We start from the raw sequence: 57010 nt of genomic DNA, 5'->3' as shown, positions 1-57010 counted from the left end.
CGTCCTCGGCGTCCGGTCCGTAGCCGAGGACACTGAGCGCCACGGCCCGCATCTCGGCCTCGTGCCGGGCCAACAGCGCACCGAGCGCGCCCGCGTCACCCGCCTGCGCGAGCACCACCAGCTCCGTGTCACCCTGCGTCACGCGTACGTCCTCCTGCCCGTCCCGGGGCGTCCCATTCGCGATGGTATGGGCGGTCTGTTCGGCGCCTGACATCCGTACCAGCCTACGACGAGTGAAGGTGACGCCTCCCGGGGCCGGCGCCGGGGGAGAGCCACCCGACGGCCACGACGGCCGTCGGAAAGTGACATACGTCGGTCGTAGCGTGGGCGGCATGTCCAGACGTGCTCACGAAGCCCCGCCCACGTGCGCGTTCAGCCTGGGTCTGCCGTGACCGAGCTGAGCTGGGAGCAGGTGTCCGCCCGGCGGCTGGCGCGACACGGGCTCTCGGCACCGGCGGCGTCCGCCCCGGACGCGGCACCCGACGCCGACCGCGTCGCCGACGCGGTGTCGACGATGTGCGGCGCGCACGCCCAGGTTGCCTCCGCCGCCGAGCTGTCCGTCGGGCTCCGCGTCCCGGGCGCCACCCGTGCCCTGGTGCGCCGGGCGCTCTGGCGGGACCGCACGCTGGTCAAGACCCGTGGGCCGCGCGGCACCGTGCACCTGCTCGCCGCCGCGGACCTGCCGATGTGGACCGGCGCGCTGAGCGCGGTGCCCGCCCCGCCCTGGGAGCGGGCCGTGGCCCTGCTGACTCCCCAGCAGACCGAGCAGGTCCTCGCGGCCATCGCCGACGCGTTGGCCGAGGCCGAGCTGACCACAGCCGAGCTGACCGAGGAGATCGTCGCGCGCACGGGTGGCTGGGCGGGCGAGCGGGTCATGGAGGCATTCCAGGACCGGTGGCCCCGCTGGATGGCCGCGATGTCGGCCGCCACCCGGGCCGGAGTGATGTGCCACGGCCCGAACCGGGGGCGCGCCACGACCTACACCAGCCCGACCCGTTGGCTACCCGGGTTCACGCCGATGCCCGGCCCGGCGGCGCGTGCCGACCTCGTCCGCCGCTACCTGTACGCGTACGGCCCGGCCACCCCGGCCCAGTTCGCCAAGTGGCTGTCGGCGCCCGAGCAGTGGGCGGGCGTCGTGTTCCGGTCCCTGGATCTGACCGAGGTCACCGTCGCCGGCACGCGGGCGTGGGTGGTCGCCGGCGACACCGAATTCCCGGACGATCGGCCGGCCGGGCTGCGGCTCCTGCCCTACTTCGACGCGTACGCGGTCGGCTGCCACCCACGCGAGCGGCTCTTTCCCGGGGCCGCCGCCGAGCGGGCGCTGGCCGGAGGACAGGCCGGCAACTTTCCGGTGCTGCTCCTGGACGGGACGGTCGCCGGAGTGTGGCACATGCGGCGCTCCGGGCGCACGATCCGCATCACCGTCGAGCCGTTGCGGCCGCTCGGCGTCGGTCGACGCCGGGCATTGGACGAGGAGGTCGAGCGGGTCGGTCACATTCTGGAGGGCAATCCGTCGTTGACCATCGGAACGGTGGACGTCGGTCCGCACGCCTGAGTCAGGATGAGGGCGTGGACATCGAACCGGTCGACCACTCGCCCCGGCTGGCGATCCCCTGGGCGGTCCTCCGGCAGCGCTGGGAGGACCTCACCTTCCTGCACTGGGCCGTCGCTCCGGAACTCGTCGCGCCGCTGCTACCCGCCGGCACTCGTCCGGACACGATGGACGGCGTGAGCTTCGTCGGTCTGATCGGCTTCCGGATGGTCGGTCTGGGTTTCGGACGCGGTCCGGGTGTGCCGTACTTCGGCACCTTCGCCGAGACCAACGTCCGGCTCTACTCGGTCGACGGCACCGGCCGGCGGGCGGTGGTGTTCCGCTCGCTCGACGCGTCCCGCCTGGTGCCGGTGCTGGTGGCGCGAGTGACGCTGCGCCTGCCGTACCTCTGGTCGTCGATGCGGTTGGACCACGACGGCGACCGCCGTACCTACCGGTGCCGGCGGCGCTGGCCGGGGCCGGCGGGTACGACGAGCCGAATGGTGGTGCGGGTGGGGGAGCCGATCGCCGACCCGACCCCCCTTGAGCACTTCGTCACCGCGCGCTGGGGCCTGCACACGCGGGCACACGGGCGCACGCTGCACCTGCCGAACTGGCATCCGCGCTGGCCGCTGCACCGGGCCGAGCTGCTGCACCTCGACGACGAGCTGGTCGCCGCCGCCGGGTTGCCGACGCCGGCCGGGCCGCCGGTGAGCGTGCTCTACTCGCCCGGCGTCGCGGTCAGGTTCGGCCCGCCGGTGGCGGCCCGGCGGCGGGGCGTCGGGCCGCCGGAGCCTCAGTAGCGACCGCCCTGGGGTGCGGGCAACGCGTCGAGGTCGGTCAGGTCCTCGGCGCTGAGCCGCACGTCGCCCGCGGCGCAGTTGTCCACCAGGTACTTCGGGGTCTTGGTGCCGGGGATCGGGATGACCTGGTCACCCTGGGCGACCACCCAGGCGAGGGCGACCTGCGCGGGGGTGACCCCGGCGCGGTCGGCGATCTCGCGGACCCGGGCGACGATGGCGAGGTTGGCGCGCAGCGCGTCCTGTTGGAAACGGGGCAGCCCACGGCGGAAGTCGTCGGCGGGCAGGTCGTCGAACGAGGTGAACCGGCCGGCGAGGAAGCCGCGACCGAGCGGGGAGAACGGCAGGAATGCGATGCCGTGCTCGACGCAGTACGGCAGCACCTCGGTCAGCGGGTCGCGGGTCCACAGCGACAGCTCGGACTGCACCGACGCCACCGGGTGCACGGCCTGGGCCCGCGCGATCTGGGTCACCGTCACCTCGGACAGCCCGATCTGGCGTGCCTTGCCCGCCGCGACGACCTCGGCCATCGCCCCCCAGGACTCCTCGATGGGCACCTCCGGGTCGACGCGGTGTAGCTGGTAGAGGTCGACGTGGTCGGTGCCGAGCCGGCGCAGGCTGTCGTCGATCGCCCTGCGGATGTGTTCCGGGCGGCCGTTGTTGCCGATTCTGGGGGAGTTGCCGGGGCCACCGGTGGGGGAGGTGACCACCAGACCGGCCTTGGTCGCGAGGACGGCACGCTCGCGGTGACCGCCGGCCAGCGCCCGCCCGACCAGTTCCTCATTCGTGTACGGCCCGTACACGTCCGACGTGTCGACGAGCGTGGCACCCAGGTCGAGTGCCTGGTGGATGACCGCGATCGAGGTGTCGTCGTCGCGCGGGCCGGTGATGTCGTAGCCGTGGGTCATGCCCATGCAGCCGAGGCCGATGACGCCGACCTCGGGGCCTGCGCTGCCCAGCGTGGTGGTTCGCATGATCCCTACGCTACGACCGGCGCGGCCGGCCCGCACCCGCCATGGCGGGCACAGCCGCGCTGCGCCCCTGACCCGACGCGCGTCACGCGGGGCAGCAGCCCTGGCAGCCTGGTCAGCGGCGCAGGGTGGCCAGGCCCGAACCCCTGACGACGCGACCGATCTCCTCGGGCGACAGCCGCCGTCCCTGCTCGTAGGCCACGGCGAAGTCCTGATCACCCAATCCCGCCGCGGCCAGGGCGGTCGCCCGCTCGACGTCGGGTCGATCGGCCGGCGCGAGCGGGAGTCCGGTCGCCTCCCGGCTCGCCGCCGCCGCGCCGAGCAACCGGGCCACGTCCAGCGGGCGGTCACCGCCGGCACGGGCGGCGGCCACGCCGACGAGGACCTGCCAGGGGGCCTGGTCGGCGCCGAGTTCCACGGCGACCTCGGCGGCCCGCAGGTGCCAGTCCAGGGCGGCCCTCCGGTCACCACGCAGCTCGGCGACGTACCCCAACTCGCCCAGGACCCCGGGCAGGTAGAGCGGCTGCCCAGGCCCGTCCTGCTGCCGCCCGGCCGCGTCCAGCAGATTCCGCAGGTGGGCCTCCGCCGTGTCGAGGCTGCCCTCCCGGCGGGCGGTGGCAGCGAGACACAGCTCCGCGAACACGATGCCGAGCGGAGCACCCTGCTCGGTGGCCAGCCGCAGCCCACGACCGCAGAGCTGCCGCGCCCGCGGGTAGTCGCCCCGCTGCAACGCCACCCAGCCCAACCAGCAGAGGTGGCCGGCCACCTCGAACCCCAGTCCCAGGTCCTCCGCGACGCGTAGGCCCTCCTGGTACAGCCGATCGGCCTGCTCGTAGTCCCCGACCATGCCTGCCTGGGCGCCGAGCCACTCGGTGGCCTGCAACAGCCCCCAACGGTCGCCGAGCCGGCGGAACAGCGCCGCGCTCTCCGCCCCGGCGCTCACCACCATCGCCCCGTCGCCCCGGACGTGCGCGTGCTTGGCGCGCAGGCCGAGGGTGGCGGCCACCACCCACTCGTCGCCCAGCACGCGCGCCTCGGTGAGGACCCGGTCGAGCAACTCGCCGGTGGCCGCCACCGCACCGAGGTCGACCTCCGTGTAGGCGAGAAACCACTGCGCCCGTAGCCGGCCGTGCGGGTCGTCGACGCCCTCGTACCGCCGCAGCGCCGCGTGGTGGCGGCTGGCCCAGTCCGCGACGTCGCCGGACAGGAGAGCGAAACCCAGGTGCCACGCCGCGGCGCTGGCGCGCAGGGCGGTGGACCCGTCCGGCGGGCAGTCCAGCGCCGCCCCGAGCCGCCTCCGGGCCTCGGCGAACCGGCCCCGGAGGAACCAGTACCAGCTCAGCGCGGTGGACAGGCGTAGCGCGAGGTCCCCGTCGCGCTGACGTACCGCGGCGTCCAGCGCTCCGCGCAGATTGGCGGACTCGGCGTCGAGCTGCCGCAACCAGGATCGTTGGTCCGGACCGTGCAGGTGGTCGCGCGCCCGCTCGGCCAGCTCGGCGAGGTGACGGTGGGCGCGCGTGCGGATCTGGTCCAGTTCGCCGGCCGCGCGCATCCGCTCCACACCGAAGGCGGCGACCGACTCCAGCAGCCGGTAGTGCGGGCTGCCCGCCCGTGGCGCGACGACGACCAGACACCTGTCGACGAGTCGGGCCAGCAGATCCGCGACGCTCGCGGCGGGCACGCCGTCGGGCGCGCAGACGGCCCGCACCGCGTCCACGCGACAGCCGTCGGCGTACGCGGCCAGCCGCCGCAACACCACCCGTTCCGGCTCGGTGAGCAACTGCCAGCTCCAGTCGAGCATCGCCAGCAGCGTCCGCTGGCGAGCGGGTACGCCCCGGTGCCGGGCGCCCAGCAACCGAAACCTGTCGCCGAGCCCGGCGACCAGACCCGGCACGCCCAGCCCGCGGACCTGGGTGGCGGCCAGCTCCAGCGCCAGCGGGATCCCGTCGAGCCGTCGACACAGGGTGGCGACGGCTCCCGCGTTCTGCGCGGTGAGCACGAAACCCCGGTCCGCGGCGGCCGCCCTGGCGACGAAGAGGCGTACCGAGCTGGAGCGTTGCAGGGCAGCCAGGTCGGTACCGTCGGTCGGCTCGGGAACCGGCAGCGGCGGGACGACCCACACGACCTCACCGGACAGCCCGAGCGGTTCGCGGCTGGTCGCCAGCACGTGCACCCCGGGTGCCGCGCGCAGCAGCGCGGCGGTCACCTCCGCTACCGGTTCCACCAGGTGCTCGCAGTTGTCGAGCACGAGCAGGAGCCGCCGGTCGCGCAGCACCCGGACGAGCCTGTCGATCGGCGCGATGGCGGTGCCTGCTTCGGCGGTGTCCCGTACGTCGAGCACCGCCAGGACCAGGTCCGCCAACGCGTCCACCGTCTCGGGCGCGTCGGACCGGGCGACTCCCGCCAGCTCGACAAGCACCGCCCCGTCCGGGTACGCGGCCGTGCGGGCGCGGGCGACCTCCAGGGCGAGTCGGGTCTTGCCGACCCCGCCGATTCCGATGAGGGTGACCAGCCGGTGGCGCCCCAGCTCCGCCGCCAGTTCGGTGACCGCCGTCTCGCGACCGATCAGCTCGGTCAACGGGGTCGGCAGGTTCGTCCACGTGGGGGCGGTGGACTCCGCCGTGCGGTGTCCCGCGAGTGCTGCCGGTGGTGTGGCGAGCGCCGGATCGTGGGCGAGAACGGCCCGCTGCAACGCCACAAGCTCGGGCCCGGGATCAAGTCCCAGCTCCTCCCGAAGCCGGACCCGCAGCTCGTCGTAGCTGCCCAGCGCCTCGGACTGCCGTCCCGCCCGGTACAGGGCGAGCATGTGCAGCCCCCGAGCACGTTCGCGCATCGGCTGCCGGGCCAGCAGGTCACCGAGGTCACCGACGACCGCCCCGTGCTCGCCCAACGCCAGCCGGTCGTCGAGACAGTCCTCCAGGGCGAGGAGCCGTTGCTCCTCCAGGCCGGCGGCCGCGGCGGCAGTGAACGGTTCGTCGCGGAAGTCGGCGAAGGCCGGACCCCGCCACAGGGCCAGTGCCGTCGTGTAGAGCGCGACGCGAGATCGGACGTCCCGCGTGCCGCGCGCCTCCGACACCAGCCGGTGGAAGCGGCTGGAGTCCACCTCGTCGTGATCGACCAGAATCCGGTAACCGGGTGGCGGCGACCGCACCAACTCCCGACCACCGGGCTCGGCCTCGGCCAGCACCCGGCGAAGCTGAGACACCTTGACCGACAGCGCCGCGGCGGCGTTCGTCGGCGGGGCGTCACCCCACAGGTAGTCGATGAGCCGATCCGCCGGCACCGGCTGCCCCTCGTGCAGCAGCAACGCGGCGAGCAGGGCCCGGACCTTCAACCCCGGGACGGCGACCACGGCACCGTGCGTGGTCCACACCGTCAACGGGCCCAGCACCCCGAACCGCATGGCGGCCAGGATACGGCGCTGACAAGCGTCACGAGGACCGGCACGCGAACGGCCGGTCGGGCGTGGCGGCAGGCCAGCGGACCGTAAAGAAACGGTAAGGCGGCCGGCGCAGGGTGAACCACATCGGCCGCCGCGAACCGGCCGTCCACCCACCGCAGTTTCCCGAAGGGACATTCTCATGTCGATGTCGACAGGTCGCCTCCTGCCCGTACTCACCGCCCTGGTCCTGCTGGCGACGGCCACGCCGGCGACCGCCGCGACCACCGCCGGCGACCACCCGGACAACTGGTCGGCGGCCTGGTCGGTCGCCCACCACCACCCCGTGGCGGGCAACGACTGGTTCGGCGCGAACTGGTCCGTGCCCGGCTTCGCCGACGAGTCGGTCCGGCAGGTGGTCCGGGTCAGCGCGGCCGGTTCCCTGATCCGGATCCGGGTGTCCAACCGGTACGGCAGCCAACCGCTGCGACTGACCGGCGCCACCGTGGGCCGGACGGACGCCGGTGCGGCGGTGCGGCCCGGCACCCTGCTCCCGGTCACCTTCGACCGGCGGCGCTCGACCACGGTGGCCGCCGGCACCGAGACCACCTCCGACCCGGTGCTCCTGCCGGTACGCGCGCTGGAGGCGCTCACCGTGACGCTGTACTTCGCCGGTGCCACCGGCCCGGCGACCTACCACCAGGACGGACTCACCAGCACGTACCGCGCGACGGGCGACCACCGTTTCGACAACCGTGCCGCCGCGTTCTCCGGCGAGACCAGCCAGTCGTGGTATCACCTGGCGGGGGTGGACGTCGCCGGGTCGCCGCGTACCCGTGGCACGGTGGTGACGTTCGGTGACTCGCAGACCGACGGCTACGGTTCCACCCCGGGTGCCGACAACCGCTACCCGGACCAGTTGGCCGAGCAACTGGTCGCCGCCGGTCGCCCGCTGGCCGTGGTCAACGCCGGCATCGGCGGCAACAAGCTGCTCGCCGACTCGCCGTGCTTCGGCGAGCGGGGCGTCGACCGGTTCCGCCGCGACGCCCTCGGACAGCCGGGTGTGCGCTCGGCTGTCGTTCTGATCGGCATCAACGACATCAGCGGTGGTGGCTACCCCGACTTCGGCTGTGGCGCCTCACCGACGGTCACCGCCGCTGACCTCATCGAGGGCCACCGGGCGCTGATCCGGGCCGGCCGGGCCCACCGGGTCACCCTCATCGGCGCCACGATGCCGCCCATGAAGGGCTGGGCGGGTTACAGCGCGGAGAAGGAGGAGGTACGCGACGAGGTGAACCACTGGATCCGCACCAGCGGTGCGTACGACGCCGTCGTCGACCTGGACCGGATCCTCGCCGATCCGGCCGACCGGGACGCCCTGCGACCCGCCTACGACCACGGCGACTTCCTGCACCTCAACGACGCCGGGGCGACCGCCGCCGCTGCCGCCGTCGCCGCCCGGATCCGCTGAACCCGTTCGCTCCGGCGGGCTCCAGCCGGCGGAAGTTCGAAAAGAATCAGGCGGACGTGTCGAGAGCGGTGGCTCCGGCTTCGACCACGGGGTGAGGGCCGGGCACACCGGCCCCACCGCAACCCTGACACGGCACGGACCAAGGAGTGGATCGATGACGAAGGTGACGACCGGGGCGACGATGTCGTTGGACGGCTACATCGCGGACCCGTCCCACGGTGGCTTCGAGTACCTCTTCCAGTGGTACAACAACGGCGACGTCGAGACGCCGACGGCCAACCCCGAGATGACGTTCCGGACGTCCGCGGCGAGCGCCCGGCACCTGCGCGACCTCAACGAGCGGACCGGCGCGCTCGTCGTCGGCCGCCGGCTGTTCGACCTGACCAACGGGTGGGGCGGCCGGCACCCGATGGACGTGCCAGTCGTGGTCGTCACGCACCACGTGCCCGCCGGTTGGGAGCCGGAGAACGAGTCCTTCGTGTTCGTCACCGACGGCATCGCCAGCGCCATCGACCGGGCGAAGGCGCTCGCCGGTGACAAGGAGGTGGGCGTCAACGGCGGCACCATCGCGGCCCAGGTCGCCGAGGCCGGCCTGCTCGACGAGGTGCACGTCGATCTCGTCCCGGTGGTGCTCGGCGGTGGCATCCCACTCTTCGCCGACCTGAAGATCACGCCACTCCAGCTCGACGGCCCGCTGCGGGTCGTCGAGGGCAACGGCGTCACCCACCTGGCCTACCGGGTACGCCCGACGGCCTGAGCGCCTCGGGGACCGGCCCGCTCGGGTCGGTCCCCACCCGACCCGGGCCGTCGCCGCGCCGACCCGGGTCTGGTCCGCGGTCGCCGAGAAAATCAGTGGCCCGACCTTGAACTGCATAGCAGTTGATCGATATTGTCTGCCGCAGGCGCCGCCCCGCCCCAGGCCATCACCGTCGATTGACCGAAGCGGGTTCAGCATGCGCGCACTGAGACTTGTCACGACTCTGGCCGTCGCCGGCCTGCTCGCCGGTGCGGTGGCGACAGTCGCCACACCGGCCAGCGCGGCGACCGCCGTGTTCTCCGTGACCAACAACTGGGGCAATGGCTACCAGGGGCAGGTCACCGTCACCAACAACACCTCCGCCCAGATCACCAGTTGGCGCGTCGAGTTCGACCTGCCGGCCGGATCGAGCATCAGCCAGTCGTGGAACGCCCAACAGGTCACCTCGGGCAGCCACCACACCTTCAGCAACGTGTCGTGGAACGGCACTCTCGGCGTCGGTGCGTCGACGTCGTTCGGCTTCCTCGTCAACGGCACCGGGACCCCGGTGAACTGCACGGTCAACGGCGACAGCGTGTCCTGTACCGGCGGCACACCACCGACGACCCCGCCACCCACGACCCCGCCGCCGACCACTCCGCCACCCACGACCCCGCCGCCGACCACGCCGCCACCCACGACCCCGCCGCCGAGCACCGGCACGCCCGTCGAGCGGCACGGTCAGCTCCGGGTCTGCGGCACGACGATGTGCGACAGGTCCGGCGCGCGGGTGCAGTTGCGCGGCATCAGCAGCATGTGGCTCAACTGGGAGACCGCCCCGTACGCCGAGAATCTCTCCGCGCTGAGGTGGATGCGGGACAACTGGAACCTCCAGGTGATCCGCGCGGCCATGGGCGTGGAGCCGGCCGGCGCGTACCTGAGTGACCCGAACAGGGCGCGGGCGCAGGTGGAGACCATCATCAACAACGCGGTCAGCGCCGGGGTGTACGTGATCGTCGACTGGCACGCGCACGAGGCGCAGAACAACCAGTCCCAGGCGGTGGCGTTCTTCGGTGACCTGGCCCGCCGCTACGGCCACCTGCCCAACGTCATCTGGGAGCCGTACAACGAGCCGTTGCAGGTGAGCTGGACCAACGTCATCAAGCCGTACCACCAGGCGGTGGTCTCCGCGATCCGCGCCGCCGACCCGGACAACATCGTCGTGCTCGGCACACCGACCTGGTCGCAGGATGTGGACGTGGCGGCGGCCAGCCCGGTGACCGGCACCAACCTGATGTACACCCTGCACTTCTACTCGTGCACCCACGGCGCGTCGCTGCGGGCCAAGGGTGACGCGGCGATCCGCGCCGGCCTCGCGCTCTTCGTCACCGAGTGGGGCGCCAGCAACGCCGATGGCGGCCTCGACGGCCGGTCCTGCCTGCCGGAGGCGCAGTCCTGGATCGACTGGATGAGGGCGAACGGCATCTCCTGGACGGCCTGGAAGCTCGACGTCGGCACCGACACGACCAACCTGCTCAGCCCTGGCGCGCCGGTGACCGGCGGGTGGACCAACTACCTGCACGGCCACGCGCCGTTCGTGGTGGCGAACATGAGGTGACCCCGGCCGCTTCCTGGCCGTAGTCACCTACAGGTCGACGATGTCCGGCTGTCCGGGTGGACAGCCGGCATCGTCGATCGCTGTCGTGCGCGTCGCGTCGCCGGGGTGCCGGCAGAACGGTCCGCCACCTTAACGCACCGGAAACACGCCCGGTACCAACCCTGGGAACGCTCGTCGGACAGCCACGACCACCGATACGCGAACCGGGGTGACCATGGCCGACAACACCACGAACGCGCCCACGTTCGACGGGCCGATCAGCCGGTCCGGCAACGGCCGGGCACTGCCCACGCAGCGCGCCAACACGGCCGCGACCCTCGACGACGGCGACCCGGCGGATCTCGCCACGATCGGAGTGGAGGAGGAGTTCCACGTCGTCGACCTGCACACCCGGGAACTGGTGCCCCGGGCCGGGGAGTTGCTCGACCGGCTGCCGGCCGACTCGTTCACCGCCGAGTTGCACCGCAGCGTGGTGGAGACCAACACAGCGGTCTGCCGCACCCTGGACGAGATCCGCGCCGAGCTGACCCGGCTGCGCCAGTTGGCCGTCCAGGTCGCCGACCGGGCCGGGCTGGGCATCGTGGCGGCCGGCACGGTGCCGTTGCGCGCCGACGGCGACCCGAGCGTCACCCCCACCTCCCGTTACCGGCGGATGCTCGACGAGTACCAACTGCTCGCGCGGGAGCAGTTGATCTGCGGAGCGCAGGTGCACGTCGGGGTTTCCGACCGGGACCTGGCCGTCGCGGTCACCCGCCGGGTCCAGCCGTGGCTGCCGGTGCTGCTCGCCCTGTCGACCAGTTCGCCGTTCTGGATGGGTCAGGACAGCGGCTACGCCAGCGTCCGGTCGCTGGTCTGGCAGCGCTGGCCCACCGCGGGCGACCCGGGCGAGGTGACGAGCGCGGCGGATCACGAGGCGTTGGTGGCCGAGCTGATCTCCTCCGGCACGATCACCGACCCTGCCATGATCTACTTCGATGTCCGGCCGTCGGCCCACGTACCCACCGTGGAGCTGCGGATCACCGACGCCAACGCCGACGTGGAGACCATCGTCCTGCTCACCGGGCTGTTCCGGGCGTTGGTCCGGCGGGAGGTCGCCGCCCTGCGCGCCGGGGTGGAGCGCACCGCCGTGCGGCCCCCGGTGCTGCGCGCCGCCGTGTGGCGGGCGGCCCGCTCCGGGCTGGAGGGCGACCTGCTCGACCTGCCCCGCTCAGCCCGGCCGGTGCCGGCCGCCGAGGCGGTCCGCCGCCTGGTGACCGACCTGCGCCCACAGTTGGAGGCCACCGGGGACTGGAAGCAGATCCGGGAGCTGACCCGGTACGCCCTGGAGCGCGGCAGCTCCGCCGCGCGGCAGCGACGGGCGTACGAGCGTCGCGGCCGGCTGGCCGACGTGGTGGACCTGCTCCTCGACGAGACCCGGGGCCGGGTCCGCGAGGCGCTGCCGGGTGCGCCCACACCGCCGGCGCTGCCCACGTACGCCGATGCCGGCGACGAGGTCTTCGGACCGACCGGGCCGGAGCCGGCGTACGCCCCGATCCTGGCGGCCCTGCGCCACCTCGGTGCCGGTGCCCTCCGGCAGCGTGAACACGACCGGGACGAGGAGCAGCGCGCGCGCGGCGTGACGTTCAGCGTGGCCGGCGAGGCGAGCACCCGGCTCTTCCCCGTCGACCTGGTGCCGCGCGTGGTGCAGGCCGCCGACTGGCGGACCCTGCGCACCGGCCTGGTGCAACGCGCCCACGCCCTGGACGCGTTCCTGCGGGACGTCTACGGCGACCGGGCCGTGGTGGCCGACGGCGTGGTGCCGGCGTGGGTGGTGGAGTCCTCACCCGGTCTGCGCCCCACCGGCGCGCTGATGGGCCGGCGGGGCACCCGCGTCCAGGTGTCCGGGACCGACCTCGTCCGGGACCCGGACGGCGGCTGGTACGTCCTGGAGGACAACCTGCGGGTGCCCTCCGGGATCGGCTACGCGGTGCAGAACCGCCGGCTCACCCAGGCGGTGCTGCCGGAACTGCCGGTGCCGGAGGACCTGCTGCCCGCCGACGAGACACCGGCGATGCTGTACCGGGCGCTGCTCGCCGCCGCGCCCGCCGCGGCCGACGATCCCGCCGTGGTGGTGCTCAGCAGCGGCCCGGGTGACCCGGCGTGGTTCGAGCACCGGTTGCTCGCCGACGAGATGGGTGTGCCGCTCACCGAGACCAGCGACCTGCTGGTGGAGGAGGGGCGGGTCTGGCTGGTCCGCGCCGGCACCCGCAGCCGGGTCGACGTGATCTACCTGCGGATGGACGAGGAGGCGCTGCTGCACGCCCCCGGCGCCGACGGGGTGCCGCTGGGCTGGCCGTTGCTCGCCGCGGTGCACGCCGGGCGGCTCGCGCTCGCCAACGCGCTCGGCAACGGCGTCGGCGACGACAAGGCGCTGTACGCGTACGTGCCCCGACTGATCGAGTACTACCTGGGCGAGAAGCCCCTGCTGGGGGATGTGCCGACGTACCTGTGCGGGCTGCCCGAGCAGCGGGCCGAGGTGCTGGACCGGCTCGACGAGTTGGTGCTCAAGCCCGTCGACGGGTACGGCGGCGACCGGGTGGTGATCGGCCCGCGGGCCGAGGCGGAGGAGTTGGACGCCGTCCGGGAGCAGATCCTCGCGGCCCCGCACCGGTGGATCGCCCAGGAAATGGTCTCGCTCACCACCCACCCGGTCTTCGACGGCACGGCTCTCGCTCCCCGCCACGTCGACCTGCGGGCCTTCGTGTTCCTCGGCGAGCAGGCGGAGGTCGCGCCGGTGGCGCTGACCCGGGTGGCACCGGCCGGCAGCATGATCGTCAACTCGTCGCGGGGTGGTGGGTCGAAGGACACCTGGCTGCTCGGCGGAGCCACGCAGAATTCGGTGTAACGAACGGTTGACCTACCCGTCATCGGTACGCAACCCGGTCCGCCAAGCCTGGACCGGTCAGCGGCCCGAGCGGATCCGAGCCGATGAGAGGTGAGTGCCATGTGCGGTATCGGAGGCGAGTTACGCCTCGACGGGGCGCCACCGGACCTGGCCGCCGTCGAGCGGATGCTCCCCGTCCTGACCTCCCGCGGCCCGGACGGTGAGGGGCGGTGGCAGCACGGTCCGGTGGCCCTGGTGCACCGCCGGTTGCGCATCATCGACCTCTCCGACGCCGGCGCCCAGCCGATGGTCGACCCCGAGCTGGGCCTGGCCGTGGTCTTCAACGGCTGCATCTACAACTACCGGGAGCTGCGCGACGAGCTGATCGGCCTCGGCTACTCCTTCCGGTCGACCTCCGACACGGAGGTGATCCTCAAGGCGTACCACAGGTGGGGGACGGCCTGCGTCGAGCGGTTCTACGGGATGTTCGCGTTCGCCCTGGTCGAGCTGGCAACGCACACCCTGGTGCTGGCCCGCGACCGGCTCGGCATCAAGCCGCTCTACCTGACCCAGGGGCCGGGACGGATCCGCTTCGCCTCGACCCTGCCGGCGTTGCTCGCCGCCGGTGACGTGGACACCGACCTCGACCCGGTGGCGCTGCACCACTACATGACCTTCCACTCGGTGGTGCCCCCACCGCGCACGATCCTCGCCGGCGTCCGCAAGCTCCCACCGGCCACCGTTCGGGTGATCACCGCGGACGGCCGGAGCACCGACCGGCTCTACTGGCAGCCGGAGTTCAGCCGGTCCGCCGCCGCTGCCATGTCCGCCGACGAGTGGCAGGAACGGCTCATGGCGGCGTTGCGCACCGCCGTACGCCGACGGATGGTCGCCGACGTGCCGGTCGGGGTGCTGCTCTCCGGCGGTCTCGACTCCAGTCTGATCGTCGCGCTGCTGGCCGAGCAGGGCCAGACCGGGTTGGCCACCTTCAGCATCGGGTTCGAGGCGGCGGCGGGGGAGAGCGGCGACGAGTTCCACTACTCCGACCTGGTGGCCCGCCACTTCGACACCGACCACCAGCAGATCCGCATCGGTGCCAGCCGGTTCGTCCCCGCCGTGCACGAGGCCATCGCGGCGATGAGCGAGCCGATGGTCAGCCACGACTGCGTCGCGTTCCACCTGCTCTCCGAGGAGGTCTCGCAGCGCATCACTGTGGTGCAGTCCGGGCAGGGCGCCGACGAGATCCTGGCCGGCTACGACTGGTACCCGCCGATGGCGAACGTGGCCCGCGCGGACGCCGTCGAGGCGTACGCCCGGGTGTTCTTCGACCGCCGCCACGACGCGCTCGCCGGGCACCTGGCGCCCGAGTGGATGCTCGACCACGACGCGAGCCTGGAGTTCGTCGCCGCCCACTTCGGCGCGCCCGGCGCGGACACCGCGCTGGACGCGGCGCTGCGCCAGGACAGCCTGGTGATGCTCGTCGACGATCCGGTCAAACGGGTCGACAACATGACGATGGCCTGGGGGCTGGAGGCCCGCGTGCCGTTCCTCGACCACGAGGTGGTCGAGCTGGCCGCCGCCTGCCCACCCGCGCTGAAGCTGGCCCACGGCGGCAAGGGCGTGCTCAAGGCGGCGAGCCGGGGCATCGTCCCGGACGAGGTGATCGACCGGCCGAAGGGCTACTTCCCGGTGCCCGCCATCCGGCACCTCTCCGGGCCGCTGCTCGACGACGTCCGGGACGCGCTGACCGCCCAGCCGGCGCGCGAGCGGGGCCTGTTCCGCAAGGACTACCTGGAGGAGTTGCTGGACGCGCCGAACGCCCGGCGGACCACGCTGGGCTCCAACGCGCTCTGGCAGCTCGGGCTGCTGGAGCTCTGGTTGCAGCGGATCGGGGTTTAGATGAGCGTACGGACCGAGGTGCCGCGCACCACCCGACGGGCCCGGCCCGCGAGTCACCGCCCCGCGCCGCCGTCGCAGTTGCCCGACGGCGAGGACTTCGCGCCCGCGCCGTCCCCGGACGGCCGCCGGGTGGCGTACCTCTCCGATCGGGCCGGCGCCCCGGGTGTCTGGGTCCGCGACGTCGACAGCGTCGAGGCCGTCGCGTTGCCCACCGGTGACGAGCCGGTGCTGGCGCTGAGCTGGTCTCCGGACGGGCGGTGGCTGGCCTGCGTCGTCGCCCCCGGTGGCGCGCCCCGCACCGAGCTGTGGGTGCTGCGCCCGGACGGTTCGCGACGCCGGCAGGTCGCCGGGTTCGGCAGGCGCAGCGCCGCGCTGGCCGGCTGGCTGCCCGACGGCGCGGTCCTGATGGTCACCGAGACCGACGAGCAGGGCCGGGCCGTCCTGGTCGACGCGGGCACCGGGCACCGGCGGGTGCTCGCCGAAGGTGAGCTGCTCACGCTCCTGGACGTGACCCCGGACGCCGGCGCCGCGCTGCTGCGCCGTGGCCCCCGCAACGCCCGGTGGCTGGAGCTGCTCGACGTGGCGACCGGCGTTGGGCGGCGGTTGTTCCCGGACACTAGCCAGGGCAGCACCGACCAGGGCTGGTTCGGCCCGGACGGCACGAGCGTGCTGGCCCGCACCGACGCGTTCTCGGAGCTCGCCGCGCTGGTGCGGGTCGACCTGACCCGACCGGAGCGGACGCCGACCCGGCTCGCCGGGCGGTCGGACGCCGAGTTGGAGCACGTGGCGCGGAGCCCGGACGGGCGCCGTGCCGCGCTGCTGTGGAACACCTACGGCGGGCGCAGCGAGCTGAGCCTGCTCGACCTCGCCGACGGCGTGCAGCGGGCCGTCGGCGCCCCTGGGGAGGTGCTCGACGACGCCGTCTTCGCCGCCGGTGGCGACCTGCTCTGCCTGACCGCGCAGGGGCCGGTGCAGCCCCGGGAGGTCTGGCTTGTCGACCCACCGACCGGTGCGCTGCGCCCGTTGCGGCCGAGCACCTCGACCACGGGTACGAACGGCGGCGGCGTCGCGCCCCAACTTGTCGACCTGCGCGCCCAGGACGGGTTGCCGCTCTCCGGCTGGCTCTACCGCCCGGCCGGGCCGGGCCCCTGGCCGACCGCGATCAGCCTGCACGGTGGCCCGGAGGCGCAGGAGCGCCCCGGCTACAACCCGCTGTTCCAGGCCCTCGTGGCGCAGGGTGTCGCGGTGTTCGCGCCGAACGTACGCGGGTCCTCCGGGTTCGGCCGCTCCTTCGTCGCAGCCGACAACCTCGCCGGCCGCTACGGTGCGATCGCCGACGTGGCGGCCTGCGGTGAGTTTCTCGTCGACGCGGGTGTCGCCCGGCCCGGTCAGCTCGGCTGCCTGGGCCGTTCCTACGGCGGTTACCTGGTCCTCGCGGTGCTCGTGAACTTCCCCGGCCTGTTCGCCGCCGGGGTCGCCGAGTGCGGCATCTCCGACTTCCACACCTTCTACGCCGGCACCGAGCCGTGGATCGCCGCCGCCGCCGTCAGCAAGTACGGCGACCCGCGGCGGGACGCGGAGCTGCTGCGTGACCTGTCGCCGCTGACCCACATCGACCGGCTGGACGTGCCGGTGCTGCTCATCCACGGCGCGAACGACACGAACGTGCCGGCCGGGGAGTCGGCGCAGGTGGCGCGGGCCCTCGCCGCCCGGGACGTGCCGCACGGGCACCTGGTGCTCACCGGCGAGGGGCACGACTTCCTGGCGCGGGCCAACCAGGAGGCGGCCCGTACGGCCACCACCGCCTGGCTGACCCAGCACCTCGCCGCGACCGCGACCGCCGTCGGCAGGCCCTGAGGCGTTATCCTGCGCCGGTGGAGGTCACGACGCCTGGTGAGCGGTTGGCCGCGGACCTGGGTCGCTGGTTGGCCGAGCTGACCTTCGTCGACCTGGACGCGGACGCGGTCACCGCCCGGGTGATCGACTCGGTGGTGCGGTGGGCCGAGGCGCAGGGCTGGCGGGTCTACCGGCGCGCGCCAAGCGTGCTGCCGCTGCCGCCGCCGATGGAGCAGCGACACTCCGTCCTCGATGTGGCGTGTGCCCGTCCGGACGGCCCGCCGGTCGTGGTGGAGGTCGACCACACCGACCGGGCCCGTACGGTGCAGAAGCTGCGCGCCGAGGCGGACGCCGGTCGCATCCCACTCTGGGTGCGGTGGGGTGTCGGGCGGTTCACCGCGCCGCCACCGCCGGTGTGGATGGTGACGGTCGAGGTGACCCGACGGGCCGGGCCCGCCGGTCGCGGGCGGCTGCACAGCCGCACCGGGGACCGGCCCGCGCCGGCGCACTCGGCCGGCGGTGGCACGGTGGCCGCGCAGGCGCTGCCCATCCCACTGGCCGGCCCGGACGCGGACGACGGTAAGGGCGTCTGAAGCGGATCGTAAGTGGAGATCGGCAGAGTTCTGGGTGTCACCGGAGAACACGACCGACAGCCAGGAGAATTCCGATGCGCAAGCTCATCAACTCGACCTACATCACCCTCGACGGCGTCATCGAGAACCCGATGTGGACCTCGCCGTACTTCGACGAGGAGGCCATGAGCCTCGCCGGGGCGCAGACCACCGAGGCCGACGCGATGCTGATGGGACGGGCCACCTACGACGGCATGTCCGCCGCCTGGCCGAAGATGGACGAGAGCGACCCGAACACCGGCGCCGCGTACTTCAACAACGTCAAGAAGTACGTCGCCTCGACCACCCTCACCAGCCCCACCTGGAAGAACACCGAGGTGCTCCAGGGCGACCTGGTCGAGGAGGTCACCAAGCTCAAGGCCCAGGAGGGCAAGAACATCATCCAGTACGGCTTCGGCTCGGTCACCGCCCAACTGATCAAGGCGGGCCTGGTGGACGAGGTCCGGTTCTGGATCCACCCGGTGCTGGAGGGCGGTGCCAACCTGACGGTGGCGCTCACCGATTTCAAGGCCTCGTTCGATCTGGTCGACACCCGGGTGCACAAGAGCGGCGTGATCGTCGCCTCGTACGCGCCGAAGACGCCGGCCTGACCGGAGATCAGAGCTGAGCCCGGGCCTCGCTCGGGCTCAGCTTCGCGCCCTCGGCGAGCAGCGCGTCGAACCGTTCCGGCCCGAGTTCGGCCCGCAGCCGTGCGGCCGTCCGGTGGGTGTCGTCGCGTTCGGCCGGCGCGGCGGGGGACTGCGTGGCGAGCCGGGCGGCGGCAGCTGCGCCCAGCAGCCGGGCGGCCACCTCGGGGGAGCGCGTCGCCGCCGCCATCCCCTCCAGCGGGCCGACCGCGTCGCGCATCGTCGCCATCGCCTCGGCGGCCTCGAACGCCTCGATGTGCAGGGCCAGCGCCGCGTCCGGGTCGCCGCCCTGCTCGATCGCGTAGCCCAGCTCGACCAGGACCATCGGCAGGTAGAGCGCGGGTTGGTTCTCGCCCCGGCCCTGGTCGACGAGGTTGGTGAGGTGGGTGACGGCCAGGTCGAGCTTGCCGTCGCGGCGGGCGGCCAGGCCGAGGCTCATCTCCGCGAAGACCAGCGCGCCGGGCGAACCCTGCTCAACCGCCAGTCCGTACGCGCGTTCGGCCAACTCCCGACCCTGGGCGTAGTCGCGGGTCTGTACGGCGAGCCAGGCCAGCCAGGACAGCTCCGCGCAGACCTGCGGCCACAGCGCCAACTCCTCGGCCCAGCGCAGCCCCTCCCGGTGCAGCGCGACGGCGCGCTCGTGCTCGCCGCGCATGTCGGCGAGCCCACCCACCCACTCGGTCGCCCGGAGTCGACCCCACCGGTCGCCGAGGTCGGCGAACAGTGCGGCGCTGCGGGTCGCCGTGCGCTCCAGGGCGGCCTGGTCACCGTTGGCGTGCGCGAGGTGGGCCCGGGAGGTGAGCACCGCCGCCTCGGTCCACGTGTCGACGGCGGCGGTGGGCAGCAGCTCCGCCGCCAGGGCCAGGTCGCCGTGCTCGATCACCGCGTTGGCCGCGAACCAGGCGGCGTGGCCGTGCGGGTCGATCGCCACCGCGGCGCGTACGTCGTCAGGTGCGATCGCCTCGCCCTGCGACAGGGCGAAGCCGACCCGCCAGGGGGCCGCACGGGTCTCCTGGCCCGGGTCACCGGGCACGGCCAGGGCTTGCCGTGCCTCGGTGAGCCGGCCGCGCAGATACCAGTACCAACTCAGGGCGACCGCCAGGCGCAACCCGCCGCCGTGGGCCAGCGCCGAGCGCAGGTTCGCCGTCTCCGCGTCCAGCACTGCCAGCCATCGTTGCTGGTCGGCGCCGCGCAGCTCGGGGTCGGCGCGTTCGGCCAGCTCGGTGAAGTAGGCGGCGTGCCGCGCGCGTACCTCGTCGGCGTCGGTCAGCCGGTCCAGGCCGAACGCGGCGACCGATTCGAGCAGCCGGTAGCGCGGGTCGGCGCCGGAGTCGTCGAGCACGACAAGCGACCGGTCCACAAGCCGCGCGAGGGTGTCCAGGTCGGTGTGGCAGACGTGCTCGGCGGCCTCCGGGGTGCAACCGTCCCGGAACACCGCCAACCGGGCCAGCACCTCCCGGTCGGCCGGGTCCAGGAGGTCCCAGCTCCAGCCGATCACCGCGGTCAGTGTCCGCTGCCGGGTGGGCACGTCCCGTTGCGCTGTGGTGAGCAACCGGAAACGGTCGTCGAGCCGGTCCACCACGCCCCGCACACCGAGGGCGCGGACCCGGGTCGCGGCCAACTCCAGTGCCAGCGGCAACCCGTCGAGGCGGCGACAGAGCTGCGCCACCGCCGGCGCGGTCTGCTCGTCGAGCCGGAAACCGCGCTGCTGCGCGGCGGCGCGGGCGGCGAACAACCGGGCCGCCGCCGAGCGCCGGACCGCGTCCAGGTCACCGTCGGCCGGCACGGGCAGCGGGGGTACGTCCCAGAGCAGCTCGCCGGTCAACCCGAGGGGCTCCCTGCTGGTGACCAGCACGCTCACCCCGGGCGCGTCCCGCAGCAGTCGGGCGACCAGCTCGGCGGCCGGCTCGATCACGTGTTCGCAGTTGTCGAGGACGAGGAGCAGGTGCCGGTGTCGCAGGGCGGTGACGAGGCGGTCGCCGGCCGGCAGGCTCGTGCCGGCGGCCTCGTGGGCGCCCAGCGCCGCGAGCACCTGCTCGGCGACGCGCGGGTCGCCGGCCGGCAGCGGAGCCAGCTCCACGAGCTGGACGCCGTCCGGGAAGGACTGGGTGCGGGCCGTCTCGGTGGCCAGTCGGGTCTTGCCGACCCCACCCGGGCCGACGAGTGTGACCAGCCGCTGTCGGGGCAGCAGCGCCCGCAGCTCGGCCAGCGCCTCCGCTCTGCCGACCAGTTCGTCGAGCTGGGCCGGCAGGCTGTTGCGGATGAGCGCGGCCTTCGGCGGTGCGCTCAGGCCGGCGTCCTGTTCGAGGATCCTGCGGTGCAGGGCGACCAGCTCCGGGCCCGGGTCGAGGCCCAACTCCTCGGCGAGCCGCTCGCGCAGGTCGGCGTAGCTGTCCAACGCCTCGGTCTGGCGGCCGGCCGCGTACAGCGCGCGTAGCTGCACGGCGCGTAGGCCCTCGCGCAGCGGATGCCGGGCGATCAGTTCGGCGAGGTCGGCCGCGACCAGGTCGTGCTCGCCCCGGGCCAGTCGGGCCTCGGCCAGCCGCTCGTGCACGGCGAGGCGCTGCTCGGCGAGGCGGGCCGCCTCGGCTCGGACGAACTCGGCGTCGGCCACGTCGGCGTACGCCTCGCCGCGCCACAGCCCGAGCGCCTCGGTCAACCGGTCGGCGTCGCTGCTGCGGGCCAACTCGGCGAACCGGTCGGCGTCGACGGTGGCGGTGCGCAGCAGGTAGCCGGGCGGTCGGGACTCGACCAACTCGCGGGCGCCCGGCTCGGCGTCGTTGAGTGCCTTGCGTAACTGGGACACCCGCACCTGGAGGGCGCCCAGGGGGTTGGCGGGGGAGTCGGCGCCCCACAGGTCGTCGACGAGGCGGTCCGCGGAGACCACGTGGTTGCGGTTGGCCAGCAGGTCGGCCAACAACGCGCGCACCTTCGTGCCGGGCACCACCACGGGCTCGCCGTCGTCGGTGGACACGGCGAGCGGCCCGAGCACCCCGAACTGCACGGCCGACATCTTACGACCTGGTACGCGAATGAGTCCGGAGCGTGCCGGGTTGGAGGGGCTGGTTGATGATCGGCTTGGTCGCTCTGGTTGGAGGACGGCGCAGCTTCGAGCGGTGGTAGTCAGGCCCGGCCCCCGCTAGGAAGCCGGGCCATCTGAGGGCTCAAAGTCCGGCGCCGCCGGTTGCGTCGATCACTCTGCCGGTGACCCAGCGGGCGTCGTCGGAGGCGAGGAAGGCGACGATGTCGGCGATGTCGGCGGGTTCCCCGACGCGTCCGAGGGCGGCCAGGGAAGCGGCGTGGGCCTGGGCGCCAGGGTTTCCGCGCAGCCATCCGGCGTTGACGTCGGTGTCGACGATGCCGGGAGCCACCGAGTTGGCGGTGATGCCACGCGGGCCCAGGAGCTTGGCCAGGTTGAGGGTGAACGTGTCCAGGGCGCCCTTGGTGGACCCGTAGGCGATGACCTCAGGCATGGCCAGGCGAGCCACGCCGCTGGAGATGTTGATGATCCGGCCGCCGTCGCGCAGCCGCTTCAGCCCTTCCTTGACGATGAAGAACGGTGCCCGGACGTTCACAGCGAAGACCTCATCGAACTCCTCTTCGGTGAGCGAGGCCAGATCGGCGCTACGGCCGATCCCGGCGTTGTTGACGATGATGTCGACGCCGCCGCCGGGCGCGTGGGTGCCGATGTGAGCGTCGAAGGCGGCCCACAGCGCGGCCGCGTCGCCGTGCCTGCCCAGTTCCGTCCGGATCGCGAAGGCCCGGCCGCCGTTCTTGCCGATCCGCTCGACGACCTCGGTGGCGGCGGTCTGGTCGCGGGCGTAGGCGACGGCGACGACGGCGCCGTCTCGGCCCAGTCGCTGGGCGATGGCCTGACCGATCCCCCTGCTGCCTCCGGTGACCAGTGCGACCTTGCCGTCCAGTGCGTGCGCACCCATGTCCAGCCCCTTCCATTTGTTGATCGATGACTCAACAAACACACTAGCACCCATTGTTGAGCGATAGCTCTACAATGGGGGTCATGAGTACGGCAGGCGCGACACGGGGACGCCCCCGGACCTTCGACCGCGACGCGGCGCTGGCCGCGGCTACCCGGCTGTTCTGGGAGCGCGGCTACCAGGCCACCTCGATCAGTGAGCTCACCGAGGCGATGGGTATCCGGCCAGCCAGCCTGTACGCCGCGTTCGGCGACAAACAGTCGCTGTTCAAGGAGGTGGTGGCCACCTACGGATCCTCACCCGTCGGCGCCTTCGTGGGTGCGGCCCTCGGGGAGGAGCCCACCGCCTACGCCGCGTTCACCCGCATCCTGCGCGAGGCCGCGGAAATCTACCCCGACCCCTCCCACCCGGCCGGGTGCCTGACCATCACCGCCGCCACCAATGTCGCCGTCCAGGACGCCGGCATCGAGACGTTCCTCCGCGACCTGCGCAACGCCAACCTCAGGGTCTTCCAGGACCGCCTGACCGCCGCACGACAAGCAGGAGAACTACCCCGGGACACCGACCCCCACGCCCTGGCCGGATACTTCGCCGCCGTCATCCAAGGAATGTCACAACGCGCCCGAGACGGAGCCGACAAGACCGAACTCACCCAGGTCGCCGAACTGGCCCTGACCGCATGGCCCACCCACCGACCATCTCCGCGGCACCGGTCTGCCTCGCCATCACGCCCAGCGAACTGACCACGCCGGGACGGGCCACCCTGGACGCGTACGCTCCACCAACGCGCACCAGGTCTTCAGCGTCGGTAAGCCGACCGGAAGCCAACCGTAAGCGCGTCGGCGCACCGTGTGGTCATGGACATCTATCACGAAGAGCACGGCAACGTCACTGGTCGCCCGCTGGTGCTGATCCACGGAGCGCTCTCCGGCATCGACACCTCGTTCGGCACGATCCTGCCGCTCCTGGCGAAGACCCGGCGGGTGATCGCCGTCGAGTTGCAGGCACACGGCCGCACCCCGGACGTGGATCGTCCGCTGACCGTCGAGCACTTCGCCGCCGACGTGGTCGAGCTGCTCGACCGGCTGGGCGTCGAGCGCGCCGACGTGTACGGCTGGAGCATGGGCGCGGCGGTCGCGCTGCGCCTCGGCACCGATCACCCCGACCGGGTCGGGCGGTTGGTGCTCGCCTCGGTGAGCTTCGACGACGACGGCCTGCACCCGGGACTGCTCGACGGGATCCAGGACCTGCAACCCGAGCACCTGCACGGATCGGAGTTCCACGAGGAGTACCTCCGGACCGCGCCGGACCCGGCGGGCTGGGCCAACCTGGTCACCAAGATGAAGGTGCTGGACGCGAACCTGCCGCAGTGGACGCCCGAGCAGATCCGGGCGCTCGCCGCACCGACCATGATCGTGCTGGCCGACTCGGACATCGTCCAACCGGAACACGCGGTGGCGATGTTCCGACTGCTCGGCGGCGCGGTGCCCGGCGACCTGACCGGTCTGCCGGCCTGCCGGCTGGCAGTTCTGCCGGGCACCACGCACACCTCGATCCCGCAGCGCGCCGACTGGCTGGCCCCGATGATCGACGAGTTCCTGACCGAGCTCGGATCGTCCGTCTAGCTCTGCCGGTACGGACCGTATCCTCGCTCCGGTCGATCCTGTTCGGATCGGCGGCGGACGGTCGCGAGCATCCGTCGGACGCCGATCACGTGACCGCCGGACGTCAGCAGAATCTGCCGGTAGAGGCCGCCGGTGAGGCCGGGAAAGGCGGCTCGCGTCTCGGCCCGCAGGCGGGAGCGGCCCGGCTCGGCTGGTTCGAGGCGGAAGATGAGCGCATAGGTGGAGAACCGGTGGCTGCCTCGCAGGGTCAACGTGCGGCCGGGGATCGCGGTGGCGACGTGGAAGCCGGGGAATGTCGACCCCTCGGTGAGTGGTCGTGGCCCGGACGTGACGGGGTCGGCGGCACTTATCAGGCGGGCGTACTCGCTCATGCCGCGCCGCGAGAACGACCTCTCGACGACGTCGGTGAGGTGGGGCCAGACCCGGTCGGTGTCCGCCGCGATGAGCGTGGCGTGTTCGTCCAGGTGGGGCAACGAGTCGATCTGCATGCGCGCCTCCTCGCGTCACCTCCCATTCTCACCCGTCCGGCCGGAAGTTCGCCGCCCCCGGTCATGGCGTGCGGTCGATCCAACGGGTAGAAACATGTCTACCCGCCAGAGAGCGCTCTCACCGCCCCAGCTGTGCCGGGAGTACGCCTCCGGCCAGCGGAGAGGACGAACCGCATGGCAAACCCGTCCCGACGTACCCTCATCCTTGCCCTTCTGGTGACCACCGCGGTCGCGACGACCGGCACGGCCGCCACCGCCGGCCGCCCGACGGTCGGCGCACCCGACTTCGGGCCGAACGTGACGATCTTCGACCCGTCCATGCCGGTCGCCGAGATCCAGCAGACCCTGGATGCGGCGCACGCCCGGCAGGTCGGCAACGAGATGGGCACCGAGCGGCACGCCTACCTGTTCAAGCCGGGCAGGTACGGCACGGCCGAGCAGCCCCTACAGGCCAGGGTCGGCTACTACACCGAGGTCTCCGGCCTGGGCGCCTCGCCCACCGACGTCACAGTCAACGGCAAGCTCGAGGTCTACAACCGCTGCCTGGCCGACGGCGGCACCGGCAACTGCCTCGCCCTCGTCAACTTCTGGCGCACCATCTCCAACCTGTCACTCACCATCAACGCTGCGGGCCAGGACGACTGCCGGTCGACGGCGAACTTCTGGGCGGTGTCCCAGGCGGTGTCGATGCGCCGGTTGGACATCAGCGGCGGTGGTCTGTCGCTGATGGACTACTGCACCGCCGGCCCGCAGTACGCCAGCGGCGGATTCATCGCCGACTCGCGGCTGCCGGCCACCACGAACGGCTCCCAGCAGCAGTGGTTGACCCGTAACAGCGAGGTCGGTGGCTGGTCCAACGCGGTGTGGAACCAGGTCTTCGCGGGGGTCGAGGGCGCGCCGGACGACGCCACCTTCCCCGACCCGCCCTACACCACCCTGGAGAGCACCCCGCTCAGTCGGGAGAAGCCGTACCTCTTCGTCGACGGCAAGGGTCGTTACCAGGTGCGGGTGCCCGCCGCGCAGCGCGACAGTCGGGGCATCTCCTGGGCCGACGGCATGACGCCGGGGCGGACCCTCGACATCGGTGACTTCTTCATCGCCAAGCCGACCGACTCGGTGCGCGTCATCAACAGCCACCTCGCGCGCGGCAAGCACCTGCTGCTCACCCCCGGCACGTACGACATCGCCCGCAGCATCGAGGTCCGGCGGCCCGGCACCGTGGTCCTCGGCATCGGGCACGCCACCCTCACCGCGGTGAACGGCGCCATCCCGCTGGACGTCGCAGGCGTCCCGGGCGTGATCGTCGCGGGCGTCACGATCGACGCGGGCCTCGTCGAGTCGCCGGTCCTGTTGCGGGTGGGTCGTCAGCACGGCCACAACGCCAGCAGCCCGACGAACCCGACCACGCTGTCCGACGTGTACTTCCGGGTCGGTGGTCCGCACATCGGGCGGACGAACACCGCGCTGGAGGTCAACAGCGACAACGTGCTCATCGACCACACCTGGGTGTGGCGCGGTGACCACGGCGTGGAGGGCTTCACCGAGGGCGTCAACGGTGACACCGACCGCTGGCGCACCAACACCGGTCGCTACGGGGCCGTCATCAACGGCGACCACGTGACAGCGACCGGCCTCTTCGTCGAACACTTCCAGCGCTACAACACGGTCTGGAACGGCGAGCACGGCACCACGATCCTGTACCAGAACGAGCTGCCGTACGACCCGCCGACGCAGGCCGACTGGATGAACGGCCCGGTCGAGGGGTGGGCCGGCTACAAGGTCGCCGACCGGGTGCGGCACCACACCCTGCACGGCGGCGGGGTGTACGTCTTCAACCAGAACAACCCGTCGATCCACACCGAGAACGGCTTCGAGGTGCCGGACCGGCCGGGCGTGCGGCTGCACCACGTCATGACCGTCAACCTCAGTGCCGGCACGATCGACCACGTGGTCAACGGCGTCGGTGCGGCGGCCGACATGACCAAGGTCGGCGCGCCGGTCTACCTCGCGCGGTACCCGGCCCCGTAACGGGTCTGGCGTGGCGAACGGGGGTCGGAGTCGACAGGCTCCGACCCCCGTTGTCGTCCCGGCCCCGCGCACGCTCTTGAATTCCTATCGAGTCGGTAGGAAAATGGGCCGATGTCGATCGGTCCGCTCCTCACGTCCCGCCGGGTCGTGGATCTGATGCGGGTCGCCTCCGGGCTCTGTCCGGGCACGCCGGCCGCCAACTGAGCACCCGCGCCACCGCCTCCCTCAGCCTGCCCGCTGTCGGATCGCACGCCGACCCCTGACCCCACTGGTCGCCGGCGTCACTGCGCACACCTGCCAACGCGCTCTGCACCGATGCGGCCCGGCCGGATCGGTCCGCCCCCATGGAGGTACGTCATGACAACCGACAAGCCATCGTCCACCCCGCCGACCGCCGGGGAGTCCCGGCTCGCGTTCAACGAGGACTGGGTGGCCACCATCCTCGGTCTGGCCCTGCTCGCCCTGGTCCTGCTCGGTGCCATCCCCGCCGGGCTGGTGCCCTGATGACCACGGACGAGACGCGCACGGTCGACGAGATCCGCACGGCCGACCCGGCCGGTCCCGTCGGCACGACGCGGGACGGCACGTTCTGGGCCTGGACGGCACTCGGCCTGGTGATCGTGGTCGGTCTCGCCGCGCTCACCCGCTACCTGGAGCAGAACGTCCCCGGGTGGGCCGACGGCACCGCCGTGGAGGATGTCGGTGCGGCGATCGAGTACCCGGTCTACGCCATCCTGCTCGGCCTGCTGGGCAACGTCGCCGTCACGCTGCTCGGGTGGCGGGACCGGATCGCCGCCGCGTTCCGGACCGAGTTCTTCATCAAGACCGGACTGGTGCTGCTCGGGGCCTCGATCAACCTGGCCGTCATCGCCAGTGCCGCCGGCCCGGCAATCGCCCAGGCGATCCTGCTGATCAGCGGGGTCTTCCTGTTCACCTGGTGGCTGGCCGGCCGGTTCGGCCTCGACGACAAGCTGCGCGCGTTGCTCGCGTCGGCGGTGTCGATCTGCGGGGTCAGCGCGGCCATCGCCGCGGCCGGTGCGGTCCGGGCGCGCCGGGAACAGTTGGCCTACACGGCGAGCCTGGTCATCATCTTCGCGCTGCCGTCGATCTTCATCCTGCCCTGGCTGGCGGACGTGTTCGGGCTGTCCGACGCGGTGGCCGGCGCCTGGATCGGCGGCAACATCGACACCACCGCCGCGGTCACCGCCGCCGGGGCGATCGCCGGTGAGGAGGCCCTCCAGATCGCCAGCATCGTCAAGGTCACCCAGAACGCGCTGATGGGGGTGGTCGCGGTCGCGCTCACCGCGTACTTCACGCTGCGGGTGGAGCGGCGGCCCGGCGCGGAACGGCCGGGCCTGCGCGAGCTGTGGACGCGGTTTCCCAAGTTCGTCCTGGGCTTCATAGCCGCCTCGGTCATCGCCACCTGGTATCTGGACGCGGCAGGTGCGGACGGCAAGGCCACCATTGCCATCGTCAACGACCTGCGCGTCTGGTTCCTGATCCTGGCGTTCGTCAGCATCGGCCTGGAGGTCCGGGTCGCGTCGTTGCGGGAGGCCGGTTGGCGTCCGGTGGCGGTGTTCGCCAGTGCCACGGTGTTCAACCTGGCGTTGGCGCTGGGTCTGGCGTCGCTGTTGTTCCGCAACTTCTCGGCCTGAGGTGACGCGTTCGGTACGCGGGTGTGCCGGCGGGGCCGGGCCACGACGGCTGCGGCCCCGCCGGCTCTCACTGCTGCGGTGTGCTCGGGGCGGGCCGCGCGAGGTCTAGGGGAGTGTCCACAGTCTGCCGTCGAACGCGCTCGGTCCGCCGACGAGCTGCCCGCACGGGGTGTCAGATGGGCAAAAAAGGACTTTACGCCTCAAAGCTCCTATAGGCCCTCCTGGGTTGGATGAAAAGTCCTGTTCGTAGTTGTTTGGTGGGTTACTGTCGGGCCCGGCCATCTTGGTTTCCGAAGCGGCCCACAGCCCTGTCGTTCCAAGGAGTTCCACATGGACCTGCCTGCAACTGCCGTGGGCGTCGAGCCGTCGACGGACCTGACACCCCGGCGCGTTCTCGTCACGGGCGGTGCCGGCTTCATCGGCAGCCACGTGGTCGCCCGGCTGATGCTGTTGGGCAGCCAGGTCCGGGTGCTCGACAACTTCTCCACCGGCCGGCTGGAGAATCTGGCGGACGCCGCCTACAGCGGACTGACCGAGGCGGACGTCGTCACGGGTGACATCCGTACGCCGGAAGGTGTCGAGGTCATCCACACGTGGCAGCCGGACGTTGTGGTGCACCTCGCCGCGCAACCGAGCGTTCCCGCGGCCCGCCCGCTGTACGACGCCGACGTGACCGTCTTCGGCACCGTCAACGTGCTCGACGCGTGCGCCCGCAGCGGCGTGCGGCTGGTGGTCAACGCGGCCAGCAGCGCCATCTTCGGCAGCGTCCCCGCCCACGACCTGCCGGTCCGCGAGGATCACCCGCTCGCGCCGATCAGCCCGTACGGCATCAGCAAGGCCGCCGCCGTCCACTATCTCGACTGGTACGGACGCCAGCACGGCCTGTCGTACACGTCGATGGTCTTCGGCAATGTCTACGGGCCGCGGCAGGAGGGCGGCGACTGCGGCGTCGTGTCCCTGATGGCCGATGCCCTGCTCGGCGGTCGCCAGGTCGTGATCTACGACGACGGCACGCAGTCGCGGGACTTCATCCACGTCAGTGACGTCGCCGAGGCGGTGGCCGTCGCCTGTCTGCACAACGGGGTGGGGCTGGTCAACATCTCCTCCGGGCGGCAGACGAGCATCAACGAGGTGTACGACACCGTCCGGGAGGCCTCCGGCGTCGGTAACGCGGCCCGGTATGAGCCGTTGCCCTGGCCGGGCGAGGTGCGCAACATGGCGCTGGACACCAGGAAGGCTCGTGAACTGCTCGGTTGGTACCCGAAGGTCAACTTCACCGAGGGCGTACGGATGACGGTGCGGGACGCCCGCCGTCGCCAGGGTGGTCGGCTCCTCACCCCGATGCTCGACCTCGAACGGGTGATGACCTCCCAGTAGTCGGCGCGACGGACCCGGCCGCCAGCACGCGCGGCCGTGCGCACCAGACGCACCTAATTCCCGTCGGCTGGCAAGTATTTTCATACATTAGTCGTACTCTTGCGGTGCGGCATTCACTGCTGCCACGATGACCGTCAATGCCTTCCGTCCCGAAGGAGTGGTCCTCATGGCGGTCTCCCGCCGCAGGTTCGTCACGTCGGTGCTGGGCGGGTCCGCCCTCGCCGCCGCCTCCACCACCGAGCTGCTCACCACCCTGGCCAGCCCCGCCTCCGCCGCCAGTCCCCCCGGGGACGTGGTCGGCAAGGTGACTGTCGGCTACCAGGGCTGGTTCAGTGCCCCCGGCGACTCCGCGCCGATCGGTGGCTGGTGGCACTGGAGCCGCGACCGGTTCCAGCCGCCCTCGCCCGCGAACACCACGATCGTGTCCTGGCCGGACATGCGCGAGTACACGCGCAGCTATCCCACCGCGTACCCCAACCTCGGCAACGGCCAGCCGGCCACCCTCTTCTCCTCCTACGACCAGCAGACGGTGGACACCCACTTCCGGTGGATGCAGGAGTACGGCTGCGACACCGCCGCCCTGCAACGGTTCAACCCGACGGGCGACGAGGGGCCGACCCGCGACGCGATGACGGTGAAGGTCCGCTCCGCGGCCGAGCGCTACAACCGCAAGTTCTACATCATGTACGACGTCACCGACTGGCTGACCTTCCAGGCGGACATCAAGACCGACTGGACGACGAAGATGTCCACGCACACCGCGTCCAGCGCGTACGCCCGGCAGAACGGCAAGCCGGTCGTCTGCATCTGGGGCTTCGGCTTCAGCGAACCGAGCCGACCCTTCACCCCCGGGCCCTGCCTGGAGGTCATCAACTGGTTCAAGGCGCAGGGCTGCTACGTCATCGGTGGCGTACCCACCTGGTGGCGGCAGGGCATCGAGGATTCCCGCCCCGGCTTCCTCGACGTCTACCACGCGTTCCACGCGATCTCGCCGTGGATGGTCTACCGGGCCAGGACCGTGGAGGAACTCGACTCGTACTACAACAACGTCAACGTCGGCGACATGGCCGACTGCGCGGCGCACGGCATCGACTACCTGCCCTGCGTGATGCCCGGTGACCTCGCCGGTGGGCACCGCAAGCACGGCGACTTCTACTGGCGGCACATCTACAACATGGTCCGGCTCGGCTCCCAGGGCCTGTACGTGTCCATGTACGACGAGTACAACGAGGGCAACCAGATCGCCAAGACGTCCGAGACCCAGGCCACCACCCCGGCCGGCGCGAACATCCGCGCCCTGGACGAGGACGGCGTGGCCTGCTCCTCCGACTACTACCTGCGGATCACCGCCGACGGTGGTCGGATGCTCAAGGGGCAGCTCGCGCTCACCGCCGTACGCCCGACGCCGCCGATGGTCGGCACCCCGCCGCCGGCCACCGGGAACCTGGCCGCCGGCCGGTCCACCTCGGCGAGCAGCCAGGGGGGCGGTTTCCCGTCCGGAAACGCGGTGGACTCCAACGCCGGCAGCTACTGGGAGAGCGGCGGCGGTGCGTTCCCGCACTGGTGGCAGGTCGACCTCGGCGCCAGCCACCAGGTCAACAAGCTCGTGGTGCGGCTGCCCGCCGGTTGGGGCGCGCGTACCCAGACCATCACCGTGCAGGGCAGCGTCGACGGCGGATCCTTCGCGACCATCGCCGGGGCCTCCGCGTTCGCCTTCGACCCGGCCACCGGCAACACCGTCACCCGCACGCTGCCGACCACCACGACCCGCTACGTCCGCCTCAGCATCAGCGGCAACACCGGCTGGCCGGCCGCCCAACTCGCCCAGGTCGAGGTGTACGCCGGGACCACCGTCCCGGACAACCCGCCGAGCACGCCGAGCGGCCTCACGGTCACCGGCAAGACGTCGACGAGCGTGTCCCTGGCCTGGACGGCGTCCACCGACGACACCGGGGTGACCGGCTACCAGGTGCGCCAGGGCGGCACGGTCGTCGCCACCGTCACCGGCACCACGGCGACAGTGAGCGGGCTCAACGCCTCCACCGCGTACACCTTCACGGTCACCGCGCGCGACGCGGCCGGGAACACCTCCAGCGCGTCCTCCGCCGTCACGGTCACTACGGACGCCGCAGCCAACGCGGACCTCGCCCGGGGTCGGTCCACCGCGGAGAGCAGCCACGTTCAGAGCTACGGGTCGGGCAACGTGGTCGACGGTGACGCGAACAGCTACTGGGAGAGCGCCAACAACGCGTTCCCGCAGTGGGTCCAGGTCGACCTGGGTGCGACGCGCACTGTCGGACGGGTGGTGCTGAAGCTGCCGCCGTCATCGGCCTGGGGCACCCGGACGCAGACCGTCGCCGTGCAGGGCAGCACCGACGGGGGCAGTTTTGGCACGCTGTCGGGTTCGGCGGGGCGCATCTTCGACCCGGCCAGCGGCAACCAGGTGACGATCACCTTCAGTGCCGCGCAGACCCGCTACGTGCGGGTCACCGTCACCGGCAACACCGGCTGGCCGGCCGGGCAGTTGTCAGCCCTGGAGGTGTACGCGAGCTGACCGAGCGTGGGGGCGGTCGCCAGACGCCGACCGGCGGCCGCCACCTTATCGGGTGGGCGTAAGCCTCGCGTTGCCAAAGTTAACGTCATCTTGGCCCTGGGCTGCTCTGCGGGATGTGGCTCGGTGTGACCCGTACCGATCCGCCACAATTGTCGCCAACTCAGGTGTGACAAATCAGGTGACTAGAGGCGGCAGGTCGCCCACCGACAGCACGTCTGCGGTTTGCAGTATCACCAGTCGCATTCTTTCGTCGCGATCATACTCACGGCTGCGCGCCGCGCTACCTTCCGCTTCGGTCCGATGGGAGGATGGAATATTTCCAGCCTTGACGAGATCGATTTTCGCAAGCGCAACGTCCAGTCCGGCCTCGCGAATAGCGCTCACCGAGGTCAAGATTGACCTTGCTGAAAAAGAACAGCGGTTCCGCAAGCCTTCCAGGTTTGTCAGTAGCTATTGCAAAACAATCTCCCAGCTCCCTAAGTCTCCCATCGAGGAGTTAACCCCCAGCGGTCAACCGAGCTTCTGCCACCTACTGGCTCGGGCGGCACAGTTCCAGCGATGCCGGCTCCTCAAGCCGTCGCATCTACCTCCGTCGGTAGGTCTCCAATCCAACGGCAGGCCGCTTCCGCTGCCGCGATCCAAAGGCTCACCGCCCGGTATTGATCAAGCTCCTGCTCCGCGGCTAACTGCGCGCTGAGTTTCCCTGTGTGGATAAGTTTGTTTCTCTCGTTATAGGCGGCCTGAATCTTTTCGAAGGCATCTCGGTTCTCGTGTTTGAGGGATCGGCCGCACGTCTCGTGGGGCAGGTGATGGAAGTATCGATCCGCAAACGAGAGACCGTTTCGCGGCGCAATCGCCGCCTTCACTTTACTCTGGCGTATTCTCCTCTGATTCTCTCCATACGTTGTCGCTCGCACTTCACAGGCAGAGCCGATAGATAAGACGGCCTGTCGAATGCTTAGAGTGGTAAGGGCCTCTTGCGCGTCGATGAGCAAACTGGCATGCAGGGGCGGGTCCTGCTCCGCAGTCAAGCTTCGCTGAAGGTCAGCCATAGCAATGGTGCCCGACTCCGGGTTTACGATGGAGCCAGTCGAGTTGAAACTGTTCATACCATCGAACATGGGCAGCGGGGACCCGTCGTCCTTGTTGAACCAAGATTCAGTATGAGGACAGGCTATTACGAATTCCGAGTGTCCAAGCTTCCAGTATCGGGGTATCCGCTTGACTCGCGGGGAGGCAGACACGACTCTTAGATGATCCAAGAGATTATCAGCCAGGGAAGCCGACCTCTGAAGCCAGACCTGTGGATCCGTTCCGTCCTGTGTAGGACCGATTTCCGCATCCCACTCCATAATAACCATCAGTCGATCCAGAACGTGATCAGAGACGCGATGCGCCAACAGCCCTGGTCGGTCAATCGGGCGAAGGTTAAGTTCTGCGCTTGCCAACGTCAGGCCATTCTCGGCATGGAAAAGCGGATCTAGGTCGTTGGTGGAATCCCAGCCCATAATGAAGGCGTCAGCTTCGTACTTGCCGTTTATGTGAATGTGCAACCTGATGGGCTCCGAAACGTCAAGACGCGGGAGAGCGTAGTCGAAGTAAAAGTTGTAAATGATCTGAACGCGCATCTTTCCCCAGTATCAACAGACGGACTATGGCATGGGGCGGCCTGCCGTCAACGTCATGGCGGCGAGACGATCCCGTGCCCCTTCGGATGGCAACCCCGCGACCCTTCGGCTCCTTGCACCAGCGATCCTCCCAGGCGTTGACAAAATTAAGCGGGTCCTTGACGTGCCGAGGCGATCCGCTCGTAGAAGTGCCGATTAGTCTGTTGTGGAGCCGGTGGTCCACCGACGAGTCGATCTATAAGCCGGATTGTCGTCAGGCAGTCTGCCACCAAGGTCCTGCTGCTTGTTCCGCCCCGTCGACGGACGGCAGTGGGACGACGAAACCGCCAGCAAGGTACAGCGGAGCGTGTAGGTCACGGCCGCTCATCGCCGACTCGACTCGTGTGGCGACGTTGTCGGGAAGACGCTGCTCGGCCTCTCGGCGCGAGAAGAAGGCGACGTCTTCCAACTCCTGTCCCGCCAGATCGAAGCCATCAAGGTTGTCGACCGACCCGCAGTCGAACGTGAAGCTGATGATCGCGCGTGGCCGCTGCCCGGCGGGCGGTGCCCAGTCGACTACAAGAAGGTTGCCCACCAGCACCGAGATCCCCAACTCCTCTCGGATCTCGCGGGCGCAGGCATCATGTGGGTATTCGCCCTCGTCGACATAGCCGCCGGGGAAGGCCCAGTGGTCGCGGTATGTGGGTTTGACGAGCAGCAGATTGCCGTCGGGATCGGTGATCAAAGCCGCAGCGGCGGCGTAGAAGGAAGCCAGGTTGGCGTACCAGGTGACGGGCTCCGTCCAGGTCACCTCGGTGACGCTAGCGGACGGGCCGAGGGTGGGTAGGCGGCCCAACCAATTGGGCCTCATAGAATTTCCGTGTGGGTACTTACTCAGAGTTGGCTGCGGCAACCTCGCAGCGTCACCTGCGGAGCTACTTACCCCGTCGGTGGCTGCACGTACAGGCGGTGGCCGCCAAGGCTGAGCAGCTTGCGTACCTGGTCGGAGACGATGCGGACCTGCTGACGGCGGCTGCGTGGCTCCACGACATTGGATACGCCCTGGATGTCGCCGATACGGGTTTGCACTCGCTGGACGGTGCGCGCTGGCTTCAGCGCCGCGGCTTCGACGCTCGAGTCGCTGCTCTGGTTGCCCATCACTCCTGCGCTTCGTACGAAGCACACGAGCGCGGCCTGAGCCACGCTTTGGCCAGCGAGTTTCCCCGTGAGGAGACGGCTACATCGGATGCACTCTGGTACGCGGACATGACGACTGGTCCAGATGGTCAGGACCTCACCGTCGATGAGAGGTTGGCGGAGATCCGGCAGCGCTACGGTCCGGACGACGTTGTGACGCGGTTCTGGCACAAAGCTGAGCCGATGCTTCAAGACGCGATACGTAGGACCCAACTACGCATGTCAGCTCAGCCGACATAGGGCTCGGGACGCCACTGGAATCCATGGTTGACCCGAAGTCGCATGGAGGGATGGATTGAAAGTTGGTCCAGATGGTCTTGCGCCACCCAACGCACTGACGATGACTCTTCGCTGGTCGTCGGGTCACCTGAGAGGTAGCGGCCGCGGAAGCAGATCGAGAACTGCTGCCGCACCTCGCCGTCGCTGTACTCCACCACATGGCTCGGGTTCGTGTAGATCCCGACCACCCCGGTCACCTCAACCTCGATGCCGGTCTCCTCGCGCGTCTCCCGGACGGCCGTCTCGGCGATGTACTCGCCGAAATCCTGGGCGCCGCCGGGCAACGCCCACAGGCCGTTGTCGGTGCGTTGGATGAGCAACACCCGCCCCTGGCCGTCCTGGACGAAGAGTGTCACGGCTACGACGATGCTGTTCGGCTTCGGGGCGTTCGGGTTGTTGAAGTGCTCGATCCGGGCCATGCCGTCAACCTCTCACCGGACGGATCAGTGCTCGGGCCACACGGCCCGCTTCTTGCCGAGGACTCGGTTGAAGCTGGCGACGTAGCTGTCGAACACGTCGCCGCCGCCAAGACGTCGCAGGTGCAGCACGGGGGAGTAGGCAGCCGGTGTGCCGTAGAGGTGGGTGTTGACCAGCATCTCGTCGTCGAAGCGGTAGATGGAGTTGTAGAGGATGGTGTCGTGGTAGTAGATCCCCACGTTGTCCAGGTCCCGTAGGTCTTTGTAGAAGGCCAACGCGTTCAGGATCTTGTTGGACATGGCCGGGCCGATGCCCTCGGCGTCTCCACGTTCGGCGATGTGCTCGCCCTCCGGGTCGCCAAATAGCAACTCGACCTGCGCCCCGGCCAACGCCTTCTCACGAAGCGTCGGGATCCACCGGTGGTTGAACTCCGGCAGGAACAACCCTCCGTAGACCAAAACGCCGACCTGTCGGCTGGCCTGCTCCAGGAGATGCTGCCAGAGGTCGGTAGGAACGGCTCCGCGCCGCGGGTAGATGTGGACCAGTTCCGACTGGCTGATCTGCACCGCTCGCTGCGTCGGAAGCGCATCCGGCCACAGGTACGACTCACTCTCGTCGAGCAGCTCCGCGATGGAGTGCCGATAGCGCGGGTACGGGTTGCGGGTCTGCGTCACCCACCGCTCGACAGTCTTCGGGTCGACACCGAGCTTCTCGGCCAGCGTCGATGCTGTCACGCCCTTCTTGAGCATCCCGTTGCGAAGACGGTCGTTCGGCATCGCGTCTCCTGGTCACTGGGGCTTAGGGACGGCGTAGGGACGACTCACCCTAGCAAGGACGTCCCCATTCGTCCGTAACTCGCGGTGAAGTTGTCACTACCAATCGGCAGAGCCTGGGTCCACGAGACCTGTCGTCCAGACAGGACACGAGCGCCCAGCCGAAGTTCGACGCTGTCTGCGATCCGAGTCCTGTCCACGAAGGCCCTACAGAGGGAGGACTTGTGGTGGGTCGATTGACCGAGGCGGGCAGGCAGGGCGACGAGGCAGCGAGCAAGGGCGAGCAGGCCGAGGCGGCCGAGCAGGAGGCTGCCAAGCAGCGACTCCTGGCGCAGGCGGAGGCGGAGCGCCTACCGGTGGAGGACACGACCCGTGCGGTCCCGGATCGGCGGTGGCGGCGTGACAACCGATGACCTGCCGATCGGCCGGCGGGTCGCGCGGTGGCGGGTGCGGCGCTCGATGACGCAGCAGCAGCTCGCGGACCGCCTCTGTCGGTCGAAGAGCTGGGTCGACAAGGTCGAGCGGGGTGTGCGCTCCCTGGACCGGTACTCGGTGATCCAGGAGTTGGCCGAGGTGCTGCGGGTCAACCCCGAGGTGCTGCTCAGTCAGGGGCCGCAGCGCACACCGGTCGGCACTGTCGATGGGGTCGACGACATCCGGGCCGCTCTTGCCTGCTACGACACACCGCAGGCCCCAGAGCAGACGACGGGTGAGACAAGAAGGCAGATCGGGTACGCCTGGCTGACCTACCAGCACGCGGACTACGCGCAGTTGGCGCGGGCGTTGCCGGCTCTGCTCGACGTCGTCCAGGGCGCGCGGTCACCGGAGTTGCTGGTGCAGGCGTACCGGATCACCTCGGCCTTGCTGGTCAAGCTCGGCGAGGCCGACCTCGGGTGGCTCGCCGCTGACCGCGCGATGGCCGCCGCCAAAGACGACAAGACGCTCGCGGCGACGGCGGCCGTGTCGGTCGGGCAGGCGCTGCGCGCGTCGGGCCGCGACCGCCTAGCCCTGACCGCGACCCTAACCGGCGGGAACTGCATCCTCCCGCCGCCTACCGCTGCGTCCCCATCTAACCCCGGTGATCATGAGGTTGGCGGGCCGTGGAGAGATCAAATCCCCCGTCAACCTCATGATCGTCGAAGCGGGGCCGGGAGCGCGGGGGAGCGCGCGGTGGGTGGGACGCTGTTGCTCCAGGCGGCACTGGCCGCTGGCGGGTGCGGCGAGCACCGCCGCGCCGACGAGCTGACCGACCGGGCCGCGGGCGTCGCCGCAAACCTTCGGGGGTACGACGATCAGCACCGCACCAGCTTCGGGCCGGTTGCCGTCGAGTTGACCCGGGTGCTGCTGGCGGCGCAACGGGGTGACGCCGCCGAGGCGGTGCGTCGGCACTCGACAGTGGTGCGGCGGGAGGGGTGGCGGCGGCTGCCGGCCGAGTATCGGGGCGCGTACCTGCTCGACCTCGCGCGGGCGTACCTCCAGATGGGTGACCTGCGCGGGGCTGCCCGTGCCCTCGTCGACGCGGATCACGTCGCGCCGGCCGAGGTTCGGTGCCGGCCGTTGGCGCGTACCGTGATCGCCGAGATCGCCCGCGCGCGGCCTGCGCCGGCCGGCGTGGCGCGACTGGCGACGGTGGTCGGTCTTACCCGCTGACGGGCGAGCGCCGGCGCAGGTCGTCGGCCGGACTTCCTGGTCCACCATGGATACCTACCCGCAGGGCATTGTCGGCAACCGTGCGAGACACGGTGTAGGACAGCCCCTGCCTCCACCTGCGGTGCAGGCACCTGATGGCCTGCTGTTCGACGTGGCCCGGCCGGGTAAGCCCGGCGTCCCGGTGCTCCTGCGTTTCACATCGCGCCGCACGCCGGCCACGACGGTCATGAAACCCTCGCCCCGGCCGCCGATCCGAAAGAACAAGATTGTCGAGACGGCCGACAGGGGTCGGGGTAGCCAAATCTCATTGAACGGCTTACATTGTCACAATGTAAGCCGACCTTCGTCTTATCAGTAGCGGGGGCGGAAATCAGCATGACGAGGAGGACGAATGATCGTCAAGCGAAGGCTCATGGCAGGCCTGTCCACTTTCTTGCTGTCGATCGGAGCTGGCGCCTTGGTGGCGACAACTCCGGCTCAGGCGGCTCCTGCGGAATGCTATGACAGCCCGCAGTTCTGCCTGCGTGACGTTTGGAACTCTGCCTCGGAGCCGCCGTACGCCGGTAACACGCCCCGCAACACGTGTATCAAGCTGCAGACCTTCGACGACGACTTCGTCTACAACCTGACCAGCACGAGGTGGTACGTGTTCCACACCACCACCTGCGACGGCTCCCACGCGGAGATTCCCCCCGGCTACGTGGGCCTGCTCCCGCTCGGCTACGACTTCGGACAGACCCACGCGATCATGCGAACCAGCAGGACCAGCTAACCCCGAGAGCACATTAATCGTGCCGCGCCCGAGTGAATGACACTGACTGTCGCCAATCGGACGACCATTGACATTCAACTCGTCAAACGCTCGGGCGGCATCGGGTTTTGTTGCGACGACGGATGCGCTGACGGCCCAGTTTCGTCCAGCTGCAGATGACACCAGAACATATCCAGGCCAAATCCTTGACCAGGGCTCCGATCTGGTGGACGACGGACGAGTCGGTCTGTACGCCGAAGTGTATTCACGCGTTCTGCGATCGATGCCCCGCTTCGTGTTCTCTGTTGACGGGGGACAGTGGGACGACCGAGCCGTGACGCGACTGGCGACGTTGGTCGGCCTCACTCGGCCTTGAAGAGCCGGTACGGCCGGTTCGGGCCGCACGCTTGTCGACACCTGGCTTGGAGGCCAACCAATCCTGAACGGGGTTGCTGGTGGACTGGAGCGCCTGGCATCATCGCTGCATGATCACCAGAATCGAGTCCTCCGTCCGCCGGTGAGCGTGACACCCGAGCCTGGACAGCTCGGATCCCAGATGTCGTTGTTCGATTACGCGGTGCGGTTGCATCGCGAGGATCCCGACTCGCCCCTGTTCCGTGACGGTGAGCCGTATCCGGACGACGGACAGCATCGAGGTCGGAAGTCGCGTCCTCGGGGGCCGGAGGACCCGCGCCGCCGAGGCGTTGACGTCGCCGCCGTTCTGGACGCGCATTTCGCTGATCCGTCCACCGCTCCAGTCGATCTCGCCGGGGCGTTCCATGACCTCGATGTTCCGATCCACCCCAACGAACACATCGCGGCCGCGGGCTGTCGGGTCGACGCCGACCGAGTCCGGGAGACCGGTCGATGGCTTGTCCGGTACGCCACCGATCGCTGCGCCGCGACTGTTGGCCTGGCGTTGCTGGGCACCGTGTGGGATGACGACGACATCGCACTGATCAAGACGATCGGGCTGTTGTCGAACCGCTTCGGTCCGTTGGCCGCCCACGCGCTGGAACGACGGCGTGGCGGCTCGGACGCCTTGCTGTGGCTGGCCGAACGGGTCACGGGTTGGGGACGGGTGTATGTCGTGGAGTCCTTGTGCAAGGTGGGCAACACCGGGGCGCGACCGTGGATGCTGCGTCGTGCGTGCGATGGCGACTACCTCAACCGCTACTTTGCCGGAAACGTCGCCACCGCCGCACACCTGCATGAGGCGATCACCGGGCCGAACCCCGACCGTGAGTTGATCGACCATACCGGCCTGCTGTTGACCATCATGGCCGACAGCGGCGGCATGGGTATCACGCTCGATCACTATCCGCCCGCCCCAGCCGTCCTACAGGCTTACTGTGAACACGCCGGCCGTCTGGAGCCGTCGGCAAGCCGTTTTGTCATCGCTGCGCAACTGGCCGAGTATCTGCATCGGGCAGCGGCGGAACGAATGGCGTGGTCCGAGGGAGGACGAGAACGAGTCCTGGACGGCTACCTTGCCCTGCTTGATCGTGAGGACTGGTGCGCTGTCGCCCGCGCTGGGCTGGCCGCGGGGGATGACCACGTCACCTGGCTTGCCGGGGCGCTGGCACCGCGCCTTGGGCTGCGAGCGTTCAGCGACGCCTTGGCCGACGATCAGCATCCCGAAGGCCGCCGGGAAACCCGGTCGTCGGCTCGCCGGGCGGGCTGAGTAGCGGGGTCAGCCTCCCGACTGTTGGGAAAGCGCTGATGATCGACTCGTTTTTGGTGAAGCCGGGGTGTCCGGGCCGCTGGGACACCGCGATTTCGCTGAAACCGAGTCGATCTCGCGCTCGCGGTGGCTGCGACGCTCGCCGCCGCGACCCGTCTCGACTCGTCTCGACCTCAGCGCACGGAGGACGCACAGGAGGTGGACGCGGACAGTGTCGCGCCGGCTGAGGTTCGGTGCCGGTCGTTGGCGCGTACCCTGATCGCCGATCTTGCCCGCACGCAGCCGGCGCCGGTCGGTGTGGCGCGACTGGCGACGGTTGTCGGTCTTACCCGCTGATCGGCCGGGCGGAAGCGGAGAGATCACGCCGTAACCGGATAGACGGGTTGGGTCGGCAACGGGCAGCATCGGGTGGTGCACGTCGCAACGGACGGGGAAGCCGTAGACATCATCACGACTGGCGACCACTGGCAGTCCTCTTGGTATCCCCCGTCGAACCCTCCCGCTGGCACTCCACATGGATCGACCGGGGTTTGCCTGGTCGATGGTCAGGTGATCCTGGTCAGCGATGACGGCAAGCACTGGCAGCTCCCGGGTGGACGCCCGGAGGCCGGCGAGGACTGGTCGGACACCCTGGCCCGTGAGGTGAGCGAAGAGGCGTGTGCGACGGTGCTCAGCTGCCGATTGCTGGGCTTCAGCCGTGGGCTGTGCAGGAGGGGGCCAGAACAGGGTCTCGTGCTGGTGCGGGCACTGTGGTGCGCCGATGTCCGCCTGGACGTGTGGACGCCGGAGCACGAGATGGTCGAGCGTCGTCTCGTCCCTCCAGACGGCGTCTGGGATGCATTGACTGTTCCGACTGGCTGGGAGCCGGTTTACCGCCGCATCTTGATCGAGGCAGGTATCCCGGCTGGACAAACGGCGGAAGGCGGACAGGTAGCACGACTTGGTGAAGACCAGTGAGATGTACCTTCCCCGGTGGCGTCCGTCCCTGAGTAGCCGGGTCAGCCTCCCGACTGTTGGGAAAAGCGATGATGATCGACTCGGTTTTGGTGATGTCGGGGTGTCGGAGCCACCGGGACACCGCGAGTTCGTTAAAACCGAGTTGATCTCGGGCCGGCGCGCAGCCCGCGCGCAGCGCGCGCGGCAGGCGCCGGCCGGTGTGGCGCGACTGGCGACGGTGGTGGGTCTTACCCGCTGACGGACGAGCGCCGGCGCAGGTCCTCCGCCGGGTTGATGGTGCGGACCGGATCGGGCACCGACCCGCGCCGCCGCCACTCGCGCGGGTAGCCCAGTGAGACCTCCACGAACCGCACCTCGTCGTGGAAGGTGGTGCGAGGAATGTGCAGGTGCCCGTAGACCATCGTGGCCGCACCGAAGCGCAGGTGCCAGTCGCGGGTGCGGACGGTGCCGCACCACTGGGCGAACTCCGGGTACCACAGCACGTCGGTGGGCTCGCGGACCAGCGGATAGTGGTTGACGAGCACTGTCGGCAGGGCCGGGTCGCGTTCGGCCAACCGGCGCTCGGTCTCGGTGATCCGGGCGTCGCACCACGCCTCCCGGCTCGGGTAGGGGTCGGGGTGCAGCAGCGCCTCGTCCGTGCACACCACCCCGGCCTTGTACGCCAGATCCAGTGACTCCTGCTTGGTGCTCGCCTCGGGCACCCGGAACGTGTAGTCGTAGAGCACGAAGAGCGGGGCGATCGTGGCCGGGCCGCCCACGCCGTCCCATACCGGGTACGGATCCTCCGGGGTGACGACGCCCAGCCCACGGCACAGCCGGACCAGCTCCTGGTAGCGCGCCTCGCCGCGCAACTGCACCGGGTCGTCGGGCGGCGTCCACAACTCGTGGTTGCCCGGCGCCCAGACGACCTTCGCGAACCGGGTGCTCAGCAGCTCCAGTGCCCACTCGATGTCGGCGTACCGCTCGGCCACGTCGCCGGCGACGAGCAGCCAGTCGCCGTCGTGGTCCGGGCGTAGCTCCTGGACGAACGCCCGGTTCTCCGGGTAGGCGATGTGCAGGTCGCTGACGGCCCGCAGCCGGGGAGAGAGGCTCACGCTCCGAGGCTAGGCCGTCGTGGCCCGATCGGAACACCCCTGTCCGTCCCGCCTGGGCGAATCCCCTCGCCGGCATATCCGCGGACTCGGCGGGAAAGCCGCGACGTCCGACAGCCCGAGACCGGAGCAGGAGACAAACATGCCTTTCATCACCGTGGGGACGGAAAACTCCGCACCCATCGACCTGTATTACGAGGACCACGGTTCCGGTAAGCCGGTGGTGCTGATCCACGGTTTCCCGTTCAACGGGGCGACCTGGGAGAAGGTGACCACCCAGCTGCTCAACGCCGGATACCGGACGATCACCTACGATCGACGCGGGTTCGGCAACTCGGCCCAGCCGACGTTCGGGTACGACTACAACACGTTCGCGGCCGACCTGGACGTGTTGATGACGGAGCTGAACCTGAGCGACGCGACCCTCATCGGCCACTCGATGGGCACCGGCGAGGTCATTCGCTACCTGGCCAACTACGGCTCCCAGCGGGTGAGCCGGGCGGTGGTGCTCAGCCCGCTGCAACCCATGCTGGCCAAGGCCGACGACAACCCGGAGGGTGTCGACCGGAGCCTCTTCAAGGGTTTCCAGGACGCCATCATCAAGGACCGGTTCGCCTACCTGACCCAGTTCTGCGACGCGTTCTTCAACTACAGCGAGAACAAGGGCAAGCTGGCCAGCGAGGAGGCGTACCGGGCGCACTGGCAGATCGGCGCGATGGCGTCCGCCAAGGGCACCCATGACAGTGTGACCGCCTGGCAGGAGGACTTCCGCCCCGACCTGCCGAAGGTCGACGTGCCGTTGCTGATCATGCAGGGTGACAAGGACAACGTGTTGCCCTACCCGGTGACCGGCCAGCGGCTCGGGCCGATGATGCCGACCGCCAAGTTCATCACGCTCAAGGGCGCGCCGCACGGTCTTCCGTGGACGAATGCCGACGACGTCAACAAGGCGATCATGGAATTCATGAAGCAGCCGGCCAAGGCTCGCGCCTGACCGGTACCGGTAGCCGATCGGACGCCACGACACCCGGCCCAGGGTTCGCACCGGGGCCGGGTGTCCCCGTCGGTCAGGGCCGGCGGGCCACCACCGCGCCGTTGGCGCCGGGGGCGTCGAACGGCACGGTACGCACGTCGACGAAACCGACGTCGGAGAGCCAGGTCGTGTACTCCGCGCCCGAGTAGTTGCGCCCGCCCTCCGTCTCGACGAGCATGTTCATGCCCATGAGGGCCGCCTCCGGTGGCCCGGTGCGCTCGTCGTTGAGCAGCAGCTCGCACACGACTATCGCCCCGCCGGGTGGCAGCGCCGCGTGGCAGCGGGCCAGCAGCGCCCGGTTGGTGGGCTCGTCCCAGTCGTGCAGGATCATGCTGAGCAGGATGACGTCGTGCCCGCCCGGCAGCGCCGGGTCGGCGAGGAAGTCACCGGCGACCGCGTCGATCCGCCCGGTCAGGCCGGCCTCGGCGATCCGCTCCCGCGCCCGTACGCAGACGTGCGGCAGGTCCAGCACGGTGGCCCGCAGGTCGGGCAGGCGGCGGCAGAACTCGATCGGGAACGCGCCAGCACCGCCGCCCACGTCGAGCAGCCGGCGGTGCGCGGAGAAGTCGTACGCGTCGGCCAACGCGCTGGCGGTGAAACTGGACGTGGAGAACATCGCGTCCCAGAACTGCGCGAGCATCTCCGGGTCGGCGGTGTCGAACATCGACTGTTGGGCCTCCGGGTCCCAGGTCAACGGTCGATCCGTGCGCAGGGCGTCGCCGATGCGGTGCCAGGGCAGGTAGGTGCGCAGATCCGAGTAGCGGACCTGTGCGCCGAAGTAGTACGGGCGACCCTCGACCAGGAACTGCTCGGCCAACTCGGAGTTGCGGTAGCCGTCGCCGGCCTTCTCCAGCAGGCCGAGCGAGGCACTGGCGGCCAGCAGCAGGTCCGCCGGACGGTCGGGCAGCCCGAACTCGGCGGCGACCTCGTCGACGGTCATCGTCCGCCCGCCGGCCAACCGGGTGAACAGGCCGAGTTCGACGCCGGCCGCGAGGGTCTTGAACCCCCAGACACCGGCCACCAGGCGCATGAGGGGAGTGGGTGAAGTCACGGAAACATCAGACCATACGTCGGCTCCGTCCACGATGGTCGTTCACGCCCGGATGAGCGTCACCAGCCCGGCCGCGACCAGCACGCCGGCCCAGAGGCGATCCACGTTGAACCACGCCCGACGCAGCACCCCGACCCCGAGCACCTGGTAGACGAGCACCGCCACGACCACTGCGGTGCCGAGCATCGCGACGGTGTGCACCCCCGCCGCCGCGAGCCCGGACAGCGCGCCCACCGGCGCGGCGGCCAGGTGCCCGGCGTGACTGCCGGGCACCGGCTCGGCCACCAGCAGCGGCAGCAGCATCAGCCCCGCGCCGTGCGCCGACGACATGAGGAACGACCAGCCGGCGAGCTGGGCCGAGGACAACCGCATCCCCGCCCAGCGGAAGTGCCGTTCGGAGAGCAGCCGCCACAGCCCGAACGCGACGAGCAGCACACCGCCGCCCACCGCCAGGGCGGTGCTCGCCGTCACCGACCGGGTCGCGGTCACCAGCGCCGCGACGATACCCACCGAGGCGAGATGCCCCGCCGCGATCGGCGGCAGCGACCGCAGCAGCGCCGCCCGGCTGCGCTCCTGAAGGCCCCGGGCCACCGCGAACAGCCAGCCCATCGCCGGGTTCAGACCGTGGAACGCGCCGAGCGCGGCGAGCGTCACCCAGGTGGTGACGGTCACGGGAAGCAGTACGAGTCGGAGGACGCGTCCCCGCCCTGCAACCGGGTCTGGTGCACCCGCAGCCCGCGGAACTCCTCCCCGTGCGGGAAGAACCTCTCGTCGGGGGTGAGCCCGCCGGCGTCGGTGTCGACGTCGAGCTTCGCCAGCCAGGCCCCCACCCCGTCCGGGTAGAACTGGTCGTCCCAGGCCCCGTAGAGGGAGTTGCTGACGTAGACCCGCCGGCCGTCCCGGCTCACCTCGACCATCTGCGGCCCGCCCGCGAGGGCCTCGTCCGGGGCGGACGGGTGCGCGGTGCGGCGGACGATCCCGCCGAGGCGTACCGAGCCGGTCTGCACGGGGTGCAGCGGGTCGCTGACGTCGTACTGGCGTAGCTCGCCGGTGCCCCAGCAGGAGACGTAGAGGAACCGGTCGTCGACCGACAGGTCGATGTCGGTCACCAGCGGCGGCACCGCGCCGAACGGCTTGAGCAGGTCGGGCAGGTCCGCCGGGTCGGCCGGCTCGGCCGGGATGTCGATCACCTTGGTGACCGCCCACGCGTCCCCGTCGCGGTGCCACAGCCACACCGAGGCGGACAGGTCCTCAACACTGATCACCACCCCGACGAACCCGTACGACTTCGTCGGGTCGTGCGCCGGGCGCAGCTCCAACGGCATCTGGTACTGATCGCCCAGGTCGACGCGCTGCACGTGTCGGCGCTTGGCGAGGTCCCAGAAGTGGATCGCATGGCCGTAGCGTCGGCCCAGCAGCAACTCGCCGACGATGCCGTCCTCGATCATCGACGGGGCGCCCCACTCGCTGGTGACAAGCACGTCCTGGGTGAGGTGCCACCACACGTCGTACGCCAGGAACTGCGGACCCCGGTCGGACTCCCACGCTCCGCGCACCTCGAACGTGGTGTGGTCGAGGACGGCGATGCCGCCCGGCCCCTCCGCGCCGTCCGCGCCGCCGAGGGCGGAGAGGTAGATGCCGTCCGGACCACAGTGCACCGTGTGCGGACGCGAGTAGCCGGCCTTCTTCGCCAGCTCCTCCGGCCCGATCACCTTGACCACCTGGGGTTGGCGCGGATCGGGTTGCGTGTCGATGACGTGGATCCGCGACGACCGCAGACCGGGCACGATCAGGTAGCGCCGCTCGACGTGCGGATGCGGGGCGGTCGGGCAGAGCGCGCTGCTGCACGCGTTCCACCCGAAGTGGTGCAGCTCGTCGCCGAGGTGCGGCAGGTCGGTCCAGCCCACGACCCGGCCGTAGTCGGGGGAGTCGGGGTCGGTGTCCAGCACCACGATGGCGTCCGGGCGGCTGGCCGTACGGTCGAAGGCCGCCACGTAGGCGAGCTTCTCCGCAGGCGCGGTCACCGCCTCCCGAGGGGAGGGGTAGAAGGTGGGGTCGGGGGTCCAGCGGGTCATCGGGTCTCCGCTCGTCAGGTGGTGGGAACGCCGAGTCGGTCGAGCAGGTGTCGGCGCAGCGCGCCGAAGGCCGGGTCGTCCGGGGTACGGGTGGAAGCCAGGTCGACGGGCAGGTCGGCGGCGATGCGGCAGTCGTCGAGGAGCAGGATCCGGTCGGCGAGCAACAGGGCCTCCTCGACGTCGTGGGTGACAAGCAGGGCGGCGAAACCGTGCTCGGCGCGCAGCCGACGCAGCAGGACCTGCATCCGCAGACGGGTCAGCGCATCCAGCGCCCCGAACGGCTCGTCGAGTAGCAGCAGGTCCGGTTCGCGGACCAGGGCCCGCGCGACGGCGACCCGTTGCGCCTGCCCACCGGACAGCTCGGCCGGCCAGGAGCGGTGCCGTTCGGCGAGCCCGACCTCGGCCAGCGCGCGCTGGATGCGAGCGGCGGTGTCCGCGCCGGACAGCCCGAGCCCGACGTTTGGCGCGACCCGTTTCCACGGCAGCAACCGGTGCTCCTGGAAGACCACGGCGGCGGTGCCGTGCACGACGATCTCGCCGCTGGCCTCGCCGTCCAGGCCGGCGAGAATCCGCAGGAGGGTGCTCTTGCCCGAGCCGCTGCCGCCCAGCAGGGCCACCACCTCGCCCCGGGCGATGGTCAGGTCGACTCCGGCCAACACGACGGTCGGCCCGAACGCCCGGTGCACCGCGTGTGCGGTCAACACCGGCGTCGTACCGGTCAGGTGGCCCGCAATCCGCGACGCCATGTCAACATCCTCCTCTCCGCCACCCGCAACGCAAGGTCGGATATCAGCCCGAGCAGCGCGTAGACGAGCAGGCCGAGCACCACCACGTCGGTCTGGCTGAACTCCCGCGCCTCCATCATCAGAAACCCGATCCCGGTCTGGGCGTTCACCTGCTCGCCGACGACCAGGCTGAGCCAGGCCGCGCCGATCGCCAGCCGCAGGCCGAGGAAGAGCGACGGCAGCGCGCCGGGCAGCACCACGTGCCGGAGTCGGGCGGCCTGCCCCAGCCCGCAGGTACGGGCGGCCTCCACCAGCCGTTCGTCGATGTCCCGGATGCCGGCGTAGGTGTTGAAGTAGATCGGGAAGAACGCGCCGAGGGCCACCAGGCTGATCTTGAGTGACTCGCCGATGCCGACCCAGATGATCAGCAACGGGACCAGGCCCAGGTGGGGCAGCATCCGGGCCATCTGCACCGGTGGGTCGACCAGGTCGTCGCCGAGCCGCAGCAGCCCCGCCACCGTGCCCAGGATCAGCGCCAGGACACCGCCGATCAGTAGCCCCGCCCCGGCACGGGTGAGGGAGTCCAGCAGGTGCACGAGGAGCGTCCCGTCCCGCGTCAGCCGCCAGCCGGTGGCCAGGACGTCGCTGGGCGCGGGCAGCTTCTCCGGTGCCAGCAGCCCGGTCCGGGCGGCCAACTCCCACCCCAGGACCAGCGCCACCGGGCTGATCAGCCGCCGGTAGCGCCGGGCCGGGCGGGAGCGTCGAGGCGTGCCGGGCACCGCGGTCACGACCTCGCCGGGGGCCTCGGCGAGCGTGCTGCGGCTCATTGGAAGACCGCACTGAACCGGTCGTCGACCCGGGACCGCAGGTCGACCGGCCCGGGGATGAGTTCCAGGGCGATGAAGCTGTCGGTGATCGCCTGGAGTTCGTCGCCGATGGCCGGGGTGACCGGGGCGAGGGGCCGGGCGCTGCGGGCCAGGGCGCGGCTGGTGACGTCCTGCGGGATCTTCAGCTCCGGTGCGAGGGTCGCGGCCCGCTCCTCGGGGTGGGCGATACCCCAGTCGGTCACCTCACGGTAGTGCTGGAGGAAGGCCCGGACCTCGTCCGAGCGCTTCGTGACGGCGTCCGGGGCGGCCAGGACGTACTCGCGGTTGCTGGCCAGACCTGTCGCGTCCGCGAGCACCTGGACCCCCGGTTGCTCGGCCAGGGCGAAGTACGGGTCCCAGATCACCCAGGCGTCGACCTGGCCGCCGTCGAACGCGGGCCGCCCCTCCGCGGGCTTGAGGTACTTGACCTGGATGTCCTTCAAGGTCATGTTGTTCGCCTTGAGCAACTGGACCAGCAGCCAGTGCACGTTGGACCCCTTGTTCAGGGCCACCGTCTTGCCCTTCAGATCGGCGAAACTGCGGTAACCGCGGTCGGCCTTGACGAGCACGGCCTCGCCCTGCGGGATCGGCGCCGAGGTCCCGATGACGGAGAACGGAATCTTCCCGGCCGCGGCGAAGACGGGAGGCGCCTCGCCGACCTGCCCGATGTCGATGGACCCGGCCTTGAGGGCCTCGGTGAGCGCCGGGCCACTCTCGAACAGCGACCACTCCACGTCCGGCGCGGCGCCGCGCGCCTTGACCAGGCTGAGGCCGCCGAAGCGCTGGTACCCGATCCGGAGCTTGCCCGCGTCGTCGCCCGCGTCGGCGGAGCCCCCACAGGCGCTCAGGACGGCCGTGGCGAGCACGGCCACTGTCGTCAGCGCGGCGGTGGTCAGGCGACCGTGGTGCGGGGGACGGCGGACCGAGGGGGTACGCATGGCGGCTCCTTGGGGTGGGCAGGTGTGCCGGGCCGCGTCGACCGGCGTGAGTGCGTGGGCGGTAGCCTACTAACCCGATAGGTTTTATGGGTAGGCTGTCGGCGCGATCGTCCCACCCCTCAGGAGGTGCCCGCCTCACCGCGTGCGCCGACCGTCCCCGCTGGAGGAAAGAGCCGCGATGACCCTCACCTTCCACTGGTTCCTGCCCACCAACGGCGACAGCCGGGACATCGTCGGCGGCGGACACGGCGTACCGACCGGCGCCGCCGGAGGAGCCCGCCCGGCCAGCGTGGCGTACCTGGGACAGATCGCCCGCACCGCCGAGCAACTCGGCTTCGTCGGCGCGCTCACCCCGACGGGTGCCTGGTGCGAGGACGCCTGGCTGAGCACCGCGATGCTCACCGAGGTGACCGAGCGCCTCAAGTTCCTGGTCGCCTTCCGACCCGGGCTGACCTCACCCACCCTCGCCGCACAGATGGCCTCGACCTTCCAACGGCTGTCCCGGGGCCGGCTGCTGCTCAACGTGGTCACCGGCGGCGAGTCGCAGGAGCAGCGGGCCTACGGCGACTTCCTGGACAAGGACTCCCGGTACGCCAGGTGTGACGAGTTCCTGCACGTGGCGCGCGCCCTGTGGCGCGGCGAGACGGTCGACTACGCCGGCACCCACGTACGCGTCGAGCAGGCGCGGCTGCACCGCCTGCCCGACCCGGTCCCGCCTGTCTACTTCGGAGGCTCCTCAGCCGCCGCGCTGCCGGTGGCGGTGCGGCACAGCGACGTCTACCTGACCTGGGGTGAACCGCCGGCACTGGTCGCCGCCAAACTGGCGCGGGTCCGGGCGCTGGCCGCCGACGCCGGACGCGAGGTGCGCTTCGGCATCCGGCTGCACGTCATCGCCCGGGACACCGCCGAGCAGGCCTGGGCGCAGGCCCGGCGACTGCTCGACGGCATCGCCGAGGCCGACATCCGGGCGGTGCAGGACGGGCTGCGCCGCAGCGAGTCCGAGGGGCAGCGCCGGATGCTCGACCTGCACGGCGGTTCCCGCGACGGCCTGGAGGTCGCACCCAACCTGTGGGCCGGAGTCGGGCTGGTCCGTGGCGGGGCCGGCACCGCGCTGGTGGGCAGTCACACCGAGGTCGCCGACCGGATTGCCGAATACCACGCCCTCGGCATCGACGAGTTCATCCTCTCCGGCTACCCGCACCTGGAGGAGGCGTACTGGTTCGGCGAGGGGGTGCTGCCGATCCTGCGGGACCGGGGCCTGTGGCGACACCCCGACGGCCAGCCCGGGGCCGCCGACCACGTCGACATCCCCTTCACCGGAGTGCCGGCGCCGCAGCCCGTCGCGACACGCTCACCGGCCGCCGCCGGCTAACCGGCGATTGTCCAGGCCACCAGTGCCGGGAGGGTCAGTAGGTAGGCGCTGCCGCAGACCCGGAACGCGCTGTCCGTGGCGCGACCGGACAGTCCACGACGGCCTGTGAGCACCTCCAGCGGGGTTGCGCCCCCGTTGTCGCCGCCGTCCTCGAAGGTCAACGCACACACCAGGAGCAGGACGTCGGCCGTGATGAGAAGGGGCCACGCAGACGGTGGCGCCGAGAATCCGGCGTAGATCAGCGGCCCCAGCACGATCGCGGGCACGGTGCCGAGCGAGAAAGCGCTCACGATGGTCACGATGATGGCGTACCAGCCGAACGTCGTCAGTCGCAGAAGCACAGCCAGTCCGACGACCATGATCTGAACAACACCCATTGACACCGCAGTCACCCTTCTACGACTGCATCGTGCACCGCGAGCTGGTCAAACCTGACCCGCGTACTCGTCGGCGCGGCGTCCCCGCTGGTCTGCACCGTCAGAGTGGCTGTCGGGCTGGGAGTGTCCTCGACGATGACCACGTCCGTCACACCGGCCGGCAGGTCGGCAGGCCATCCGGCATCGTCGGTCGGCTCACTGGTCAGGAGGCGCGCGGTACGTCCCATCAGGCCCGTGTCGGTAGCCCGCACCGGCCGCCACACCATCAACGCCGACCTGGTCGGCGGCCGTCGGCGGCGTCTGCGCCGGTCACTGACCGATCCACATGTGCAGGAGGTCTTCCTTGTCCAGGATGCGACGCGCGGAGAGCTCGGCGAGCAGCTCCAGATGAACGGGTCCGTCGAAGATCTCGGCCCGGTCGGGACGCAGCGCCCCGCCGAGACCCAGGGCCGGGACAAAACCATAGATGGTGTCGGGGCCCACCGGACCACGCAGTGCGAGTATCCGATCGAACAACGGCTTCCTGTCCGCGCCGTGAAGGTCGACGCTGCGGCGGTCCTGGCACATCAACAGCGCGTAGAGCCGGTCATCGCGGCGATCGTCCGACATCGCGCGGCCCGCCCGATCCGTGTGGACCACCCACCCGTACTGCGCGGTGATCGTCAACCGTGAGCCCGTCTGCTGCCCCCACACCTGCATGTCGCCGAACGCACTGCGGCTCACGGCAATCCATCGTTCTTCTTCCGGTAGGGAAAGGCCGTTGGTCCATGCGTCAACCGCCGGCTGCCACAGCTCGGGATCACACAACCAGAACGATCCGTCACCGAAGCCGGCGAAGCCGTACGTACGCCAACAGGCCAGAAGTAGATCAGGTACGACACCTGCGAACTGAGCCAGGCGATCAGCGTGGACCGGAGCGGAACAGGTTGGAGGTCCCCAAATCTCGGCCAGTTGCGCCACGTCATCATCGACCATCGGCCTGCCCGCCCCTCGTCGCTGTCATCGGGCGATCATCTCCTGCCCGCCGCTCCACGGGAACACGGACCGGCATCCGGTCGCGGACCGGTGCGATCCGCCTCGGACTGTTGCCTCGGCCCGCGACGATCCTCTACGGTCTGCTCAGCGGTGGGCGGTGCGGTCCGCATCCGACCGACACCGCCGGTTGCCCGTCGTTCGGGCCGGGATGGTGGAGTCCCGGGTCGACCCGTCGGCGGCGGCTCGGCGGTCGTGTGACTCCAGCTCGTCATCCCGGGTGTCCTGCTGCCCGGCTCGGCTCACTGCGGAGCCGACGACGAGCCGGGCACGCTTACCCCACCGGGAGAAGCCCGTGTTTCTCAGCCCGCACGAGCAGGACCGCCTGCTCGTCCACGTCGCGGCCGATGTCGCCCGCCGCCGCCGCGAGCGCGGCCTGCGCCTCAACTATCCCGAAGCGGTCGCGCTGATCACCGCGTTCCTGCTGGAGGGGGCCCGCGACGGTCAGTCGGTGGTCGACCTCATGTCGACGGGCCGGACCGTGCTCAGCCGTGACGACGTCCAGGACGGCATCCCCGAGCTGCTGAGGGAGGTGCAGGTGGAGGCGACGTTCCCGGACGGCACCAAGCTGGTGACGGTGCACCACCCGATCCCGTGATCCCGGGGGAGATCCTGCCGGCCGCCGGCCCGGTCGAGATCAACGTGGGTCGTCCGGTGACCACACTGCTGGTGGTGAACACCGCCGACCGGCCGGTACAGGTCGGGTCGCACTACCACTTCGCCGAGTCCAACCCGGCGCTGGCGTTCGACAGGCACGCCGCCTGGGGGCAACGGCTCGCCGTGCCGGCGGGCACCTCGGTCCGGTTCGAGCCGGGCATCAGCCGCAGCGTCGACCTCGTCCCGTTCGGGGGAGCGCGCGTCGTCGCGGGACTGCGGGGGGAGTGCGCCGGGCCGCTGGACCCGCCGCCGAACACGCCGACGGCCGACGGGTCCCCGCGGTGAGCGCCGTGCGGCGGGACCGCTACATCGACCTGTACGGGCCCACGACCGGCGACCGGATCCGGCTGGCCGACACCAACCTGCTGATCGAGGTGGAGACCGACCACTGCGTGGGCGGCGACGAGGCGGTCTTCGGCGGCGGGAAGGTGATCCGCGAGTCGATGGGGCAGTCCCGGGCGACCCGCGCCGAAGGGGCGCTCGACACCGTCATCACCGGTGCCGTGGTGCTCGACCACTGGGGTGTGATCAAGGCCGACGTGGGGCTGCGCGACGGGCGGATCGTGGCGCTCGGCCGGGCCGGCAACCCGGACACCATGCCCGGCGTGCACCCCGACCTGGTCATCGGCCCGGCCACCGAGGTGATCGCCGGCAACGGTCGGATCCTGACCGCCGGCGCGGTGGACACCCACGTGCACTTCATCTGCCCGCAGATCGTCACCGAGGCGCTCGCCAGTGGCATCACCACGATGGTCGGCGGCGGCACCGGCCCGGCCGAGGGGACGCGGGCCACCACCGTCACCCCGAACGCCTGGCACCTGGCCCGGATGCACGAGGCCCTGGACACGCTGCCGGTGAACGTGCTGCTGCTCGGCAAGGGCAACACCGTCTCCAGCGAGGCGCTCTGGGAGCAGTTGCGGGCCGGCGCGGGCGGCTTCAAGCTGCACGAGGACTGGGGCACCACACCGGCGGCGATCGACGCCTGCCTGCGGGTGGCGGACGCGTCCGGGGTCCAGGTGTCGATCCACACCGACACGCTCAACGAGGCTGGTTTCGTCGCCGACACCCTGCGCGCGATCGGCGGCCGGGCCATCCACTCGTACCACACCGAGGGCGCCGGCGGCGGGCACGCACCGGACATCATCACCGTCGCCGGTGAGCCGAACGTGTTGCCGTCGTCGACGAACCCGACCCGGCCGTACACCGCCAACACCCTCGCCGAGCACCTGGACATGTTGATGGTCTGCCACCACCTCAACCCGTCCGTGCCGGAGGACCTGGCCTTCGCCGAGAGCCGGATCCGACCGTCCACCATGGCCGCCGAGGACCTGCTGCACGACCTCGGCGCGATCTCCATCATCGGCTCCGACGCGCAGGCCATGGGCCGGGTCGGCGAGGTGATCATGCGAACCTGGCAGAGCGCGCACGTCATGAAGGACCGGGTCGGCGCGCTGCCGGGCGACGGCGCCGCCGACAACCACCGGGCCCGACGGTACGTCGCGAAGTACACCATCTGCGCGGCGATGGCCAACGGGTTGGAGGACGAGGTCGGGTCGGTCGAGCCGGGCAAGCTCGCCGATCTGGTGCTCTGGGACCCGGCGTTCTTCGGCGTACGACCGCACCTGGTGCTCAAGGGCGGCATGATCGCGTACGCCCAGATGGGTGACGCGAACGCGTCGATCCCGACGCCGCAGCCGATGCTGCCGCGACCGATGTTCGGCGCGTACGGCGCGGCGGCGGCCGCGACCAGCCTGGCCTTCGTGGCACCGGCCGCCCTGGAGGCGGGGCTCCGCCTCGACGTGCGACGCCGGGTGGTGCCGGTGCGCGACGTGCGGTCGCGGGGTAAGGCCGACCTGCCGGAGAACAACGCGATGCCACGAATCGAGGTGGACCCGGACACCTTCACGGTCCGGATCGACGGGGTGGTGGTGGAGCCGGACCCGGTGACCCGGCTCCCGATGGCCCAGCGGTACTTCCTGTTCTGATGGCCACGCCGAGCCTGCTGTTGCTGTTGGCCGACGGACGCTTCCCGGCCGGGGCGCACGCGCACTCCGGTGGCCTGGAAGCGGCCGTCGCCGCGGGCCGGGTCAGGGACCTGGCCTCGTTGGAGGCGTTCCTGGCCGGACGACTTGCCACCGCCGGGCTGGTCGGCGCGGCCTTCGCGGCGGCCGCACACCGGGCGGCGGTTGCCGGGTTCGTTGGACGGTCCGACGCGCTGGCACAGCTCGACGTGGAGCTGGACGCGCGTACCGCGTCGCCGACGTTGCGGACGGTTTCCCGCCGGCAGGGTCGAGCGCTGCTGCGCGCCGGCCGGGCCGTCTGGCCGGACGCGCCGTTCGGTGACCTGCCGGCGACGTCCTGCGGCGTACACCAACCGCTGGTGCTGGGGCTGCTCTGTGCCGCGGCCGGGCTGTCCCGCGTCGAGACCGCCACGATCGCCGCGTACGGGACGCTGACCGGGGCGGCCAGCGCCGGCGTACGCCTGCTCGGCCTCGACCCGTACCGGGTCCAGGCCCTGCTTGTCGGTCTTGCCGACGTCTGCGACGGCACGGCCGCCGACGCGGCGCGGGCCGCCGACGACCCACCGGAGCGGCTGCCGGCCGCGGCCGCTCCACTCGCCGACATCCATGCCGAAATCCATGCCACCTGGGAGGTGCGTCTCTTTGCGTCCTGACACTGTTGTGCCGAGCGCTGGGCCCGCTGTCGAGCCGATCACGCCGTCACCGAACGGCGAACCGCACGACGAGAGCGTCCCGCACACCCATCCCGAACCAGGGGTCGACCCGCATCCGCCGCTGGCGCGCGCGGGTCGTGCCCTACGGGTCGGCATCGGCGGCCCGGTCGGGTCGGGCAAGACGGCACTGGTGGCCGCGCTCTGCCGTGCCTTCGCCGACGAGTTGCAACTCGGCGTGGTGACGAACGACATCTACACGACCGAGGACGCCGACTTCCTCAGGCGGGCCGGAGTGCTGGACCCGGCGCGGATCCGCGCCGTGGAGACCGGGTGCTGCCCGCACACCGCGATCCGCGACGACATCGGCGCCAACCTGGACGCCGTGGACGAGTTGGCCGAGACGGTCGGCCCGTTGGACCTGGTCCTGGTGGAGAGCGGTGGGGACAACCTGACCGCGACCTTCAGCCGGGGTCTTGTCGATCGGCAGATCTTCGTGGTCGACGTGGCGGGAGGGGACAAGGTGCCGCGCAAGGGCGGACCCGGCGTCACCGCCGCCGACCTCCTCGTGATCAACAAGACGGACCTGGCGCCGATGGTGGGGGCGGACCTCGCCGTGATGGATCGCGACGCGCGAGCCCGACGTGGCGACCTGCCGACCGTCTTCCTGTCCATCGTGGGCGACCCGACGGCGAGTCGGGTCGCCGACTGGATCCGGCACGAGCTGGCCCACCACGCCACCGCGCACCCACTGGCCGTGCCGGTCGGCCCGCTCTGATGCGGGCGTCCGCCCGGCTGGTCGCTCGGGCCGACGGTCGGGGCGGGACGGTCCTTGTCGAGGTGCACGGCGAGACGCCGCTGCTGCTGCGCCAGACCCCGACCGACGGTGGTGTTGCGACCGTGCACCTCGTCGGCGGGGCGGCCGGGCCGATCGCCGGCGACGATCTGCGGCTGGACATCGAGGTGGGGCCGGGAGCGGCGGTCCGGGTGCACACCGTCGCCGCGTCGATCGCCCTACCGGGCCGGCCCGGTGCCGTCTCCCGGATGGCGGTGCGGGCGGTCGTGCACGCAGCAGCCACGCTGCACTGGCTTCCGGAACAGTTGGTGGCGGCGGCCGGCTGCGCGCACCTCGCCGAGTCCCGGATCGAGCTGGCCGCCGGGGCGAGCCTGCGCTGGCGCGACGAGCTGATCTGCGGCCGGTACGACGAGGCGCCCGGTGGGGCCGTCGTGCACACCCAGGTCGACTACGCCGGTCGGCCGCTGCTGCGCCAGTCCCTTGCGGTGGGACCGCACGCGCCGGGCTGGGCCGGGCCCGCGGTGCTCGACGGCGCGCCGGCCACCGGATCCCTGCTGGTGGTCGACCCGTCGCGACCCGCCGAACCGGCGCACGTCGGGCCCGACGCGACGGTCGTTCGACTGCCGCTGGCCGGCGGTCCGGCAACACTGTGGACCGCCACCGCTCCGGACGCCCACACCCTGCGCACCCACCTCAGCGTCTAGGACGGCCCTCCTGCTGGCCCGGCCAGCAGGTCGCCACTGCCCAGGGCGCCTCCTTGACCTGCACCGCCGGCCGTGCCGGGCGGAAGGGCCGGCCTTGCTCGGCGGGAAGGTCCGTCCGCGACCTGCGGATGCTGGTCTTCGCTGGCATCCCGTTGGCCGCGGTGCTGGTCATCGCCGGCCTGGCAGCCAGACACTCCGGAGAGCGTGATGCCTGTGCCCTGCTCCAGACGGGTGTAGTACTCGGTCGAGATGAACGCGAGCTGCGCCACCTCCTCGCGGC

The 57010-nt window shown here is 70.8% G+C and carries 51 protein-coding genes and 1 pseudogene (1 of these 52 cut by a window edge); 31 read left to right on the top strand and 21 right to left on the bottom strand.

The window, feature by feature from the left end; all coding sequences use genetic code 11:
- On the bottom strand, nucleotides 1–142 hold the 5' portion of the coding sequence (locus tag AB0F61_RS27545) for a sigma-70 family RNA polymerase sigma factor (protein ID WP_357815208.1). The gene continues 782 nt to the left of window position 1, outside the view; the window shows 142 of its 924 coding nt (coding positions 1–142); it begins with the start codon at nucleotides 140–142; its stop codon lies off the left edge, out of view.
- A gap of 246 nt (nucleotides 143–388) precedes the next feature.
- Here AB0F61_RS27545 and AB0F61_RS27540 point away from each other — a divergent pair, with 246 nt between their 5' ends.
- Entirely contained in the window at nucleotides 389–1555 is a 1167-nt protein-coding gene (locus AB0F61_RS27540) for a winged helix DNA-binding domain-containing protein (protein ID WP_357815205.1), read from the top strand.
- A gap of 14 nt (nucleotides 1556–1569) precedes the next feature.
- A complete protein-coding gene (locus AB0F61_RS27535) occupies nucleotides 1570–2334 on the top strand; it encodes a DUF2071 domain-containing protein (RefSeq protein ID WP_357815203.1) in 765 nt (254 codons plus the stop codon).
- Here AB0F61_RS27535 and AB0F61_RS27530 read toward each other — a convergent pair.
- Together AB0F61_RS27530 and AB0F61_RS27525 are read right to left on the bottom strand one after the other, a co-directional pair.
- Nucleotides 2328–3305, bottom strand: coding sequence for an aldo/keto reductase (locus tag AB0F61_RS27530; RefSeq protein WP_357815201.1), 978 nt, complete (start codon nucleotides 3303–3305; stop codon nucleotides 2328–2330). The two genes, AB0F61_RS27535 and AB0F61_RS27530, sit on opposite strands and share 7 nt — an antisense overlap.
- Nucleotides 3306–3417: 112 nt before the next feature.
- Complete coding sequence (locus AB0F61_RS27525) at nucleotides 3418–6705, bottom strand: BTAD domain-containing putative transcriptional regulator (RefSeq protein WP_357815198.1); 3288 nt, start codon at nucleotides 6703–6705, stop codon at nucleotides 3418–3420.
- Nucleotides 6706–6889: 184 nt separating this feature from the next.
- On the opposite strand from AB0F61_RS27525, the gene AB0F61_RS27520 reads away from it, so the two are divergent.
- The 8 genes from AB0F61_RS27520 to AB0F61_RS27485 all read left to right on the top strand — a co-directional run bounded on the left by AB0F61_RS27520 (nucleotide 6890) and on the right by AB0F61_RS27485 (nucleotide 18326).
- Nucleotides 6890–8152: an SGNH/GDSL hydrolase family protein gene (locus AB0F61_RS27520; protein ID WP_357815195.1), complete on the top strand. Its 1263-nt coding sequence runs from the start codon at nucleotides 6890–6892 to the stop codon at nucleotides 8150–8152.
- A gap of 154 nt (nucleotides 8153–8306) precedes the next feature.
- Nucleotides 8307–8909: a dihydrofolate reductase family protein gene (locus AB0F61_RS27515; RefSeq protein WP_357815192.1), complete on the top strand. Its 603-nt coding sequence runs from the start codon at nucleotides 8307–8309 to the stop codon at nucleotides 8907–8909.
- Between the two features lie 196 nt (nucleotides 8910–9105).
- Nucleotides 9106–10506, top strand: coding sequence for a cellulase family glycosylhydrolase (locus AB0F61_RS27510; protein WP_357815190.1), 1401 nt, complete (start codon nucleotides 9106–9108; stop codon nucleotides 10504–10506).
- 214 nt (nucleotides 10507–10720) lie between these two features.
- Nucleotides 10721–13390: a carboxylate--amine ligase/circularly permuted type 2 ATP-grasp protein gene (locus AB0F61_RS27505; protein ID WP_357815246.1), complete on the top strand. Its 2670-nt coding sequence runs from the start codon at nucleotides 10721–10723 to the stop codon at nucleotides 13388–13390.
- Between the two features lie 99 nt (nucleotides 13391–13489).
- Nucleotides 13490–15268 carry an N-acetylglutaminylglutamine amidotransferase gene (locus AB0F61_RS27500; RefSeq protein ID WP_357815188.1) on the top strand — a complete coding sequence of 593 codons (1779 nt, stop codon included), beginning with the start codon at nucleotides 13490–13492 and terminating at the stop codon, nucleotides 15266–15268.
- A complete protein-coding gene (locus tag AB0F61_RS27495) occupies nucleotides 15269–17125 on the top strand; it encodes a prolyl oligopeptidase family serine peptidase (protein ID WP_357815185.1) in 1857 nt (618 codons plus the stop codon).
- A 17-nt stretch (nucleotides 17126–17142) separates the two neighbouring features.
- Nucleotides 17143–17697 (top strand): hypothetical protein, encoded by a 555-nt coding sequence (locus tag AB0F61_RS27490; RefSeq protein ID WP_357815182.1) that lies wholly within the window; start codon nucleotides 17143–17145, stop codon nucleotides 17695–17697.
- A gap of 74 nt (nucleotides 17698–17771) precedes the next feature.
- Nucleotides 17772–18326 (top strand): dihydrofolate reductase family protein, encoded by a 555-nt coding sequence (locus AB0F61_RS27485; RefSeq protein ID WP_357815179.1) that lies wholly within the window; start codon nucleotides 17772–17774, stop codon nucleotides 18324–18326.
- A gap of 7 nt (nucleotides 18327–18333) precedes the next feature.
- On the opposite strand, the gene AB0F61_RS27480 is transcribed toward AB0F61_RS27485, so the two are convergent.
- Both AB0F61_RS27480 and AB0F61_RS27475 read right to left on the bottom strand, forming a co-directional pair.
- Complete coding sequence (locus tag AB0F61_RS27480) at nucleotides 18334–21375, bottom strand: BTAD domain-containing putative transcriptional regulator (RefSeq protein ID WP_357815177.1); 3042 nt, start codon at nucleotides 21373–21375, stop codon at nucleotides 18334–18336.
- A 151-nt stretch (nucleotides 21376–21526) separates the two neighbouring features.
- Nucleotides 21527–22300: an SDR family oxidoreductase gene (locus tag AB0F61_RS27475; protein ID WP_357815174.1), complete on the bottom strand. Its 774-nt coding sequence runs from the start codon at nucleotides 22298–22300 to the stop codon at nucleotides 21527–21529.
- Nucleotides 22301–22383: 83 nt separating this feature from the next.
- On the opposite strand from AB0F61_RS27475, the gene AB0F61_RS27470 reads away from it, so the two are divergent.
- Together AB0F61_RS27470 and AB0F61_RS27465 are read left to right on the top strand one after the other, a co-directional pair.
- Nucleotides 22384–23043, top strand: coding sequence for a TetR/AcrR family transcriptional regulator (locus AB0F61_RS27470; protein ID WP_357815171.1), 660 nt, complete (start codon nucleotides 22384–22386; stop codon nucleotides 23041–23043).
- Nucleotides 23044–23157: 114 nt separating this feature from the next.
- Nucleotides 23158–23925, top strand: a complete 768-nt coding sequence (locus AB0F61_RS27465) for an alpha/beta hydrolase (RefSeq protein WP_357815168.1) — start codon at nucleotides 23158–23160, stop codon at nucleotides 23923–23925.
- Here the strand turns inward: AB0F61_RS27465 and AB0F61_RS27460 are convergent.
- Nucleotides 23922–24413, bottom strand: coding sequence for a hypothetical protein (locus AB0F61_RS27460; RefSeq protein WP_357815166.1), 492 nt, complete (start codon nucleotides 24411–24413; stop codon nucleotides 23922–23924). The genes AB0F61_RS27465 and AB0F61_RS27460 overlap by 4 nt on opposite strands.
- Before the next feature lie 174 nt (nucleotides 24414–24587).
- Between AB0F61_RS27460 and AB0F61_RS27455 the strand changes: the two genes are divergently transcribed.
- The 5 genes from AB0F61_RS27455 (at nucleotide 24588) to AB0F61_RS27435 (ending at nucleotide 32027) form a co-directional block, all read left to right on the top strand.
- Complete coding sequence (locus tag AB0F61_RS27455) at nucleotides 24588–26441, top strand: adenylyl cyclase (protein WP_357815163.1); 1854 nt, start codon at nucleotides 24588–24590, stop codon at nucleotides 26439–26441.
- 357 nt (nucleotides 26442–26798) lie between these two features.
- On the top strand, nucleotides 26799–26945 hold the full coding sequence (locus AB0F61_RS27450; RefSeq protein ID WP_357815160.1) for a hypothetical protein: 147 nt from the start codon (nucleotides 26799–26801) through the stop codon (nucleotides 26943–26945).
- Entirely contained in the window at nucleotides 26945–28096 is a 1152-nt protein-coding gene (locus AB0F61_RS27445; RefSeq protein WP_357815157.1) for a putative sulfate exporter family transporter, read from the top strand. The genes AB0F61_RS27450 and AB0F61_RS27445 overlap by 1 nt, the downstream gene beginning before the upstream one ends.
- A 330-nt stretch (nucleotides 28097–28426) precedes the next feature.
- A complete protein-coding gene (locus AB0F61_RS27440; protein WP_357815154.1) occupies nucleotides 28427–29473 on the top strand; it encodes an NAD-dependent epimerase/dehydratase family protein in 1047 nt (348 codons plus the stop codon).
- A 166-nt stretch (nucleotides 29474–29639) separates the two neighbouring features.
- Nucleotides 29640–32027, top strand: coding sequence for a discoidin domain-containing protein (locus AB0F61_RS27435; RefSeq protein ID WP_357815152.1), 2388 nt, complete (start codon nucleotides 29640–29642; stop codon nucleotides 32025–32027).
- 174 nt (nucleotides 32028–32201) lie between these two features.
- Here AB0F61_RS27435 and AB0F61_RS27430 read toward each other — a convergent pair whose 3' ends face one another.
- From AB0F61_RS27430 to AB0F61_RS27420, 3 genes are all read right to left on the bottom strand, one after another.
- A complete protein-coding gene (locus tag AB0F61_RS27430) occupies nucleotides 32202–32411 on the bottom strand; it encodes a hypothetical protein (protein ID WP_357815149.1) in 210 nt (69 codons plus the stop codon).
- Between the two features lie 185 nt (nucleotides 32412–32596).
- A complete protein-coding gene (locus AB0F61_RS27425) occupies nucleotides 32597–33655 on the bottom strand; it encodes a hypothetical protein (RefSeq protein ID WP_357815146.1) in 1059 nt (352 codons plus the stop codon).
- Nucleotides 33656–33908: 253 nt separating this feature from the next.
- Nucleotides 33909–34445 carry an NUDIX hydrolase gene (locus tag AB0F61_RS27420; RefSeq protein ID WP_357815143.1) on the bottom strand — a complete coding sequence of 179 codons (537 nt, stop codon included), beginning with the start codon at nucleotides 34443–34445 and terminating at the stop codon, nucleotides 33909–33911.
- Nucleotides 34446–34516: 71 nt separating this feature from the next.
- On the opposite strand from AB0F61_RS27420, the gene AB0F61_RS27415 reads away from it, so the two are divergent.
- Nucleotides 34517–35071, top strand: coding sequence for an HDIG domain-containing metalloprotein (locus tag AB0F61_RS27415; RefSeq protein ID WP_357815140.1), 555 nt, complete (start codon nucleotides 34517–34519; stop codon nucleotides 35069–35071).
- Here the strand turns inward: AB0F61_RS27415 and AB0F61_RS27410 are convergent.
- Both AB0F61_RS27410 and AB0F61_RS27405 read right to left on the bottom strand, forming a co-directional pair.
- The gene (locus AB0F61_RS27410; RefSeq protein WP_357815138.1) at nucleotides 35059–35529 is read right to left on the bottom strand and encodes an NUDIX domain-containing protein; all 471 of its coding nucleotides are present in this window, start codon (nucleotides 35527–35529) and stop codon (nucleotides 35059–35061) included. The genes AB0F61_RS27415 and AB0F61_RS27410 overlap by 13 nt on opposite strands.
- Before the next feature lie 24 nt (nucleotides 35530–35553).
- A complete protein-coding gene (locus AB0F61_RS27405; RefSeq protein ID WP_357815135.1) occupies nucleotides 35554–36303 on the bottom strand; it encodes a helix-turn-helix transcriptional regulator in 750 nt (249 codons plus the stop codon).
- Between the two features lie 224 nt (nucleotides 36304–36527).
- Between AB0F61_RS27405 and AB0F61_RS27400 the strand changes: the two genes are divergently transcribed.
- From AB0F61_RS27400 to AB0F61_RS27380, 5 genes are all read left to right on the top strand, one after another.
- The gene (locus tag AB0F61_RS27400; protein ID WP_357815133.1) at nucleotides 36528–36713 is read left to right on the top strand and encodes a hypothetical protein; all 186 of its coding nucleotides are present in this window, start codon (nucleotides 36528–36530) and stop codon (nucleotides 36711–36713) included.
- Nucleotides 36700–37950 (top strand): helix-turn-helix transcriptional regulator, encoded by a 1251-nt coding sequence (locus tag AB0F61_RS27395; RefSeq protein WP_357815130.1) that lies wholly within the window; start codon nucleotides 36700–36702, stop codon nucleotides 37948–37950. Before AB0F61_RS27400 ends, AB0F61_RS27395 begins: the two co-directional genes overlap by 14 nt.
- Nucleotides 37951–38341: 391 nt before the next feature.
- Nucleotides 38342–38722: a hypothetical protein gene (locus AB0F61_RS27390; RefSeq protein ID WP_357815127.1), complete on the top strand. Its 381-nt coding sequence runs from the start codon at nucleotides 38342–38344 to the stop codon at nucleotides 38720–38722.
- 535 nt (nucleotides 38723–39257) lie between these two features.
- Complete coding sequence (locus AB0F61_RS27385) at nucleotides 39258–40385, top strand: hypothetical protein (protein ID WP_357815125.1); 1128 nt, start codon at nucleotides 39258–39260, stop codon at nucleotides 40383–40385.
- A gap of 408 nt (nucleotides 40386–40793) precedes the next feature.
- On the top strand, nucleotides 40794–41342 hold the full coding sequence (locus AB0F61_RS27380) for an NUDIX domain-containing protein (RefSeq protein WP_357815122.1): 549 nt from the start codon (nucleotides 40794–40796) through the stop codon (nucleotides 41340–41342).
- Between the two features lie 227 nt (nucleotides 41343–41569).
- Here AB0F61_RS27380 and AB0F61_RS27375 read toward each other — a convergent pair whose 3' ends face one another.
- Nucleotides 41570–42436: a metallophosphoesterase gene (locus tag AB0F61_RS27375; RefSeq protein WP_357815120.1), complete on the bottom strand. Its 867-nt coding sequence runs from the start codon at nucleotides 42434–42436 to the stop codon at nucleotides 41570–41572.
- A gap of 139 nt (nucleotides 42437–42575) precedes the next feature.
- On the opposite strand from AB0F61_RS27375, the gene AB0F61_RS27370 reads away from it, so the two are divergent.
- Nucleotides 42576–43427, top strand: coding sequence for an alpha/beta hydrolase (locus tag AB0F61_RS27370; RefSeq protein WP_357815117.1), 852 nt, complete (start codon nucleotides 42576–42578; stop codon nucleotides 43425–43427).
- Nucleotides 43428–43500: 73 nt separating this feature from the next.
- On the opposite strand, the gene AB0F61_RS27365 is transcribed toward AB0F61_RS27370, so the two are convergent.
- The 6 genes from AB0F61_RS27365 to AB0F61_RS27340 are packed head-to-tail and all read right to left on the bottom strand — an operon-like array spanning nucleotide 43501 to nucleotide 49121.
- Complete coding sequence (locus AB0F61_RS27365) at nucleotides 43501–44517, bottom strand: methyltransferase (protein ID WP_357815115.1); 1017 nt, start codon at nucleotides 44515–44517, stop codon at nucleotides 43501–43503.
- A 42-nt stretch (nucleotides 44518–44559) separates the two neighbouring features.
- Nucleotides 44560–45189 carry a hypothetical protein gene (locus tag AB0F61_RS27360; RefSeq protein WP_357815112.1) on the bottom strand — a complete coding sequence of 210 codons (630 nt, stop codon included), beginning with the start codon at nucleotides 45187–45189 and terminating at the stop codon, nucleotides 44560–44562.
- Nucleotides 45186–46592: a selenium-binding family protein gene (locus tag AB0F61_RS27355; protein WP_357815110.1), complete on the bottom strand. Its 1407-nt coding sequence runs from the start codon at nucleotides 46590–46592 to the stop codon at nucleotides 45186–45188. The genes AB0F61_RS27360 and AB0F61_RS27355 overlap by 4 nt, the downstream gene beginning before the upstream one ends.
- A gap of 14 nt (nucleotides 46593–46606) precedes the next feature.
- Nucleotides 46607–47338 (bottom strand): ABC transporter ATP-binding protein, encoded by a 732-nt coding sequence (locus tag AB0F61_RS27350; RefSeq protein ID WP_357815106.1) that lies wholly within the window; start codon nucleotides 47336–47338, stop codon nucleotides 46607–46609.
- Complete coding sequence (locus AB0F61_RS27345; RefSeq protein WP_357815104.1) at nucleotides 47311–48144, bottom strand: ABC transporter permease; 834 nt, start codon at nucleotides 48142–48144, stop codon at nucleotides 47311–47313. The genes AB0F61_RS27350 and AB0F61_RS27345 overlap by 28 nt, the downstream gene beginning before the upstream one ends.
- Nucleotides 48141–49121 carry an aliphatic sulfonate ABC transporter substrate-binding protein gene (locus tag AB0F61_RS27340; RefSeq protein ID WP_357815102.1) on the bottom strand — a complete coding sequence of 327 codons (981 nt, stop codon included), beginning with the start codon at nucleotides 49119–49121 and terminating at the stop codon, nucleotides 48141–48143. The genes AB0F61_RS27345 and AB0F61_RS27340 overlap by 4 nt, the downstream gene beginning before the upstream one ends.
- 178 nt (nucleotides 49122–49299) lie before the next feature.
- Here AB0F61_RS27340 and AB0F61_RS27335 point away from each other — a divergent pair, with 178 nt between their 5' ends.
- Entirely contained in the window at nucleotides 49300–50493 is a 1194-nt protein-coding gene (locus AB0F61_RS27335) for an LLM class flavin-dependent oxidoreductase (protein WP_357815099.1), read from the top strand.
- Here AB0F61_RS27335 and AB0F61_RS27330 read toward each other — a convergent pair.
- Both AB0F61_RS27330 and AB0F61_RS27325 read right to left on the bottom strand, forming a co-directional pair.
- Nucleotides 50490–50834 carry a hypothetical protein gene (locus AB0F61_RS27330; protein ID WP_357815096.1) on the bottom strand — a complete coding sequence of 115 codons (345 nt, stop codon included), beginning with the start codon at nucleotides 50832–50834 and terminating at the stop codon, nucleotides 50490–50492. The two genes, AB0F61_RS27335 and AB0F61_RS27330, sit on opposite strands and share 4 nt — an antisense overlap.
- A gap of 345 nt (nucleotides 50835–51179) precedes the next feature.
- On the bottom strand, nucleotides 51180–51845 hold the full coding sequence (locus AB0F61_RS27325) for a GAD-like domain-containing protein (protein ID WP_357815093.1): 666 nt from the start codon (nucleotides 51843–51845) through the stop codon (nucleotides 51180–51182).
- A 352-nt stretch (nucleotides 51846–52197) separates the two neighbouring features.
- Between AB0F61_RS27325 and AB0F61_RS27320 the strand changes: the two genes are divergently transcribed.
- From AB0F61_RS27320 to AB0F61_RS27295, 6 genes are read left to right on the top strand one after another with little or no spacing between them, the layout of a single operon-like run.
- Nucleotides 52198–52500, top strand: coding sequence for an urease subunit gamma (locus AB0F61_RS27320; protein ID WP_355029767.1), 303 nt, complete (start codon nucleotides 52198–52200; stop codon nucleotides 52498–52500).
- Nucleotides 52497–52844, top strand: a complete 348-nt coding sequence (locus AB0F61_RS27315; protein WP_357815090.1) for an urease subunit beta — start codon at nucleotides 52497–52499, stop codon at nucleotides 52842–52844. Before AB0F61_RS27320 ends, AB0F61_RS27315 begins: the two co-directional genes overlap by 4 nt.
- A complete protein-coding gene (locus tag AB0F61_RS27310; protein ID WP_357815087.1) occupies nucleotides 52841–54544 on the top strand; it encodes an urease subunit alpha in 1704 nt (567 codons plus the stop codon). Before AB0F61_RS27315 ends, AB0F61_RS27310 begins: the two co-directional genes overlap by 4 nt.
- Nucleotides 54544–55233: an urease accessory UreF family protein gene (locus AB0F61_RS27305; RefSeq protein ID WP_357815085.1), complete on the top strand. Its 690-nt coding sequence runs from the start codon at nucleotides 54544–54546 to the stop codon at nucleotides 55231–55233. The genes AB0F61_RS27310 and AB0F61_RS27305 overlap by 1 nt, the downstream gene beginning before the upstream one ends.
- 37 nt (nucleotides 55234–55270) lie before the next feature.
- Complete coding sequence (gene ureG / locus AB0F61_RS27300; RefSeq protein WP_357815243.1) at nucleotides 55271–56008, top strand: urease accessory protein UreG; 738 nt, start codon at nucleotides 55271–55273, stop codon at nucleotides 56006–56008.
- Entirely contained in the window at nucleotides 56008–56730 is a 723-nt protein-coding gene (locus AB0F61_RS27295) for an urease accessory protein UreD (protein ID WP_357815083.1), read from the top strand. Before ureG ends, AB0F61_RS27295 begins: the two co-directional genes overlap by 1 nt.
- Here AB0F61_RS27295 and AB0F61_RS27290 read toward each other — a convergent pair.
- Nucleotides 56727–57010: pseudogene (locus tag AB0F61_RS27290) on the bottom strand (hypothetical protein); the annotation flags it as partial. The gene AB0F61_RS27295 and the pseudogene AB0F61_RS27290 sit on opposite strands and share 4 nt — an antisense overlap.

This window comes from Micromonospora sp. NPDC023888 (assembly GCF_040639415.1).
In the GTDB taxonomy this organism is placed as follows: Bacteria; Actinomycetota; Actinomycetes; order Mycobacteriales; family Micromonosporaceae; genus Micromonospora.
Note: the sequence above shows the minus strand (reverse complement) of the source record. Positions and strands in the feature narration are given on the sequence as shown.

Excerpts from the sequence above, each read along its gene's own strand:
- AB0F61_RS27355 (WP_357815110.1), bottom strand. The coding sequence starts at position 46,592 with ATGACCCGCTGGACCCCCGACCCCACCTTCTACCCCTCCCCTCGGGAG.
- AB0F61_RS27455 (WP_357815163.1), top strand. The coding sequence starts at position 24,588 with ATGGCAAACCCGTCCCGACGTACCCTCATCCTTGCCCTTCTGGTGACC.
- AB0F61_RS27350 (WP_357815106.1), bottom strand. The coding sequence starts at position 47,338 with ATGGCGTCGCGGATTGCGGGCCACCTGACCGGTACGACGCCGGTGTTG.
- AB0F61_RS27335 (WP_357815099.1), top strand. The coding sequence starts at position 49,300 with ATGACCCTCACCTTCCACTGGTTCCTGCCCACCAACGGCGACAGCCGG.
- AB0F61_RS27465 (WP_357815168.1), top strand. The coding sequence starts at position 23,158 with ATGGACATCTATCACGAAGAGCACGGCAACGTCACTGGTCGCCCGCTG.
- AB0F61_RS27410 (WP_357815138.1), bottom strand. The coding sequence starts at position 35,529 with ATGGCCCGGATCGAGCACTTCAACAACCCGAACGCCCCGAAGCCGAAC.
- AB0F61_RS27390 (WP_357815127.1), top strand. The coding sequence starts at position 38,342 with ATGATCGTCAAGCGAAGGCTCATGGCAGGCCTGTCCACTTTCTTGCTG.
- AB0F61_RS27450 (WP_357815160.1), top strand. The coding sequence starts at position 26,799 with ATGACAACCGACAAGCCATCGTCCACCCCGCCGACCGCCGGGGAGTCC.
- AB0F61_RS27480 (WP_357815177.1), bottom strand. The coding sequence starts at position 21,375 with ATGTCGGCCGTGCAGTTCGGGGTGCTCGGGCCGCTCGCCGTGTCCACC.
- AB0F61_RS27470 (WP_357815171.1), top strand. The coding sequence starts at position 22,384 with ATGAGTACGGCAGGCGCGACACGGGGACGCCCCCGGACCTTCGACCGC.
- AB0F61_RS27525 (WP_357815198.1), bottom strand. The coding sequence starts at position 6,705 with ATGCGGTTCGGGGTGCTGGGCCCGTTGACGGTGTGGACCACGCACGGT.
- AB0F61_RS27445 (WP_357815157.1), top strand. The coding sequence starts at position 26,945 with ATGACCACGGACGAGACGCGCACGGTCGACGAGATCCGCACGGCCGAC.
- AB0F61_RS27495 (WP_357815185.1), top strand. The coding sequence starts at position 15,269 with ATGAGCGTACGGACCGAGGTGCCGCGCACCACCCGACGGGCCCGGCCC.
- AB0F61_RS27440 (WP_357815154.1), top strand. The coding sequence starts at position 28,427 with ATGGACCTGCCTGCAACTGCCGTGGGCGTCGAGCCGTCGACGGACCTG.
- AB0F61_RS27460 (WP_357815166.1), bottom strand. The coding sequence starts at position 24,413 with ATGCAGATCGACTCGTTGCCCCACCTGGACGAACACGCCACGCTCATC.
- AB0F61_RS27505 (WP_357815246.1), top strand. The coding sequence starts at position 10,721 with ATGGCCGACAACACCACGAACGCGCCCACGTTCGACGGGCCGATCAGC.
- AB0F61_RS27515 (WP_357815192.1), top strand. The coding sequence starts at position 8,307 with ATGACGAAGGTGACGACCGGGGCGACGATGTCGTTGGACGGCTACATC.
- AB0F61_RS27530 (WP_357815201.1), bottom strand. The coding sequence starts at position 3,305 with ATGCGAACCACCACGCTGGGCAGCGCAGGCCCCGAGGTCGGCGTCATC.
- AB0F61_RS27295 (WP_357815083.1), top strand. The coding sequence starts at position 56,008 with ATGCGGGCGTCCGCCCGGCTGGTCGCTCGGGCCGACGGTCGGGGCGGG.
- AB0F61_RS27305 (WP_357815085.1), top strand. The coding sequence starts at position 54,544 with ATGGCCACGCCGAGCCTGCTGTTGCTGTTGGCCGACGGACGCTTCCCG.
- AB0F61_RS27485 (WP_357815179.1), top strand. The coding sequence starts at position 17,772 with ATGCGCAAGCTCATCAACTCGACCTACATCACCCTCGACGGCGTCATC.
- AB0F61_RS27345 (WP_357815104.1), bottom strand. The coding sequence starts at position 48,144 with ATGAGCCGCAGCACGCTCGCCGAGGCCCCCGGCGAGGTCGTGACCGCG.
- AB0F61_RS27425 (WP_357815146.1), bottom strand. The coding sequence starts at position 33,655 with ATGCGCGTTCAGATCATTTACAACTTTTACTTCGACTACGCTCTCCCG.
- AB0F61_RS27510 (WP_357815190.1), top strand. The coding sequence starts at position 9,106 with ATGCGCGCACTGAGACTTGTCACGACTCTGGCCGTCGCCGGCCTGCTC.
- AB0F61_RS27475 (WP_357815174.1), bottom strand. The coding sequence starts at position 22,300 with ATGGGTGCGCACGCACTGGACGGCAAGGTCGCACTGGTCACCGGAGGC.
- AB0F61_RS27325 (WP_357815093.1), bottom strand. The coding sequence starts at position 51,845 with ATGGTCGATGATGACGTGGCGCAACTGGCCGAGATTTGGGGACCTCCA.
- AB0F61_RS27370 (WP_357815117.1), top strand. The coding sequence starts at position 42,576 with ATGCCTTTCATCACCGTGGGGACGGAAAACTCCGCACCCATCGACCTG.
- AB0F61_RS27340 (WP_357815102.1), bottom strand. The coding sequence starts at position 49,121 with ATGCGTACCCCCTCGGTCCGCCGTCCCCCGCACCACGGTCGCCTGACC.
- AB0F61_RS27500 (WP_357815188.1), top strand. The coding sequence starts at position 13,490 with ATGTGCGGTATCGGAGGCGAGTTACGCCTCGACGGGGCGCCACCGGAC.
- AB0F61_RS27405 (WP_357815135.1), bottom strand. The coding sequence starts at position 36,303 with ATGCCGAACGACCGTCTTCGCAACGGGATGCTCAAGAAGGGCGTGACA.
- AB0F61_RS27520 (WP_357815195.1), top strand. The coding sequence starts at position 6,890 with ATGTCGACAGGTCGCCTCCTGCCCGTACTCACCGCCCTGGTCCTGCTG.
- AB0F61_RS27385 (WP_357815125.1), top strand. The coding sequence starts at position 39,258 with ATGTCGTTGTTCGATTACGCGGTGCGGTTGCATCGCGAGGATCCCGAC.
- AB0F61_RS27435 (WP_357815152.1), top strand. The coding sequence starts at position 29,640 with ATGGCGGTCTCCCGCCGCAGGTTCGTCACGTCGGTGCTGGGCGGGTCC.